Raw genomic sequence first — 55,086 nt, forward strand, 5'->3', positions numbered from 1 at the left:
GACCGCCTGCGCGCGCTTTACGCCCAATAATTCCGGACAACGCTTGCCCCCTACGTATTACCGCGGCTGCTGGCACGTAGTTAGCCGGGGCTTTCTGGTCAGGTACCGTCAAGATGCTGTCCTGTTCGAACAGCACGTGTTCTTCCCTGACAACAGAGTTTTACGATCCGAAAACCTTCATCACTCACGCGGCGTTGCACCGTCAGACTTTCGTCCATTGCGGATGATTCCCTACTGCTGCCTCCCGTAGGAGTCTGGGCCGTGTCTCAGTCCCAGTGTGGCCGATCACCCTCTCAGGTCGGCTACGCATCGTCGCCTTGGTAAGCTCTTACCTTACCAACTAGCTAATGCGCCGCGGGCCCATCTGTAAGTGGCAGCCAGAGGCCGCCTTTCAGCTTGTGATCATGCAACCACAAGCATTATCCGGTATTAGCTCGCGTTTCCGCGAGTTATCCCAGTCTTACAGGCAGGTTGCCCACGTGTTACTCACCCGTCCGCCGCTCGTTCCACAGGGGTGCGCCCCGAAGGGCGACCCGCTGCTTCCCGCGCTCGACTTGCATGTATTAGGCACGCCGCCAGCGTTCGTCCTGAGCCAAGATCAAACTCTCCAAAAAAGTTTGCGTGAGACTGACACCGATCAATCTCATACTTAGCTTCAAAAATTGATTCAAGGGGTTAAAAAGTTTGCATCAAATCAGCTAAGCTGACTCGTCAACTTCTTACCTCTGACATCGTTTATCATACTGGTTGTTTTGTTCAGTTTTCAAAGATCAATTATCCCGCCGCTTCTTTAGCGACAAGATATATTTTATCGTGCCAGCAACAAAATGTCAATAACTTTTTTGTTCATTTTTTCGGCTGAATTCATCAAGAAATAATGACTGTTTTGCTGACAACAAAAAATAATATAGCATATTAAATTCATGAGTTCAATAGGAAATCAATAAAAAGATAAATCAAATTTTAAATATGCTTTCATAAAGATTGCCGTGCTTTATGCTTAACACGACATACGTTATTATATCATATAGGTTATCTTCAATAAAGAAGCGATTTTCTTTTAACAATAAGGGATTCTTTAGTGAACCTCCCCCTTGCCCGCGATAATGTTTACCTTAGAGCGATTTATTGCTGGCCGCCTGTGCGCCTCGGCATATACTTCATACACTCTTCTGCGCTGGCGAACCGGCGATATAAATTGAAAATGGTGTAGTAGCGTTCTTTCATTGCGCTTTTGACCATTTGATCGATTCGATTATCTTCCAGATCCAGCAGCAGCTCTTCCAGTTCCCGTTTTATCATATATTCCATTTCTTTTTGTTCCTGATCATTTACCATAAATCCAAGCATAGTTAACACCTGTCTTCCTCATCATAATAGATTTTTTCGCCACATATATACGACGTTTGCAATCACTCTCAGATATATCAAAACCGTTTGGATGTTTATTTTCCCCGATTAGTTCATTTTTTATCCATTTATGTATACACGCACCATTTTTTCTTCAGAAACTACATCGGTAAATTGCTTGTCTCGCCAATAATAATAAGTACCATTAATTCACACTTGTTAAACCTCTTATTGTAAAAAACTCTAAAAAGTATGCATCATTCTGAGGTGATTCTTTTTTAACCCTGGCGAAGTTAAGAAAAAACAGCTTTTCTTATCAAGGCTTGTTCATATTAAGGCATTCTGCTCATAGACTAAATTAAGGAATGTTTGAGAGGGATGGTGCAATGGATCATTTTTATGTGATGCGATTCAACAAATGGAAACGTTACGCAATTGTCGTCTTGCTTGCTTTATTTGCTGCACTTTTTATTTGGTTTGAACGGGACGGGACCTTTTCAGTGATATCAAACAATGAACCACAGGCATTGGCAAAAGGGAATGCTGATGAGCCAAATATTGCATTAACCTTTAATATCAGCTGGGGTGAAGAAAGGGTTAACGCGATTTTGGATAAGCTGGAAGAGCACGAGGTACAAGCTACATTTTTTGTCAGCGGTGAGTGGGCCGAACGTCATCCCACAATATTGGAAGACATCACGGAACAGGGGCATGAATTAGGGATGCTCGGCTATCGGTATGAAAGTTATCTTGACCAGGAACTGGACGAGGTGCGCAATGATTTGACGGAAGCAAAAGATGTGTTTGAGAAGCTCGGGTATGAGGATATCGAACTGCTGCGTCCGCCAAACGGCCATTTTGACGAAGACATTATTGAATTAGCTGAAAATCAGGGATATACCGTCACCCATTGGAACGTTAATCCAAACGATTGGGAAAACCCGGGGACTGACACTATTACGAATACGGTGATGGAAGAAACATCAAACGGGGATATTATTCTAATGCACGCATCTGATTCGGTGAAACAAACCGCGGACGCATTAACAACAATATTGCCGGGGCTTAAAAATAAAGACTTTCACTTTGTGAGCATTTCAGAGCTGATCAATCAGGCACACGCCGAATCCAAACTCGCTGACTAGAACACAGAATGGACAACAGGGATTAAAAAGACGAACTATTATTAGAAAGGGAAGTGGGATAACCCGCTGCGGAAATATGCTGCGCTAAACCGTCCTTATAGTTCGTCTTTTTCCTGGTCAAGCTGAGGATTCATGCTTTCTGTGTTCCTGTCTTTTTGTCTGACTGCCTGGCGTTTTCTCCATTTGTCAGTCTGTGCAGAACAAGCAGCTGATATGTATTACACGCTAACAGCGGGAATATCATCAGCCATGCATAATCAAAGCCGCTCGTCCGCAATCCCGGCACCCATTCAACAGATGTGATAACAACCATAAAAAATAACGCCGGAATAAACGCCCGCTGATTCGTCTCGCGGGCTTTAATTTTTGCAACAATCCAGCCAAACCCGAGAATTCCTGCAGCCATTAAGATAAACCAGAACAATGAAATATTTTCGGTATTGGTATATGGAAAATAAACCAGATCAAATACGACAAATGCGATTAAAAGCACTTGCACAGTCGGCCAGAACGTCCGGAACAGGCTCAGACCAAACCGATTGATGAAGAGATATGCAAAGAAACCGGTCTGACTGACGGCACTGAAAACCAGACCTAAGCCAATAAAAAAGAGTATGACCCCTATCAGTTCAAACCCATTAAATGGATTAAGATTTTCTGTATAATATGCAGGTTTGATAAAAAAGCTTGTTACTAAGCCGGTAATGCCGCCGATTAGTAACGTTTTAATGAACAAACCCACCAGCTTTCGAGTGTTCACGTCATTTTCCTCCTAGATATATGTTACATTCCCTTACACATTTTAGCATGAACCACGCTGTTTTTCCTCTTATAACTACATAATTTCCTTCTGAATTGCGCATATTAAGCATGACAGGAAGGAGGATCTGAACAATGTTTCGGATGACTTTTATTTCCCTTTTCCTAATACCCGCGCTATTCATCGCCGGCTGCAATGGCGGGCAAGGAGCATCCGGAGATGAGGCGAATTATGATACAACAAAAAAAATGGTTGTTGACATACTTCAGACAGAAGATGGCAAAAAAGCCTTGCAGGATATCATGACTGACGAAAAAATGAAAGAACAGCTCATCATGGATTCTGATGCTGTTAAACAATCCGTTGAAACCACTTTAAGTTCCGATAAAGGCAAAGACATGTGGAAAAAGTTATTTGAAGACCCGAAATTTGTAAAAACGTTTACGGACTCAATGGCAGATGAACAAAAAAAGCTGATGAAGGATCTTATGAAGGATTCAGAATACCAGCAGCAAATGATTGATTTGATGAAAGACCCGCAAATGACGCAGGAAATGGTAAAGGTCATGAAAAGCCAGGAATTCAATAAACACTTGGAAGAAACAATTCAGAAGACGCTTGAAACGCCACTATTTCAGGAAAAAATAAGCGAAATCCTGTTAAAAGCTGCTGAAGAACAGTCCAAAGGCGGCGGTTCCGGTGGTTCCGAAAGCGGTGGAAGCGGTTCTGGAGGCTCCGGCGGGGGCGGTGGCTCCGGTGGCGGATCCGGCGGGGGCAGTGGCGGTGCCACTTAATCAACAGCGTGCACTCGCTCCCATCAAAAAAAGGCGGCCTGTCAAAAGTCAGGTTTGGAACTTTTGGCGGCCGCCTCAAATACTTTAATTTTATTCTTCCTCCACTTTAGCAACAATTTTCGATGCCATTTTATGGTATTCTTTGCCAAGTGGATGATCTTCCTGATAGACAGAAGGGGCAAATTCATCCTCATCTTCATACGGCTGCTGCAGTGGCAGGCGTCCGAGTACTTTCGTCTGCAGTACATCAGCGAGCTTATCGCCACCGCCTTTACCGAATACATACTCTTTCTCACCGGTTTTCTTGCTTTCATAATAAGCCATATTTTCGATAACACCAAGAATCTCATGCTCCGTCTTAATAGCCATCTGGCCGGCCCGTGCTGCAACAAATGCTGCTGACGGGTGCGGTGTTGAAACGATTACTTCTTTTGCTGAAGGGATTAATTCGTGAACATCCATGGCGATATCACCGGTTCCGGGCGGCAGATCAAGCAGGAGATAATCGAGATCGCCCCACTCAACTTCTTTGAAAAAGCTGTTCAGCATTTTTCCGAGCATCGGTCCTCGCCAAATAATCGGTGAATTATCTTCCACGAAAAAGCCCATTGAAATGACTTGCACCCCAAAACGCTCAACAGGAATGATCTTTTCCCCGCGTACTTGCGGGCGATTTTCGATACCCATCATATCGGGCACACTGAAACCATAAATATCCGCGTCAATGATGCCGACTTTTTTGCCAAGACGCATTAAAGACATTGCGAGATTAACGGTTACTGTCGATTTGCCGACGCCGCCTTTACCGCTGGCGATTGCAATAAAGTTAGGCTGTTTGCTGACGCCGAGCAAGGATTTTTCTTTTTCGGCTTCTGCTGACGGCTGGAATTCTTGAATGACTTCATCGGGCAGCTGTTCGAACCGGAGTCCGACAGTTGAAGCCCCGTTTTTCTTCAACAGCGCGACAATTTCCTGCTGCAAATCCATCTGCTCCGCTGTATTCGTTTTGCCAATGCCGATTTTAACACTGACATGCTTCTTCTCTTCTTTAATACTTATACTTTTGACGCCGCCTGTTTCCTCAAGCGTTTTATGTAAAAATGGATCCTGGACAGAATTGAGCAATTCTTGAATTTCTTCTTTTGATAACACGGTAAGTCACCATCCCTTTCCTAGCATCTATATAAAACGTATCATCCTGAAAATTTGCATACAACGCTAGTATAACACAAATTAATCAAATTCTAAGGGATAAAGTGAATCTTCAATCATTGACGGTGTTTTTTCCGACAATGATTGTTAGATGAACGAATCGGACATTTAGGAACAGTTAGCCGGCGTATTCTGACGGCTTACTCTTCTTTACATGCGGGAAAAGATTCATGGATGGTGCTTCCGTTATTGCCGTTATTGCTTCTCCTCAGGTTCTTCGGTAGCATATCGGAGGATCCCTTGATAAATGCTCCCGGCCATTTTGCGCTGATAGTCGTCATCCTTTAAATTTTCCCGTTCATGTTCATTTGATAAAAACCCAATTTCCACGAGGGCACCCGGCACTTCAGCATGCTCCAGCAAGTAGACGTTGTTGAGCGCGAGCGATTTGCGTGTCGTATTGTCCAAATTGCGCACAACCTCAGCCTGAATCATTTCAGCCAGGTGCTTGCTTTTTTCCTCTTTCGGATGGTAAAACGTCTGGGCGCCATGCCATTTTTCCGAAGACAAGGCATTTAAATGCAAGGTTACAAAGAAATCAGCTTCACGGTCATGAATAATTTGCATCCGGCGGCGAATATCTTCAGCTTTCCGGCGGGAGAGGCCTTTGGTTTCCTCTGACGCCAGGTCTTTATCTTCCTCCCGCGTCAAATAAACAAGCGCACCTGACTGCTGCAAGTAATCACGCACTTTCTTGGCAACAGACAGCGCAATGTCTTTCTCGAGCGTTTCATCTTTTCCGACAGCCCCGCCATCCGGACCGCCGTGCCCTGGGTCGATGACAACCGTTTTACCCGATAAAGGCAAAGACCATCTTTCCCATGTGGTATCTGTCTGCTGAATCGGGTATTGTATCAAAAACGCCAAAATAACCACACCCGCCGCCCACAGCAATATATTTTTAAAACGTCCCATACCCCTCTCCCCTTATCACAGTGCTTTTTTTATTGTATGGGACGAGTTTATCGTTTATGATAAGTTCAAAGAAGGTAAAGATAATAGACAGATTATAGTAAGGATCTGTATGAGCCGGAACGATCTGAGAAGAAAACTGAAAGGAGAATGATACATGGATTGGGCAGGACTGGGCGTCATTATTATAGGTATTGCACTGCTTGCAGTGGCGGTGTTGTTAGTTAAGCCACTCACAAAACTGACCGAAGCGCTGACAGGGGTGAAAGAAACGACAAACGCGCTCCCAAATCAAGTCGCTGAAGTTATGGGTCAAACTAAAACTGCGCTGAATTCAGCGAATGGCACACTCAGCCAGGTAAATGAGCAAGTTGATAAGATTAAACCTCTTACAAACGCCGTCTATCGTATCGGCATGGCTTTGCAGAACCTTATCAAGACGCTTGAAACCATTAATGATGACATGCGTGTCAAAACCGATAACCCGACGATGCGCCGCTACAACCTGGAAAGCATCTATGGTGTGATGGCATTAGGGTATGTGATGTACGAACGACAAAAAGGCAACAAAACAGCAAATAAATAATCCCCTGATATCAGGGGATTATTTACTGTCGTCTTTTTTCTTTGATTTTTTTCGACCCCAGCTGAAATTGGCTAATGGTGTCGTCATTTTTCTCGACATTTCGCCGACATCATTCACCATATAAAACAGCGGACTGATTGTGCGTAATTTGTCGTTCACTTCGGATATTGTCACATTTGTCTGATTCAGAAGTTGACCCGTCTCCCGAAAAATATCATCCAGCTGATCCGGCATTTGTTCAACGGTTTTCTCAACGCCGCGGAGGACGTTTGCCAGATTATTTAACGTCCATGACAAATAAACAGCAATGACTATAAAAGCTATTCCAATCAGCATGACACCGATTCCTGTTAAACTCATTTTCATCCCTCATTTCCTGTTAATACGTGTTTTACATATCATTTCATTTTTTTATAAAGCTTGTACGCCACATCAGCCCATTTGAATGAATCGATCAGCGTTCTGCGGTTCTTAGGTGTCTCATATGCTGATGCCTTCGCCGTTTGCTCATCCATAAACCGGCCGCCTTCTTTAACGGACACCCCGACATTTTCCAGCGTCATCACCATACTGTCAACCGCGTCCATCTTATCCTGCAATTCATCAAGCGTCTTACCGGTCTCATTTATCGTCTTTCGCAGTTCCGGTGTGATGTAGTGAAGCCTTTGCTCGACTTCACTCAGCGTTTTGCCCAGTGTTTCCACCATGGTTGCTGTACGCTTCAACACGAGGGAAGCATAGACGGCTACAAGAGCAAACGCCAGCGCGCACATAAATATGCCTATGTAGACAAAATCCATTTACAATGCCCCTCCTTTTCGAGCCCTCACTTCAAAATGTGACAAAGCAATTTCATATATAACGTTATTTTCCCTTTTTAGCGTGATAATAATCCTATTACGAAATATCGTTTCCAGTCCACATTACCATATTTTCCAAAATCTTGCCATTCTATATCCCCCAGTTCCAGCGGGGTGATAAATGTGGCGCCGTCACGGAATTGATCATTATCAGCATCAGCAATCATTTCGCCAGGTGTTGCGCCTTCAGTTATCTCTGTCAGATCATCCATTTCGATGCCGGTTTCCACCGGTTGTTTTGCAAGAAGACCGCTCGTCGTCATCTTCCACAAATGTCCGGCAAAAACATGGTCTTCCCGCACTGCGGTTGCTTCAGCTGATTCATTCGTCGTTATCGTCAGATCAGCATGGTAGCCGGGGAGTAAATTGTCTTCAGCCGATTGCTCTGTCTCTTCGTTCGTATCATTCGCCTGTGGCGGCTCAGATTCCTCAATATCAATTGAGTCTTCAGTTTCGCCCGCATTCGTTGCATCTCCCGGAGATGTCTCATCTTCTGCAGCATCATTTTCAGGCGTCTCATCCTGTTGTTCGGTACCTTCTGATGCCTCTTCCAAGCTGGCTGTATATGGATAAACGCTTATGCCGTTTACAGTGGTTGCCTCAGGAGTGTTGCTGACATCATTTAAAATGCCTTCCATGATAACATCGTTTTCCCTGACAGCGACTTCAACAGGCATTTCGGCTTCCACTTCCATGCGTTCGGCTTCTTTTAATTCGCCCTCAGCCTGTAATTCCATACTGCGAATCGTAACAACCGGATTATCGAGCGATTCCGTTATCTCACTGACCTCGCCCTGATACGGACTTTCGACAGTAATCGTCTCACCGGATGTCTGCAATTCCGATATTTGTGCCTGAACACTGTCAAGTTCGGCTTCCTTTTGTGCGAGTTCATTTTGTTTTTCTGTTAAATACTGCTCTTGCATATAATTGGCTTCAACCGACTGGCTTCGCATATTCAATGTGCCATTGTCGCCTTCAAGCTCGGTCTCCATGTCGGTTTCAGGGATGCGGTACGTGGCAATCGATGTGAGTGCTTCTTCAGTGGCCTCAACTTCACCTTCCAATTGCGCCTGCTTCGTTTCCAATTCGGTCATCGTTTCATAGTAATTCTCTGCCTGATAGGTGAACAAGTCATCGCCCGGATTAACATTCATGCCTTCTTCAACGAGAAATTCGTCAAAGCTTCCCTGTTCGTCATCGAAATAGATATTGTTTTCTTCAGCTGGTGCCAATACCCCCGCCGTTTCGATCGTTTCATACATATCTTTCACCACTGTCTCAGACCAGCCTTCAATATAAGACAGCCGAGGCACTTTTTCGACCTCATCCAAATAAACAAGCAAACTATTAATACCAATAAATAAGATGACAGCCGTTAATAAAATTTTTCTGCGCTTCATCCAAACCACCCGCTTATCAAATCACTGTCCAGAAAAGCCAGCGCCGATACACCGGCCCAGTATAGAATATGTATGCCAATGACATTCACCCAGAGCCACACGCGTTTTATATCGGACATAAACCCGATAAATTTCACCTGAAACCAGATAATCCACAGCTGGAATAATGAAATGGCCCCAAAGAAAAAGATAACCCATGGCAGGTCGGTAAAATAGGATGTGATTATGCCAAATGCCCATGGTGAGGCAAACCAGTCCAGCCCGGCAAAAACGGCAAGAGGTATCCATAAAACCCGTTCAATCAGCATAACGAGTAAAACAATCTGCTGCATAATAAGCAATTTTCGATACGGGATTTCCGTAATTGCATAGAAGAACAATGACGGGATGATTAAAATCAACAAAGCAAATATCGCCCCAAACACCGTTCGGCCGATCACGAACCATATTTTCCCCGCCTCGTATTCAAATGCGTTCAGTGCTGCAGCTTCAGTTGAAATGATATCTGAGCCGATGCCCAGAATTGCCATCCAGGCATAAACCCCTGCACTGGCAAAAATCAGCAGCGCAAATAGTTTCCACAAATTTTTCAAGGATTCAGCCCGTTTAAGCGTATATAAATGATCATCAATCGGGAAAAAGAACTTTGCTAGATTTACACGATAAAGCATGAACGACATTCCTTTAGTCTGTATTAGTTACATAGGTATAATGTCTATTTTAACGTAATATGACAAAATATCATACTAAATTTATATTTTAAGTGTCATAATAGGTCGTAATTCCCAGAAGTTTTAATAAAAATCAGGGAAAAATGGCTGCTGGTACGGAATAATGGTTTCCAGCTGTTCGATTGCTGCCGTCGGTCCTTGAATCAGACCGGCATCAGATAATTCGGTCGGCCGCTTATATCCCATCAGCATGGCTGCAAGCTGCTGAACAGGACAGTAAACAGTATTATCCGGCGCCACATCTGATTGAACGTGTACGATGTTTGAATCACGCCCGGTGTGTGCGAGCTGATATATGCCATTGTTTTCCGGTAAAAATGCATCCTCGACCCGGAACGCCACTGAACCTGAAGTTCTATTATTAAACGGATAGTCTTTCAGGAATGCTTCGACATCGACAATACGCGCCATAAAATAAGGCTTGATTTTCTGTTCAAAACGCGGTTCCTCGACAAGCAGCGGGAGGTTGTCATTTTCCGGGACCGTCATTTCAACGGTATCCGCCATTGAGTCATGATTGGCAATAAATTGCATCAAAAGCTTCCTGGCGTTGAGCGTATTATAAACAAACTCATGAACAATCACTTTCCCCTGATTGACTTTATAAAGGAGATAGCCTTCTGCTTCACCATCCGCATTAAAAGCAGCCGCTTTATGCCATTTCGCCTTTAAAACACGCTGCTCCCACCATTTTTCATCACGCGTAAGCGGTCCGTTGAAATTTCCGGCATAGTCCGTATAAATGTCGTGTAAAAGCGCTGTGTCGTCCTTAATGCGGTGCACACTGCCCTCAGTTTTCCAATCCTGCTTTAACGTCTCCAGCGGAATGGTATAGACCTTTTCTGAAAATGTGTGCTCCCAGCCATACTTCCGGTAAAACGCAAAGGAAAAAGGATGAAGAAATGAAATAGCCTGGCCGGATTCCCGCATATACTGCAGCGCATGATACAGCAAGTCTTTCACCGCTCCCTGCCGGCGAAATTCGGGCCAAGTGGCAACCGAACTGACACCGCCCATCTCAAACGTTTTGCCATTTATGTAACACGTAAGCGGGATAAGATGGAGTTTAGCCGCCAGCTGGTTATCTGCCATCCATCCCTAAATAATATGCCGCTCTGCTTCTTCACGTTTTTTCTTAATCGCCTCTTCGGACAACTCATACTGAAAAGCAAATTGCGACAGCGCAAAAATATCACCAGCATCTTCTGTGAGGTTTAGCTGTTTAATATCACGCATCAATGAACTCCCCCCGGTCATCTTAATATGTCCATCATACAACGTCTTGGAATAAAGTGAAATCAAACGTTTTCTCTAAATATAGAAAAAGCCCTCCTCCCGGTAAAGGAAAGAGAGCTTTTGAAAAAACACTGCTTAACGTTTTGAGAACTGTGGGGAACGACGCGCGCCTTTAAGACCGTATTTCTTACGCTCAGTTGCGCGGGAGTCACGAGTCAGATAGCCTTCGCGCTTAAGTGTTGCACGATACTCAGGATCTGCTTCCAAGAGTGCGCGTGCAATACCGTGACGGATGGCGCCTGCCTGCCCTGTGAATCCTCCGCCGTCTACATTAACAAGTACATCGTAAGTACCTTCTGTTTCAGTCGCTTTAAGCGGCTGATTTAGGATAATACGCTGCGTTTCATATGGGAAATAGTCTTCTGCCTCACGTTTGTTAATGACAACACGGCCGGTCCCTGGAACAAGACGGACACGTGCAGTTGAACGTTTACGGCGTCCGGTGCCGTAGTATTGAACTTGTGCCAAATTGGTTTACCTCCTTTTATTATCCGCGAAGCTCGTAAACTTCTGGTTTTTGTGCTTGATGATTATGCTCGGAACCTCTGTAAACGTGCAGCTTCTTAGCCATTTTTCGTCCTAATGGGCCTTTAGGAAGCATGCCGCGGACAGTTGTTTCCATCATTTTCTCAGGATGGTTGCGAAGCATTTCATTAGCTGAACGTGCTTTCAAACCGCCTGGGTGGTTTGAGTGTCGATAGTACATTTTGTCTGTCAGTTTCTTTCCTGTCAATTCTACTTTATCAGCGTTAATTACGATGATGTGATCACCAGTATCAGCGTGTGGTGTGTAAGTTGGTTTATGCTTTCCGCGAAGGATTGCAGCAACTTCACTTGCTAAACGGCCAAGACGCTTGCCTTCAGCATCCACAACATACCATTTGCGTTCAATGTTAGCTTCATTTGCCATGAACGTTGTGCGCATGATGTTTCCCTCCAATTACTTTCATTTCGTTTCATAGTCGTTTTTTTCATTTCGCTATATTTCATCACAATTAGTTTTCCGGGGCTAATCGTGGTTTTGAAATAAAATGCCACAAATCATCATATACCAGAAGCGTATGAATGTCAAGCGTTGCGAGCATTTTTATAATTAACGTAAAATCCATAAACTGCGACGTACTTTAAAATAGAAGTGGCTCTTCGGCTATCGCTCCGGAAATACACTCCGCTTTTCGCGGGCGGCTGGTGAGCCCCTTCGTGCTGGCGCACTTCAGTGTCTCACCTATGCCTTTGCTCCCGCAGAAGTCTTCGTGTATTTCCTTCGCTATGGTTGGCTTGATCGCATAGCACTACAGAAACAGTAAGCATCCTGAAGACCCCGCAAGAAAGGTTCAAGGCTAAGACCGCCACGTCCTGTGGCAACGCCTTTGTGACCAACATCTGTTGGCCCGAGGCCGTGCCCATGGAAAGCGAAGTATATTAGCGGAGCGGCTTTTAGGTCTTAACGATAATCAGAATGAGATTTTCACTACTTCGCACTTTCCATCAACTTCGAATACGAAAGTTAGACCGTAGCAAAGTATGGAAAAGTGCCTTTCCTCAACTCCTGAATGCTTATCACATTTTGTCGATTATTGCCCGGGAAATGTCGGGAATTTTGCTGTTTATTCGAGATTAATCCTCGTTATAGGTGACTTTCCAAAGATACAATCCTTGAGGCGGGACGGTATCACCGGCGGATTGTCTGTCGTGCTTGTTAAACAGCTTCCCGATATCTGAAGCGGCCAATTTGCCGCGGCCGACATCCAGCAGCGTGCCGACAATGATCCTGACCATATTGTATAAAAAGCCGTCACCCCGCAGGATGAATTCAAATCGGCTGCCTTTCCGGAAACATGAAACCTCGTACAATGTACGCACCTTGCTCCCGACCGTTTCCGATTTAGCAGATGAAAAGGTCGTGAAATCATGTGTCCCTTCAAAATAGCCGGCGGCCTGCTGCATTTTCTTAATATCAAGCTCATACGGGTATTGATAAATATAATTTTGCTGAAAGACATCCCGTTCGCGTTCATTTAAAATATAATAGCGATACTCCTTTTCTTTAGCATCAAAGCGGGCATGAAAGGAATCGTGTACGTGTGCTGCTTCGTTTACATGCAAATCGGTTGGGAGCAGCGAATTGAGTGCCCGTTTCCACTCGGCAGGCGTCAAATGATAGTTTGAATCAAAGTGGAATGTCTGACCTTTAGCGTGTACACCTGCATCGGTTCGGCCTGATGAAAAAATACGCACAGACTCGCCTTTATGAATTTTCCTCAGTGCTTTATTGATTTCACCTTCAACCGTGCGTGCCCTGGGCTGAATCTGCATGCCTGAAAAATTAGTCCCATCATAGCTTATGACACATTTTATTCTCATGGTGATCCAGCCCTTTCTAATAGCTTCGTGTAAAAAATAGTGCAGCGGTTGTCAAAATGAATAAAAGAAAGATTAGAAGATCCCGTTTTTCAAGCTTCAATTCGCGCAATTTAGTTCGTCCTTCTCCGCCTTGATAGCCGCGGGCCTCCATTGCCATTGCCAATTCCTCAGCACGTTTGAAGGCACTGACAAACAACGGGACCAGCAATGGAACGACAGCTTTCATGCGCTCTTTTAACGGTCCGGTGCGAAAGTCAACACCACGGGAAGCTTGTGCTCGCGATATCTTTTCCGTCTCCTGCATGAGTGTTGGAATAAACCGTAATGAAATCGACATCATCAACGCCAGCTCATGCACCGGGAACCTTATCTTTTTTAGCGGGTGCAGCATATCTTCAATGCCGTCCGTGATTTCAATCGGGGTCGTGGTCAATGTAAGCAAAGATGTGACAAGAATAAGCAGGAAAAACCGCATAGATATGGCAAAACCTTGTATAATAGCGCCTGAATAAATGCTGAATCCAAAAATATCAACTAAAACGGTTCCCTGATTCGTAACAATTAAGTGCAGTATAAATGTAAACCCAATCAAAAACCACACCGGTGTCAGCCCTTTTAATATAAAACGGATCGGTATGCGGGTTGTTATCATACTGGCCAGTGCAAAAGCAGTCAAGACACTGTAACTTATGACGGTGTTGGCCAAAAACACAATAAATACAAAGAAGAAGATGACCGTCATCTTCGTTCGGGGGTCGAGCCGGTGAACGAGTGAATTCCCCGGGACATACTGACCAATAATCAACATATTATTCATTGGTCAGCCCCCCTTTAAGAATTTGCCTGATGTCACTGGCGAGCTCGGCCGGAGACTGACGCCGGTAAGGTATGTCATAACCAAACTGTTCGGAAAACTTGTTGATGAACTGCACCATCTCAGGCACATCAAGCTGAACCTTGTGCAGCGCATCTCGCTGAGTCAGCACCTCTTCCGGCTTGCCTTCCATATATTTTGTGCCATCATTTAAAATAACAACATTATCGGCATATTTGACAGCATCTTCCATGCTGTGCGTCACAAGTATCGTTGTCATTCCCTCTTGATGATGCAGATTATAAAACATATCCATCATTTCACGTTGGCCGCGTGGGTCAAGACCCGCGGTCGGTTCATCCAGGACGAGCACTTCCGGTTCGGTGGCAAGCACACCCGCTATTGCAACGCGCCGCATTTGCCCGCCGCTTAAATCAAATGGCGAGCGCTCCAGCAGTTCGTCTGACAACCCCACTACAGGTGTCAGCTGCTCGATGCGTTTATTTATCTCTGCTTGCGGAACACCGAAATTATGCGGACCGAACGCAATATCCTTTTTGACGGTTTCCTCAAACAATTGATGTTCAGGATACTGGAAAACCACCCCGACCCGGCTGCGCAAACTTTTCAGCTCGTCCGGTTTCTGGTCTTGTGTCAGGTGGTAATCACCAATGATGACCTCGCCCTTTGTCGGACGGACCAAGCCATTTAAATGCTGGATGAGTGTTGATTTCCCTGAGCCTGTATGACCGATAACTGCTGTAAAAGAACCCGATGGAATGAAAAGTGATAAGTCCGCAATCGCCTTATGTTCAAAGGGGGTTTTAGCCTGATAAATGTAACTTACGTTGTTGAATGTGATGTCCATAGTTCCTCCAGCAGCTCCTCATGACTTAAGGCTTCATTTGTTATCGTCACACCCGCATGTCGCAGTTCATCTGACAACGTTGCAATAAAAGGAATATCCAGTCCGATTTCGCGAAGTTCTGCCTTCTTGGCAAAAATCTCCCTCGGAACTGCTTCATCCCATATTTCACCATTATTCATTACAATGACACGCTCAGCCTGTACAACTTCCTGCAGGTCGTGCGTAATCGTAATAAGCGAGAGGTTGCGTTCTTCCTGTACGTTTGTCACAGTTTTCATTATATCTCTTCGGCCGCGGGGGTCAAGCATAGCGGTCGCCTCATCAAGTATAAGAACTTGCGGGAAAATTGCCAGAACACTTGCAATCGCAACACGCTGTTTCTGGCCTCCTGAAAGCTTGTGTGGCTCAGTCAAACGGTAGGAATCCATACTGACCGCTTTTAAGGTATTGTCAATCCGCTTCACCATCTCATCTCTTTCAATCCCCCGATTCTCCATGCCGAACGCAACATCGTCCTGAACGGTGGTTCCGACAAATTGGTTATCGGGGTTTTGAAAGACCATTCCGACGTCTTTACGAATCTCCCAGATTGATTCCTGGGTCAACTGCCTGCCATTGATGATGATTTCACCCTCTTGCGGAAAGAGGAGACCATTCATCAGTTTGGCGATTGTAGACTTACCTGAACCATTATGACCGATAATGGCAGCTGCTTCATTCTGATAAATTTCAAATGAGCAGTCTTTTAAAACCCAAGGCTGCTCTTCTCCATATCGAAAGGATACATTTTTGAATTCAACTAGTTTCTCCCGCATCTCCGCTCCCCCTCTTTCTAAACCAAACGATGCAAAAAAAGGGCCTGGATTCACCTCATGGAAGAGATTCTGTCCTGCCCTTAAAGAGGATGTTCAAAAGACCGGTAAAAAAGACACAAATTGGCCCTTTTTAGCCTCCTTTTGAACACGCACTTGCCGTATCGCCTGAATTAAACGAGTTCGATGATTGCCATTTTTGCGCCATCGCCCTGACGTGGTCCAAGCTTAAGAACACGCGTGTAGCCGCCTTGTCGGTCTTCATAACGTCCAGCGATGTCATCAAACAATTTTTGAAGAACTGATTCGTCTTCATTCGCATCTTGATCATACAGGAAAGATGCTGCCTGGCGACGTGCGTGAAGATCACCACGTTTGCCAAGTGTAATCATTTTTTCTGCTGTAGACTTCAGGTCTTTGGCCTTAGCTTCTGTCGTTTCGATACGTTCGTGGATGATTAAATCAGAAGTAAGGTTACGAAGCATTGCCATTCGATGGTCTGTCGTCCGTCCTAGTTTTCTGGCCATGGACTATCCCTCCCTTTCCTGTTGCTAAGTTGCTTTGACTGTATTAGTCGTCATCACGTAAACCTAAGCCTAAGTCGTCAAGCTTTTCTTTCACTTCTTCAAGTGACTTGCGGCCAAGGTTGCGCACTTTCATCATGTCTTCTTCCGATTTGTTGGAAAGCTCTTGCACTGTATTGATTCCGGCGCGTTTCAGACAGTTGTAGGACCTTACAGAAAGATCAAGTTCTTCAATCGTCATTTCCATAACTTTTTCCTTCTGGTCTTCCTCTTTCTCAACCATGATTTCGGCTTTCTGGGCTTCATCCGTCAAACCTATAAAGATATTAAGATGTTCGTTAAACACCTTAGCACCTAAGGAGACAGCTTCTTCCGGACGGATGCTTCCATCTGTCCAGACATCCATTGTCAGCTTATCATAGTTGGTCACTTGCCCAACACGCGTATTCTCAACTTGATACGTAACACGTGTGACAGGTGTAAAAATCGAATCGACCGGAATGACGCCGATTGGCTGTTCGTCACGTTTGTTTGCTTCTGCCGGACGATAGCCACGACCTTGCTCTGCTGTTATTTTCATATGCAGGTTTCCATTGCCGTTGATTGTCGCAATCTCCAATTCCGGATTCAATACTTCTACATCACTGTCATAGGTCAAATCTGCAGCCGTAACTTTTCCTTCTCCCTGCACATCAATCTCCAATGTCTTAACATCATCAGAGTAAATTTTCAATGCAAGCTTTTTCAAGTTCAAAATAATCGATGTGACATCTTCAACAACCCCCTGGATTGTTGAGAATTCATGCTGAACACCATCAATTTGAACCGAGGTAACAGCAGCACCCGGAAGTGAGGAAAGCAGGATACGACGCAAGGAGTTTCCTAAAGTAGTACCATATCCACGTTCAAGCGGTTCGACGACGAACTTTCCATATGTCGCATCATCGGTAATCTCTACGGTCTCTATCCCCGGTTTTTCAATTTCGATCATTCTGTAAAACCCTCCTTTAAAACGTCGAAATCCCGGTTAGACGGCCAACAGTGTCTAACCGAAATTCCCCAAATAGGCAGTTGGCGTTTCTGCACTAAAACATTCCTGATATACCATTGTTTCTTGTCCCCCGCCACAGGTTTCACATCAAAAGGCGCGTTATGCATTTTTAGCTATAATAACCCATTATTGACAGGGTGACAAATTCTATACGGTTATCTTTACACACGACGACGTTTTGGCGGGCGGCAGCCATTATGCGGAACAGGTGTTACATCATGAATTGCTGTAATTTCCAGTCCTGCTGCCTGTAATGAACGAATTGCGGCTTCACGGCCTGCTCCAGGGCCTTTAACCGTTACATCAAGCTGTTTCATACCATGATCAACCGCATTCCTGGCAGCTGTCTCAGCAGCCATTTGTGCAGCGAATGGTGTTGATTTACGGGAGCCTTTAAAGCCTAGTGCTCCTGCAGAACTCCATCCAATTGAATTTCCTTTTACATCTGTGATGGTTACAATCGTATTGTTAAATGTTGAACGGATATGTGCCACACCCGTGTCAATATTCTTTTTCACGCGGCGTTTGCGTGTTGTTTGTTGTTTCCGTGCCATTGCTGGTTACCCTCCTTTACTTTTTCTTGTTTGCCATTGTGCGGCGAGGTCCTTTGCGCGTACGTGAGTTGTTTTTCGTCTTTTGCCCACGCAACGGCAATCCCCGGCGGTGTCTGATACCTCTGTACGAACCGATTTCAATCAGGCGTTTAATGTTGAGGGATGTTTCACGACGAAGATCACCTTCAACCGAATACTCACCGATTGCTTTACGGATGCTGCTCAACTCATCTTCAGTGAGGTCGCGTACGCGTGTGTTTTCAGAAACGCCCGCTTCACTCAGAATGTTTTGGGCAGTGCTGTGTCCGACACCATGAATATAAGTTAGTGAAATCGACACACGTTTATCACGTGGAATGTCGATACCTGCAATACGTGCCATAGTTTTCTTGCACCTCCTTATTGATTAGCCTTGTTTTTGCTTGTGTTTCGGATTGTCGCAAATCACCATTAATTTGCCTTTCCGTTTAATGATTTTGCATTTTTCGCATATTGGTTTCACAGATGCTCTGACTTTCATCATCTTACCTCCTTTTGTATCGGAGCTCGAACAAGTTATTTATAACGGTACGTAATTCGCCCTTTACTTAAATCATAAGGAGAAAGCTCTACCGTGACTTTATCACCTGGCAAAATGCGGATAAAATGCATGCGGATCTTGCCGGAAACATGAGCCAGTACGGTATGACCGTTTTCCAATTCCACATTAAACATCGCATTCGGCAGTGTTTCAGTTACGGTGCCTTCTACTTCAATTACATCGTCTTTAGCCATCGTGTTGATCTCCCTTCTTCAAATCAGTCACAATTTCATTCATAAATTTCGTTAAGGCAAATCGCAACTTGCCATTTGTGACACGACCGGTTTCTAGAAGGCTGTTTTGGACTTCCGGAGATATAAATTCCATAACTTCAATATGATGCAGATTCTTTTTCTTAGGCCGATCATATTTACGTTTTTCTCCGTCTGCAAGCAGAACATAGCGATCATCGATCAGCTTCAGCACTATGGCATATTGTCCTGCTTCACGTCCTTGCAAAATACGAACAACTTGACCTATTCGCGGAATCGAATCAGCTTCGTTCACCAACGATCACCTTCACTTAGGCTTTTGATTTATAACAAATCTTTCCGATGACTGCGGGCCATCAGATAATCTCATTCTTATACCGGATAGTGCACAGGTTGTTATAAATTGCTGCGGCATTTATTATACCGCTAAGTGTGCCTGATTGCACCCAATTCAATCCAACCGGATAATTTATTTTTCAATTGCTGATTGAATATCTTTAAACACTTGATTGATTTCCTGATCGCCATTTATGGTGACAAGATAACCTTTATCATCGTAGAAATCAAGTAATGGCTTCGCTTGCTCCATATTGACTTCGAGACGGTTTTTGACTGTCTCAGCCTGGTCATCTTCGCGCTGAATCAATTCGGAACCATCATTATCACATTTGCCGTCCTGTTTTGGAGGGTTATAGATAACATGATACGTTGCACCGCATGTCGGACAAATTCTGCGGCCTGTGAGACGTTCAACTAAATTCTCTTCAGGTACATCCACATGCAGCACATAATCAATTGATGTGCCCATTTCGCTCAACAGCGATTGCAAGGCTTTCGCCTGCGCAATCGTTCGCGGAAATCCATCCAATAGGAATCCATCTTTGCAGTCATCTTTGCTTAAGCGTTCTTTTACAATTCCTATTGTAACATCATCTGGAACAAGATCACCCTGATCCATGAATTCTTTCGCCTTCTTACCGAGTTCGGTTCCTTCTTTAATCGCTAAACGGAACATATCTCCTGTTGAAATATGAGGGATGTGATATGCTTCATTTATTTTCTCAGCCTGTGTGCCCTTACCGGCACCGGGCAGACCCATTAATATTAAATTCAACAATTTTCCCCTCGCTCTCATTGGCGGCATTGGTTACTTGATAAAGCCTGTATAATGCCGTTTTACCAGCTGGCTTTCGAGTTGTTTCATCGTCTGCAGGGCAACACCTACAACGATCAGCAAGCTTGTGCCGCCTATTTGTACTGCTTGAGGCAGATTTGCAAGACCGCCTAAAATAATAGGCAGCACAGAAACCGCAGCCAAGAAGAGGGCTCCTACAAATGTCAGTCGATACATAACACGTGTAAGATAGGTCTCTGTATTTTTGCCAGGACGTATGCCTGGAATATATCCGCCTTGTTTTTGCAGATTTTCCGCCATTTGTTCAGGGTTAACCTGCACAAATGTGTAAAAATACGTGAACGCAATAATCAATGCTACATAGATGATCATCCCAACTGGCTGGGTGTAATCAAAAATGTTTTCAACCGTTGCTGCAATCTCGTTGCCTTCAAACAGTCCGGCAACAGTTCGGGGGGCGATAATAAATGCAATCGCAAAGATTACCGGGATGACCCCTGCAGCATTAACTTTTAATGGCAAGTGTGTCGAATGTCCACCCACTGGGGATCGATTAACAAGTTTTTTAGCATACTGAATTGGTATTTTCCTTAGTGCCTGTTGAATAAATATAACACCAACAGTTACCGCTACGACAACCAATGCTATTAAAGCTACAATAACGATGTTAATGAACAGCTCCTCACCAGCATCGACGAAATACTGGCTGTATAACTGGTTGACGCCGTTCGGGACTGCTGCAACGATACCGGCAAAAATAAGAATAGAAATGCCGTTGCCGACACCATTCGCTGTGATTTGCTCACCCAGCCACATTAAAAATGTCGTACCGCTTGTAAGGATAATAGCAATCGTTAGAAACTTCCAGACGCTCGGTTCACTTATCAGCATCCCGCCTGCCATGGCATTAAAGCCGATCGACATAGCGATTGCCTGAACAAATGCAAGTACTACCGTACCATAACGGGTGACCTGGGCTATTTTTTTACGACCCATTTCGCCTTGCTTTTTCCATTCAGTGAACTTTGGCACGACGTCCATTTGCAGCAGCTGCATAATAATGGCTGCCGTAATGTAAGGCATAATCCCCATTGCGAAAATGGAGAAGTTCTGCAGTGCCCCGCCTCCAAACGTATTTAAAAAGCCGAAAACGTTTTGCTGGTTCATAAAATCAATAGCTTCTCGATTTGTAAATGGTACTGGTATAAATGTACCAAGACGGAAAACAATCAACATTAGCAATGTGAATACAATCTTCCGTCTGATATCTTTTACTCGCACTAAATTGGAGACTGTGCGGAACATTAGATCACCTCTGTTTTACCGCCCGCTGCCTCGATTGCTTCTTTCGCTGAAGCAGAGAACTTATGAGCTTTTACAGTGAGTTTCTTTTCAACACTGCCGTTGCCAAGCACTTTAATGCCGGCTTTTGCTTTGTTGACGACACCTTCTTCAAGTAAAAGCTCAGGTGTAATTTCCGTGTCCTCGTCAAAGCGATTTAAAGCATCCAAGTTTACAATCGCAAATTCCTTGCGGTGAACATTGGTAAATCCGCGCTTAGGCAAGCGCTGGAATAAAGGCATCTGTCCGCCTTCAAAGCCTGGACGGGTGTTCCCGCCTTCACGTGCTTTTTGACCTTTATGGCCTCTTCCGGATGTTTTGCCGTTACCGGATGACATACCGCGGCCAACGCGATTGCGCTTTTTACGACTTCCTTCTGCTGACTTTAATTCATGAAGTTTCATACGTGCACCTCCTCTTCTGCTTTAAAATGATTACACTTCTTTAACCGCTACAAGATGAGCGACTTTATCAATCATACCGCGAGTAGCTGGTGTGTCTTCACGTACGACGGATTGACGGATTTTCTTCAAACCGAGTGATTGAACAGTCTGGCGCTGTCCTTCTGATTGGCCGATTACACTGCGCGTGAGGGTGATTTCTAATTGTTTAGACATAGTTATTCCCTCCTTATCCTAACAGTTCTTCTACAGATTTGCCGCGTAGTTTTGCTACGTTTTCTGCCGTTTTTAGATTTGTTAAGCCGTTTAATGTTGCGCGAATCATGTTGATCGGTGTATTGGATCCAAGTGATTTTGTCAAAATGTCACCTACACCGGAAAGTTCAAGGATAGCACGCACAGGTCCGCCGGAGATAACACCAGTACCTTCTGAAGCTGGTTTCATGAGTACGTTTCCTGAACCATATTGCCCATGGATTTCATGTGGAATTGTGGTACCGACGATTGGTACTTCAATCAGGTTTTTCTTCGCATCATCAACTGCTTTTTTGATGGCCTCAGGCACTTCTTTTGCTTTCCCGGTACCAAAACCGACATGGCCATTTTTATCGCCTACAACAACCAATGCAGCAAAACGGAAGTTCCGTCCACCTTTTACTACTTTCGCAACGCGGTTAATCGCAACAACGCGTTCTTCAAGATCTAATTTGTTTGGATCAATGCTTGTTTGCATGTGTGTCCCTCCTTTGTTTCACGATTAAAATTCAAGGCCGTTCTCGCGAGCAGCATCTGCCAATGCTTTGACACGTCCATGATAAAGATAGCCTCCACGGTCAAATACAACAGCTGTGTAACCTTTATCTTTGGCGCGCTTGGCAACCAGCTCACCTACTTGTTGAGCTGCCTCAACGTTCCCTGTGGCTTCCAGGTTCAGGTCGTTATCATTCGTTGAAGCACTTGCAAGCGTATTGCCGGCTACGTCATCGATCAATTGTGCATAAATGTGTTTATTTGAACGGTACACATTAAGACGTGGGCGTTCCTCTGTCCCGAAGACATTCTTGCGGACGCGTGCATGTCTTTTCTTGCGTACAACGTTTTTGTCAGGTTTTGCGATCATCCAGGTCACTCCTTTCTGCTCCCTAACTAACCTTACTTAGCAGTTTTACCTTCTTTTTGGCGAACTTTTTCACCTTCATAACGGATACCTTTGCCTTTATAAGGTTCAGGTGGTCTGACTGCACGAATGTTGGCAGCCACTCCGCCGACTAATTCTTTATCGATACCTTTTACGGTTATTTTCGTGTTTTGCGGTACATCAATTTCGATGCCTTCAGTTTGTTCGATTTCAACGGGATGCGAATAACCTGCGTTGACAACGACTTTGTCGCCTTGTTTTTGGGCGCGATACCCAACACCATTAATTTCCAGTGATTTTTCAAATCCTTTGTGGACACCCTCGACCATATTGGCTACCATGCTGCGTGTCGTGCCATGCAATGCACGATGCTCTTTATGCTCACTCGGGCGTTCAACAGTCAGCACATTATCTTCTATAACGATTTTCATATCCGAATGGAAATTACGTGTCAGTTCACCTTTAGGACCTTTTACAGTAACTGTATTGCCATTAAGCTGAACGTCTACACCTTCAGGGATTTCCAACGGTTTAAGTCCGATACGGGACATTCCATACACCTCCTGTCTTAAAACTGTAGATTACCAGACATATGCAAGTACTTCGCCGCCCACAGCTTGCTTGCGTGCTTCTTTGTCGGAAAGTACACCATGTGATGTTGATACAACTGCAATGCCTAAACCATTCAGTACTCGCGGTACTTCATCCGCTTTTGCGTAAACACGGAGCCCAGGCTTGCTGATACGTTTGATGCCAGTGATGACGCGCTCTTCATTCGCCCCGTACTTCAGGAATATACGCAGAATACCTTGTTTGTCATCTTCAACGAATTCATAATCACGTACGAATCCTTCGCGCTTAAGGATATCAGCGATCTCTTTCTTTACATTGGAAGCCGGAAGCTCTAATTTTTCATGCCGGACCATGTTGGCATTACGAATGCGAGTCAACATATCTGCTATTGGATCTGTCATAACCATTACTACATTACCTCCTTCCCGAATCGGGGTTTACCAGCTTGCTTTTTTAACGCCAGGAATTTGACCTTTATAGGCCAGTTCGCGGAAACAAATACGGCATAGTTTAAATTTGCGGATTACAGAATGTGGTCGGCCACAGCGTTCGCACCGTGTATATTCACGCACTTTAAACTTTTGCGGTTTTTTTTGTTTCGCAATCATTGATTTTTTAGCCACAGTTTTCCCTCCTTGGATTATTTTTGGAACGGCATGCCAAGCTGAGAAAGCAATTCACTTGCTTCTTCGTCAGTATTGGAGCTCGTTACGATAACGACATCCATACCACGAACTTTGCTCACTTTATCGTAATTAATTTCCGGGAAAATAAGCTGTTCTTTAATACCCAAAGTGTAGTTGCCGCGACCATCAAATGCTTTTTTAGAGATCCCGCGGAAGTCACGCACACGCGGAAGTGATACAGCAATCAGTTTTTGCAGAAACTCATACATCCGCTCGCCTCTTAGTGTCACTTTGGCTCCAATCGGCATTCCTTCACGAAGCCGGAATCCGGCAATTGACTTTTTCGCACGGGTTACGATTGGTTTTTGACCGGAAATCAGTGAAAGTTCCTCAACAGCATTATCAAGTGCTTTAGAGTTTTGTACTGCATCACCGACGCCCATGTTAATAACGATCTTCTCAATATTTGGCGCTTGCATTACAGAATCGTATTCAAATTTATTCATTAAAGATGGCAAGACTTCATCTTGATATTTTTGTTTTAATGCGTTCATCATGTCGCCCTCCTTTCGCCTGCGAACTATTTATCGATTGCTTCACCGGATTTTTTGGCAATACGTATCTTTTTGCCATCACGGTCTTCATACCCTACACGAGTCGGCTCGCCGGATTTCGGATCAATTAACATAACATTCGAAACATGAATCGCTGCTTCCTGATTAAGGATCCCGCCTTGCGGATTATCCTGTGAAGGCTTCGCATGTTTCTTAACCATATTAATTCCTTCAACCAAAACACGGTCTTTTTTCGGATATGATTCCAGAATTGTTCCTTCTTTACCACGGTCTTTTCCGGAGATTACTTTAACTTTGTCACCTTTTTTTACATGCATGTCTGATGCGCACCTCCTTGACAGGACTCTTTTTTTGCTTTCACTTATAATACTTCCGGTGCCAGAGACACGATTTTCATGAATTTAGCATCGCGCAATTCACGTGCGACAGGTCCAAAAATACGTGTACCTTGAGGGCCTTTATCATCACGGACAATTACGGCAGCATTTTCATCAAAACGAATATAGGAGCCATCATTACGGCGCACACCGGACTTCGAGCGAACAATAACAGCTCTTACGACGTCGCCTTTTTTGACAACGCCTCCTGGTGTTGCATGTTTCACCGTGCAAACAACAACATCACCAATGTTAGCCGTTTTACGTCCTGAACCGCCCAAGACTTTGATGGCCTTAACTTCACGGGCACCAGAGTTATCTGCAACTTTTAAACTGGTTTCTTGTTGAATCATACGTTTGTGACCTCCCTTCGGATATCTTCCGAGCGAACTTTATTATATGATAACCGCTTCTTCAACAACTTCAACCAGACGGAACCGTTTGGTAGCTGATAGCGGGCGAGTTTCCATGATCTTTACAACGTCACCGGTTTTAGCTTCATTGTTTTCATCATGTGTCTTGAACTTTTTGGAATATTTAACACGCTTGCCGTACAGGTCATGAAACTTGTATGTCTCAACAACAACTGAAATGGTTTTATCCATTTTATCTGATACGACACGGCCTGTATATACTTTACGATCATTACGTTCACTCATTATGAGACTAACCTCCTCTCAGGTTAATTGTTTACGCTTAGCTCACGCTGGCGTGAGATTGTTTTCATGCGGGCAATCGTTTTTTTAACTTCACTGATGCGTGCAGTGTTTTCCAATTGACCGGTAGCTAATTGAAAGCGCAGATTAAATAATTCTTCTTTTAACGATTGTACTTTTTGATCGATTTCGGCAGTGGTTAATTCTCTAATTTCGTTAGCTTTCATTTGATTCACCACCAATTTCTTCACGTTTTACAAACTTAGTTTTAATCGGCAGTTTATGAGAAGCCAAGCGAAGTGCTTCGCGTGCTACTTCTTCTTCTACACCTGCGATTTCAAACATAATTTTCCCTGGTTTTACTACTGCTACCCAGCCTTCAGGTGCACCTTTACCGGAACCCATACGGACTTCAAGGGGTTTTGCAGTATATGGTTTGTCAGGAAATATCTTAATCCAAACTTTACCGCCACGCTTCATGTAACGTGTCATGGCGATACGGGCTGCCTCGATTTGGCGGCTTGTGATCCAGGTTGCTTCGATAGCCTGCAATCCATACTCACCAAAGGCGACGGTTTTTCCACCTTTCGCTTGGCCTTTCATACGGCCGCGGTGTTGTTTACGATATTTAACACGTTTTGGCATTAACATAATGCATGTCCCCCTTCCTTAGTTGTTAGTTTTTGATGGAAGGACTTCTCCACGATAGATCCACACTTTGACGCCCAACTTGCCGTAAGTTGTGTCTGCTTCTGCCTGACCGAAATCAATATCGGCACGAAGTGTGTGCAATGGAACAGTTCCTTCGCTGTAATGTTCCGCACGGGCAATATCAGCACCGCCAAGACGTCCGGAAACTTGTGTTTTAATACCTTTTGCTCCTCCGCGCATCGTACGTTGAATTGATTGTTTTTGTGCACGACGGAATGAAATACGATTTTCCAGCTGGCGGGCAATGTTTTCAGCAACCAATGTAGCATCCATGTCGACTTTCTTGATTTCCACAATGTTGATATGAACACGTTTGCCAGTCAGGCTGTTCAAGGATTTTCTGAGTGCTTCTACTTCAGAGCCGCCTTTACCGATGACCATTCCCGGTTTGCCGGTATGGATCGTAATGTTTACGCGGTTAGCCGCACGTTCGATGTCAATTTTTGAAACAGCAGCTGTTTGCAGACGGTTTTCCAAGTATTCTCTGATTTTAATATCTTCGTGCAATAAGTCTGCATAGTCATTGCCGGCATACCATTTGGATTCCCAATCACGGATCACGCCGACGCGAAGACCATTAGGATTTACTTTTTGACCCACTGACTACCCCTCCTTCTTTTCTGATACCACGACTGTGACGTGGCTGGTACGTTTATTAATTTGACTTGCGCGTCCTTGTGCTCTTGGACGGAAACGTTTCAATGTCACACCTTCATCAACAAAAGCTTCCGAAATAACCAGATTGTCAGGTTCCATTTCATAGTTGTGCTCAGCGTTTGCTACAGCAGAGTTTAGAACCTTCTCGACAACCGGTGAAGCGCCACGTTGTGTATGACGCAGTATTGCAATTGCTTCTCCAACTTCTTTTCCTCGAATCAAATCGACGACTAAACGAACTTTGCGAGGAGCAATTCGAACAGATTTAGCAACGGCTTTTGCTTGCATGTAGAGTGCCTCCTCTCACTAGCGTTTTGTTTTCCTGTCATCACCCGAGTGCCCTTTAAACGTACGGCTCGGGGCAAATTCACCTAACTTATGTCCGACCATATCTTCTGTTACATACACGGGTACGTGTTTGCGTCCGTCATAAACAGCAATTGTATGCCCGACAAAATGAGGAAATATTGTTGAACGGCGTGACCAGGTTTTAATAACTTGCTTTTTATTTGATTCATTCAAGCTTTCAACTTTTTTCATGAGATGGTCATCTGCAAAAGGTCCTTTTTTCAAGCTTCGACCCATGGATAAACCTCCTTTCGCAATTAACGACGGCTTTAATCCCGTCAGTATTTACGGTTATTTTTTACGCTTGCGTTCACGTACAATATATTTGTCAGTAGACTTATTGCGTTTACGTGTCTTGTAGCCAATCGTCGGCTGACCCCAAGGTGAAACTGGTGCTTCAAGGCCGATGAATGATTTACCTTCACCGCCGCCATGCGGGTGGTCATAAGCGTTCATAACTGTACCGCGCACACTTGGGCGCTTGCCTTTCCAGCGCGAACGACCTGCTTTACCGACACGGATAAGTTCATTCTCAAGATTGCCCACCTGGCCGATTGTTGCACGGCATTCAGACAAAACAAGACGAACTTCTTCTGATGTAAGGCGTACCAATGTGTACTTGCCTTCACGTCCAAGAACCTGTGCGTCAGCGCCTGCTGAACGTACAAGCTGGCCACCGTGCCCTGGTTTTAATTCAACATTATGAACCACAGTACCAACTGGAATATCTTTTAATTTCTTGGCATTGCCCGTTTTGATGTCAGCATCTGCGCCTGACACAATTTTTTGGCCTTTTTTCAGTCCTTTAGGTGCCAGGATATAACGTTTTTCCCCGTCTGCATAGTGAATCAGTGCAATATTGGCAGTACGGTTCGGATCATACTCTATAGTAGCAACGCGGCCTGGTATTCCATCTTTATCACGCTTAAAGTCAATAAGACGATATTGACGCTTGTGACCGCCGCCTTGATGGCGCATTGTCATTTTCCCCTGGTTGTTGCGTCCGCCACGCTTATATAGCGGGCTTAGCAGGGAGCGTTCGGGATTATCTGTTGTGATTTCAGCAAAGTCAGATCCCGACATATTACGTTTACCGTTTGAGGTTGGTTTAAATCGTTTAATCGCCATCGTTTTCCCTCCTTTTTATACTTGTCGCTTAGCCTTCAAAGAAGTCCAGTTCGTCACTGTCTTCTGAAAGCTGCACAATTGCTTTTTTGCGGTCTGGACGGTATCCGCCGTAACGGCCCATCCGCTTAAATTTACCTTTAAGATTCATGGTGTTGACACGTTCCACTTTAACGTCGAAAACAATCTCAACAGCATCTTTGATTTCTGTTTTATTTGCTTTAGGGCTTACTTCAAACGTATATTTCTTCTCCGCCATCAGTTCGGCAGAATCTTCCGTTATGACAGGGCGCCTTAAAATATCGCGTGGTTCTTTCATCGTGCAAGCACCTCCCCTGCTTTCTCAGCTGCATCTTTTGTAATGATCAGCTTGTCATGCGTCAGTAAATCCAGTACATTTACTTCGTTCATTGTAAGCACATGTGCATTCGGAAGGTTATTAGCTGAACGGATAACATTTTCATCCTCATCAGCAGTCACAATCAGCACTTTATTGTCGACGTTCAATGCGTTAAGCATTTGCACGATTTCTTTTGTCTTAGGCGTATCGATTGCGATATCTTCCAGCACAATCACACTATCTTCTTTTACTTTAGAAGACAAAGCTGATTTAAGTGCTAACCGGCGAACTTTTTTCGGCAGTTTATAACTGTAGCTCCGCGGTGTCGGTCCAAATACAATTCCGCCGCCTACCCATTGTGGTGAACGGATGGAGCCTTGACGAGCGCGGCCTGTGCCTTTCTGGCGCCACGGTTTGCGTCCTCCGCCTTTTCTTTCTGAACGGTTCTTTACATCATGTGTGCCTTGGCGTGATGATGCGCGCTGCTGAAGAACTGCTTCGTGCAGCACATGTGTATTAGGCTCGATACCGAACACGGATTCATTTAATTCTACGTCTCCGGCTTGAGTTCCGTCTTGTTTTAATAGTGCTACTTTAGGCATGACTTCTCCTCCTTTCGTTTATAATTAGTTAGCCTTTATTGCACTCGATATTTTAACGAATGATTTTTTTGCACCAGGAATATTTCCTTTGATCAGTAATAGGTTTTTCTCAGCGTCTACCTTGACAATTTCAAGGTTTTGAATGGTGACTTGTCTGCCGCCCATTTGACCAGGCATTGTCTGCCCTTTAAAAACACGCATTGAGTTAATGTCACCCAGCGCACCAGTCCCTCTATGGTAATGTGAACCGTGCGTTTCAGGGCCGCGGCTTTGTCCATGTCGCTTGATAGCACCCTGGAAACCTTTCCCTTTTGTTATGCCTGTAACATCAATGATGTCACCCGCTTCAAAAGCATCAACGCCTATTTCCTGACCAACTTCGTATTCATCAGGGTTTGCGTGACGGATTTCACGAACGTAGCGCTTAGGGGTTGTGTTTGCCTTTTCAGCATGACCTTTTTCCGCTTTGTTTGAACGTGATTCCTTTTTGTCTGCAAAACCGAGTTGTAGTGCTTCGTAGCCATCATTTTCGATTGTTCTTTTTTGCAGAACAACGTTTGGCTCAGCCTGAATGACAGTTACTGGTGTTAATTCACCCTCTTCTGAGAAGAGTTGTGTCATGCCGATTTTGCGGCCTAAGATTCCTTTCGTCATCCGTTACACCTCCTATTATTTTCATATATTTTATAACTTGATTTCAATGTCAACACCGGACGGTAAGTCAAGACGCATTAACGAGTCAACTGTTTGCGGTGTTGGGCTGACGATATCGATTAAGCGTTTATGCGTACGCATTTCGAATTGTTCACGGGCATCTTTGTACTTGTGCACCGCACGCAATACCGTATATACAGATTTCTCTGTCGGCAACGGAATTGGGCCGGAAACACCTGCACCTGAACGTTTTGCTGTGTCCACAATCTTCTCTGCGGACTGATCCAAAATGCGATGATCATATGCCTTTAACCGAATTCTAATCTTCTCTTTTGCCATTATTTTCCCTCCTTTACGCCGATTTTATAATAGCGCTGCTCCATGAAAATTTCTTGATACGCCGCCATGGCAAAGGGGCCGGGTGTATCAACAACCTTTCACTTCCTTGCTTTTTTGACCAACATTATTATTATATAAGGAATGAATGGCCAATGCAACCATAGATTATAATGATAATCTAATCGCACATCAGTGAATTATACTAGCTTCAAAGCACGATTGCAAGGGCTGCGAAAGACTTTTTGCAAAAAAATTTCAGCAGGTGTATTTCGTAGTTAATGTAAACTGCCAACCAGTGACAATTTCATAAGCCTCTCTAGCGACGCAGCTGGAATTATTTTAGAATAAGTCCTCTTGAATCCATATTGTCTGCTAGATGGTCGGTTTTTTCTCATTGCAAACAAAAAAACAGGCAGTGACGTCACGCTGCCTGTTTTTATAAAAATCAGTTGTTATTTTTGAATTTGAGTTACAACGCCTGATCCAACAGTACGGCCACCTTCACGGATAGAGAAGCGAGTACCATCTTCAATAGCGATTGGAGAAATCAATTCAACTTCCATTTCGATGTTATCGCCAGGCATTACCATTTCAACGCCTTCTGGAAGTGTAATAACACCAGTCACGTCAGTTGTACGGAAGTAAAACTGCGGACGGTAGTTAGCGAAGAATGGAGTGTGCCGACCACCTTCGTCTTTGGACAATACATAAACTTCGGCTTTGAAGTTCGTGTGTGGTGTGATCGAACCTGGTTTTGCAAGTACTTGACCACGGTTGATGTCTTCACGGGATACACCACGAAGCAGTGCACCGATGTTGTCACCAGCTTCCGCATAGTCAAGAAGCTTACGGAACATTTCAACGCCTGTAACAGTTGTTTTGCTCAGTTCTTCAGCAAGACCGACAATTTCAACCTCGTCACCGACTTTAACTGTTCCACGCTCAACACGGCCAGTTGCAACTGTACCACGGCCAGTGATTGAGAATACGTCCTCAACTGGCATCATGAATGGCTTGTCATGGTCACGTTCCGGAGTTGGAATATACTCGTCAACTGCTGCCATAAGTTCATAGATTTTTTGCTCGTATTCTTCTTCACCTTCAAGTGCTTTCAGCGCTGAACCTTTAACAACCGGAATGTCGTCTCCCGGGAAATCATATTCAGTCAGCAGGTCACGAACTTCCATTTCAACCAATTCAAGAAGCTCTTCGTCATCAACCATGTCGACTTTGTTAAGGAACACAACGATCGCCGGTACACCAACGTTACGGGAAAGCAGGATGTGTTCACGAGTCTGAGGCATTGGGCCATCAGCTGCAGATACAACCAGAATTGCACCGTCCATTTGTGCTGCACCAGTGATCATGTTCTTAACGTAGTCAGCGTGTCCCGGGCAGTCAACGTGTGCATAGTGACGTCCTTCTGTTTCATACTCAACGTGGGAAGTAGCGATTGTAATACCGCGCTCTTTTTCCTCCGGAGCATGGTCGATTTCGTCAAAGTTCATTGCAGTGCCTTCACCGGATTGCTTATGCAATGTAGTTGTGATTGCTGCAGTTAAAGTTGTTTTACCATGGTCAACGTGTCCAATAGTTCCGATATTCACGTGACTTTTCGAACGGTCAAATTTTTCTTTAGACATGTATAGTTCCTCCTTTAAATAAATAAAAGTGTTTTTTTTATATTATTGACAGCCAGAATGAAGCCTTAAAGCTTATCCATAGCCTTCAATAAAAGTTATACGTCAGATTACGGAAAAAATCAATTATTCACCGGAATTTTTCTTAATTATTTCTTCCGATATGCTCTTAGGAACTTCTTCGTAATGATCAAAATGCATTGTGAATGTTCCGCGTCCTTGTGTGTTCGAACGCAAAGCTGTTGCATAACCGAACATTTCTGACAGTGGTACAAAGGCTCTGACAAGCTGTGCAGGTCCGCGAGGTTCCATACCTTCCACGCGACCACGGCGGGATGTTACATCACCCATGATGTCGCCCATGTATTCTTCAGGGACAACAATTTCAACCTTCATCATCGGCTCCAAAAGAACCGGCTTACATTTAGCCTTTGCTTCCCGAAGTGCCATTGAACCGGCAACCTTAAACGCCATTTCGTTCGAGTCAACATCGTGATAGCTGCCATCATATAATGTTGCCTTAACATCAATCATTGGATAGCCCGCCAAGACACCATTTTCCAAGGATTCCTGAATACCCGCATCAACGGATGGGATGTATTCACGCGGTACGACACCACCAACAATCTTGTTTTGGAACTCATAGCCTGCGCCTTCTTCATTTGGTTCAAATTTGACCCAAACGTGTCCATACTGACCACGGCCACCTGACTGACGAATAAATTTACCTTCAACTTCAGCAGATGCGCGGAACGTTTCGCGGTAGGCCACTTGTGGCGCTCCAACTTGGGCTTCAACTTTAAATTCAGCTTTCAGACGGTTGACGATAACGTCCAGGTGCAATTCACCCATTCCGGAGATAATTGTCTGGCCTGTCTCTTCGTCGGTTTCTGTTTTAAATGTCGGGTCTTCTTCTGCAAGTTTACCCAATGCAACCGCCATTTTATCCTGGTCGGCTTTCGTTTTCGGCTCGATTGCAACCGAAATAACAGGGTCAGGGAACTCCATAGATTCAAGGACAACTAAGTCTTTTTCATCGCACAGTGTATCACCTGTCGACGTATCTTTGAGACCTACACCGGCTGCAATTTCACCGGCATATACCGTCTTAACCTCTTCACGGGAGTTCGCGTGCATCTGCAGGATACGTCCAACACGTTCCCGTTTGTCTTTGACCGAGTTTTTAACATATGATCCGGCGTTCAATGTTCCGGAGTAAACCCGGAAGAACGTCAGTTTACCAACATACGGGTCTGTCATAACTTTAAACGCCAACGCTGAGAATGATGCGTTATCATCAGACGGACGCGTTGTTTCCTCTTCCGTGGATGGGTCAAAACCTTCAATTGGAGGTACATCCGTTGGTGCCGGAAGATAGTCAATAACACCGTCCAGCACTAATTGAACACCTTTGTTCTTAAATGCTGAACCACAGTAAACCGGGTAAAAATCAACATTTAATGTTGCTGTACGAATCGCTTTTTTCAGCTCATCGTTGGAAATTTCTTCACCCTCAAGATATTGCATCATGAGATCTTCGTCAACTTCCGCTACAGCTTCAATTAACTCGCCGCGTAGCTCTTCGGCCTTTTCCTTGTAATCGTCGGGAATTTCGCGAGCTTCGGCACGTGTGCCCAACTCATCCTCGTAGTAATATGCCTGCATGGTAATCAGGTCGATAATACCATCGAAATTGTCTTCTGCCCCAATCGGAAGCTGAACAGCATGAGCATTAGCTCCGAGGCGTTCTTTCAATGTGTTTGTCGAATAAAGAAAGTCTGCACCAACTTTATCCATCTTATTAACGAATACGATTCGCGGTACACCGTATGTTGTCGCCTGGCGCCATACTGTTTCTGTCTGCGGCTCAACCCCTGACTGGGCGTCAAGTACAGTCACCGCACCATCCAATACACGCAGGGAACGTTCAACTTCAACTGTGAAATCCACGTGTCCTGGTGTATCAATAATGTTTATACGGTGATTTTTCCATTGGGCAGTGGTTGCTGCAGAGGTGATTGTAATACCACGCTCTTGCTCTTGCTCCATCCAGTCCATCTGAGATGCACCTTCATGGGTTTCGCCAATTTTGTGAATACGTCCTGTATAGAAAAGAATACGCTCGGTAGTAGTGGTTTTACCTGCATCAATGTGTGCCATAATACCAATGTTACGCGTCTTTTCCAAGGAGAACTCTCTAGCCATGTATTCTTCTCCTTTCTCTTGAAAGCTTGTAGTTGTTTATAATTACCAGCGATAGTGGGCAAATGCTTTGTTTGCCTCAGCCATCTTGTGTAATTCCTCACGTCTTTTAACAGACGCTCCGGTATTATTCGAAGCATCAAGAATTTCGTTGGCAAGACGCTCTTCCATCGTTTTCTCCCCGCGCAGACGTGAGTAGTTAACGATATAACGCAAGCCTAGTGCCTGGCGACGCTCAGGGCGCACCTCCATTGGAACCTGGTAGTTGGAGCCACCAACACGGCGTGCACGAACCTCCAGTACAGGCATAACATTCTTCATTGCTTGTTCAAAAACCTCCATTGCGTCCTGTCCGCTCCGTTCTGAAACAAGTTCAAACGCATTATAGAGGATTTTTTGTGCCTTGCCCCGTTTACCATCAATCATGATTTGGTTAATTAAGCGTGTAACCAATTTTGAGTTGTAAAGCGGATCCGGCAGTACATCTCGCTTAGGTACTGGTCCTTTACGTGGCATATATTCCCCTCCTTTCACTCATTTATTACGTCAATTGCTTATTTTTTTTCTTTTGGTTTTTTAGTTCCGTACTTGGAACGACCTTTTCTGCGGCCCTCAACACCCGCTGTGTCAAGCGCGCCACGCACGATGTGATAACGGACACCCGGCAAGTCTTTTACACGACCGCCACGGATTAGTACAACACTGTGCTCTTGCAGGTTGTGGCCAATACCAGGGATATACGCTGTCACTTCCATGTTGTTGGAAAGACGAACACGTGCATATTTACGCAATGCAGAGTTAGGTTTCTTCGGTGTCAATGTACCCACACGTGTGCAAACGCCACGTTTCTGAGGTGCATTTTCATTCGTAAACTTTTTCTTGAAACTATTATAGCCTCTGTTCAAGGCAGGTGAGTCATATTTTTTAGGTTTACTGACACGACCTTTGCGTACCAATTGGTTAATAGTTGGCATTTTAAGTTTTCCTCCTTTCTGAATGTGCTTTTCATGACATGGAAACCACCTGTTTCAACAGTTATCTTAAGACCACATATCCAGGTGGTTCATTTTTTTGTAAAAAACAAAGCCTTCGCGACTAAATCGCCAAAACCTTCATTGTTTTACAGCAACAGCTGATGCTCCAACATCAATTCCACAGGCGGCTCCAAGTTTTCGTTTAGAATCGACTCGGTGACAAGGAACATCTGACGCTTGTGCCAGGTTCTCCACCTTTTGTGTGATTTGCCGGTCAGCATCATCAGCAATGAACACTTCGCTTGCAGCTCCGTGTTTAATTGCCTTAAGTGTCTGCTTCGTTCCGATTATTAGCTTTGATCTTAATTGGGTCACTTTTTCATAAGACATCATCATATCCTCCAAAGTAACATGTATAATCGGAAGCACCCTGGATATATTACCATCCTGATCTTGGATTGTCAACGACAATTCAATTATTTTTTCGGGTGCTTCCGACCATAACAATTATCTAGTCTATAAAAAAGATGCTCTTAAAGATTTAATAGACACTCTCGGTTTCTTCCGGGTCTTCGGTACTTTCTTCTTCAGGCTCATCAACGTCGGTTTCGAGTTTGCGATAACGTCCGATGCCTGTACCCGCTGGAACCAGTTTACCGATAATGACATTTTCTTTAAGTCCGAGCAATTCATCCCGTTTGCCTTTGATTGCAGCATCTGTCAGGACACGTGTTGTTTCCTGGAAAGACGCAGCGGACAGGAATGAATCTGTTTCCAGTGATGCTTTCGTAATACCGAGCAGGACCGGTTTACCGATCGCAGGCTGATTTCCTTCCTGCAAGACCGGTTTGTTTGCATCCCGGAATTGATGAATTTCCAGCAGTGAGCCCGGGAGTTCATCTGTGTCGCCTGATTCAACGACACGGATTTTCCGCATCATTTGCCGTACCATGACTTCGACGTGCTTATCACCAATTTCAACACCTTGCATGCGGTATACTTTCTGAACCTCACGCAGCAGGTATTGCTGAACGCCTTCGATGCCTTGCACACGCAGGAGCTCTTTCGGGTCAACCGAACCTTCAGTAAGTTCCTGACCGGCAATGACTTCATCACCTTCAGAAACTTTCATTCGGGCGTTATATGGAACGGGATAGGACCGCTGCTCTACTTCACCCTGAATGACAACTTCCTGTTTGTCTTTCACTTCTTTAATCTCCTGGACAGTTCCGTGAATCTCACTGATAACTGACTGGCCTTTTGGATTACGGGCTTCAAACAACTCTTGAATACGCGGCAAACCTTGTGTGATGTCATCACCAGCGACACCGCCTGTGTGGAAGGTACGCATTGTCAGCTGTGTACCAGGCTCACCGATAGACTGTGCTGCGATAATGCCGACAGCTTCGCCGACTTCCACTTCGTCGCCGGTAGCAAGGTTGCGGCCATAACATTTCTTGCATACGCCATGGCGCGTATTGCATGTAAATGCAGAACGAATGATGACCTCTTCGATGCCCGATTCAACAATTTGTTTGGCCTGATCTTCAGATATTACTTCGTTTTTCGAAACAAGCGCGTTGCCTGTTTCAGGATGACGGACATTTTCAAAAGCAGTACGTCCGACTAATCGATCAAGCAGTGGTTCAATCAGTTCAGTGCCGTCTTTCAACGCTGATACAGTCAAACCGCGATCTGTGCCACAGTCATCTTCACGAATGATGACATCCTGCGCCACATCAACAAGCCGGCGTGTCAGATAACCCGAATCGGCTGTCTTCAGTGCTGTATCGGCAAGACCTTTACGCGCACCGTGTGTTGAAATAAAGTACTCCAGTACTGTGAGTCCTTCACGGAAACTGGACTTAATCGGCAGTTCCATAATCTCACCGGCCGGATTGGCCATAAGACCACGCATTCCGGCGAGCTGCGTGAAGTTGGATGCGTTACCCCGCGCACCCGAGTCGCTCATCATAAAGATTGGGTTACGGGCTTGCAGTGACGCCATCAGACGTTCCTGAATATCATCTTTCGCTTTTGACCAAATTGAGATGACACGGTCATAACGCTCGCCATCTGTTATCAGACCACGTCTGTACTGTTTCAATACTTTATCGACCTGGTTTTGAGCCTCATCCAGAACTTCTTCTTTTTCCTTAAGCACAACGATGTCGGATACACCTACCGTCATACCTGCTTTTGTGGAATATTTGAAGCCAAGATCCTTCATGCGGTCAAGCATTTTCGATGTTTCACTGATCTTAAACCGTTTAAAGACTTCGGCGATAATGTCACCCAGTATGCCCTTTTTAAACGGCAGAATCAGGTCACGTTTTTTAATTTCTTCACCGATATCTGAACCTTGGTCGACAAAGTATTTATCCGGTGTTTCAATTTCAAGGTTATAGTTTGTCGGTTCGTTAATATACGGGAACGATTCAGGCAAAATTTCATTGAAAATCAACTTGCCGATTGTCGTTAAAAGCATTTGATCCTGCTGTTTATCTGTGAATGATTTTTTATTCAAACTTGAAGCTTTAACAGCAACACGTGAGTGTAAGTGCACATAGCCATTCTGATAAGCCATCAATGCTTCATTTGTATCTTTGAATCGGCTTCCTTCCCCGATTGCATTTTCACGTTCAAGTGTCAAATAATAGTTACCCAGAACCATATCCTGTGATGGTGTAACAACCGGCTTGCCATCTTTCGGGTTCAAGATATTTTGTGCTGCAAGCATCAGCACACGCGCTTCTGCTTGTGCCTCTGCCGAAAGCGGAACGTGGACTGCCATCTGGTCACCGTCAAAGTCGGCATTATAAGCTGTACAGACAAGCGGGTGCAAACGAATTGCCCGACCTTCTACGAGTACTGGTTCAAACGCCTGAATACCCAAGCGGTGCAGTGTCGGAGCACGATTTAAGAGAACCGGGTGTTCCTTAATAACTTCTTCCAGCACATCCCATACTTCTGGATGAACCCGTTCAATTTTACGCTTGGCTGACTTAATATTATGCGCATAGCCTTTTTCAACAAGGACCTTCATAATAAATGGTTTGAACAATTCCAAAGCCATCTCTTTTGGAAGACCGCACTGGTACATTTTCAGACTTGGACCGACGACGATAACGGAACGCCCGGAATAGTCAACACGTTTACCGAGCAGATTCTGACGAAACCGTCCTTGTTTCCCTTTCAGCATATGGGATAGGGACTTCAACGGACGGTTTCCCGGACCGGTTACCGGGCGGCCGCGGCGACCATTATCAATCAGCGCATCAACCGACTCCTGCAGCATACGTTTTTCGTTTTGGACGATGATGCTTGGAGCACCAAGATCCAACAAACGTTTCAAGCGATTGTTGCGGTTAATAACACGGCGGTAAAGGTCATTCAAATCTGATGTAGCAAAGCGCCCGCCATCAAGCTGAACCATCGGTCGGATCTCCGGCGGAATAACCGGCAGCACATCAAGGACCATCCAGCCTGTGTCATTGCCTGAATGCCGGAATGACTCCAGTACTTCCAGCCGCTTTATGGCACGTGTTCGGCGTTGACCTTGCGCTGTTTTCAGTTCCTCTTTTAATGCATTGACTTCTTTTTCAAGATCAATATCCTGCAACAGCTTACGGATAGCCTCTGCTCCCATTTGTGCTTTGAATGTATTGCCGTATTTTTCATAGTAAGCACGATACTCTTTTTCAGAAAGAAGCTGTTTCTTCTCAAGTGGCGTATCACCGGTTTCCGTCACAATGTAGGCAGCAAAATAAATGACTTCTTCCAGTGCACGCGGAGACATATCCAATACAAGACCCATGCGGCTTGGAATGCCTTTAAAATACCAAATGTGGGATACAGGTGCTGCGAGTTCAAGATGACCCATGCGTTCACGGCGGACTTTAGCCTTTGTGACCTCTACACCGCACCGGTCACAAACGACACCTTTATAGCGCACCCGTTTATATTTTCCGCAATGGCATTCCCAGTCCTTTTGCGGTCCAAAGATCCGCTCACAAAAAAGCCCGTCTTTTTCCGGTTTTAAAGTACGGTAGTTGATTGTTTCCGGTTTTTTAACCTCGCCATAGGACCATGAGCGAATTTTTTCTGATGAAGCCAGCCCGATTTTCATGTACTCAAAATTATTTACATCCAGCAAGGGTCTACCTCCCTTATTAATGTGCGAATTTGCCGGATCAGGAAACCAGCATTCAAGCCGGTTTCACCAAATCCGATCTTTATCATCAGCCCTGAAGATGTCAGTCTTCTTCACCTTCCAGGTTTAACTTGCTTGCTGATTGTGTCTCTTCTTCTTCAAGCTCCCGCATTTCAATCTCAGATTCATCGCTTGAGAGCATTTTGACGTCCATACCGAGACTTTGCAATTCTTTAATCAGCACTTTAAACGACTCAGGCACGCCGGGTTCTGTTACATTATCACCTTTGACGATTGATTCGTAAGCTTTAACACGGCCTACCACATCATCTGATTTGACTGTCAGAATCTCCTGCAGTGTGTAAGCAGCACCATATGCTTCAAGTGCCCAGACCTCCATCTCACCAAAACGCTGGCCGCCAAATTGAGCTTTACCACCCAATGGCTGCTGGGTAACAAGTGAATACGGTCCGGTCGAACGCGCGTGCAGCTTATCATCAACCATGTGTGCCAGTTTAATCATATACATAACACCGACGGAGACACGATTGTCAAACGGTTCACCCGTTCTGCCGTCATAAAGAATTGATTTGGCGTCATCTGCCATACCGGCTTCCTGCAATGTTTCCCAAACATCTTCTTCGTTTGCGCCATCGAAAACCGGAGTTGCCATATGCAGACCCAGCTCACGGGCTGCCATTCCCAAGTGCAATTCAAACACCTGTCCAATATTCATTCGTGACGGCACACCCAATGGGTTAAGCATGATGTCAATTGGCGTTCCATCAGGCAGGAATGGCATATCTTCTTCAGGCAAGATCTTGGAAATAACACCTTTGTTCCCGTGCCGTCCCGCCATTTTGTCGCCTTCTGAAATTTTCCGTTTTTGGACAATATATACACGCACAAGCTGGTTTACACCCGGCGGCAGTTCATCGCCATCTTCACGGTTAAAGATTTTAACTTCAAGCACGATGCCACCGGCGCCATGCGGCACTTTAAGTGACGTATCGCGTACTTCCCGCGCCTTTTCACCGAAAATGGCATGAAGAAGACGTTCTTCAGCTGATAATTCGGTAACGCCTTTAGGTGTTACTTTACCTACCAGGATGTCACCGTCGGAAACTTCAGCACCGATACGGATGATGCCATCTTCGTCAAGATTTTTCAGGGCATCTTCACCGACGTTTGGAATATCCCTTGTGATTTCTTCCGGTCCGAGTTTTGTATCACGGGCTTCTGATTCGTATTCTTCAATGTGGATTGACGTAAAGTCATCGTCTTTTACCATACGCTCACTCATGATGACCGCGTCTTCATAGTTATAGCCTTCCCACGTCATAAAACCGACGAGCGCATTCCGGCCCAATGCCAATTCGCCATCTTCCATTGAAGGACCATCAGCAAGAATTTCACCTTTTGTTACACGATCACCTTTTGAAACAATCGGGCGCTGATTATAACAGGTTCCCTGGTTGGAACGGATATATTTCTGCATACGGTAAACATCAAGATCACCTTGAACTTCTTTACCATCTACTTCCGAAACACGGCGCACGTGAACTTCTTTTGCTTCCGCATGTTCCACAATACCATCGTTTCGGCAAATAATGGCTGCGCCTGAATCCTTGCCTGATACATATTCCATGCCTGTTCCGACTAATGGTGCTTGCGGCTCCATCAACGGGACAGCTTGCCGCTGCATGTTCGCACCCATTAAAGCACGGTTCGAGTCATCGTTTTCCAAGAATGGAATACATGCTGTGGCGGCAGAGACAACCTGTTTTGGTGACACGTCCATGTAATCAAGTTTGTCGCGTGACACAACTGTGTTATCCCCTCGGAAACGCGCGATAACTTCTTCATCTGTGAAACTGCCATCCTCGTTCAGCCGTGCGTTAGCCTGGGCAACAATATAGTTGTCCTCTTCGTCGGCTGTCAGGTAGTCTGTTTCACCCGTTACTTTCCCTGTATCAGGATCAACGCGACGATAGGGTGTCTCAATAAAGCCGAACTCATTTACTTTCGCATAACTTGAGAGTGAGTTAATCAGACCAATGTTCGGGCCCTCGGGTGTTTCAATCGGGCACATCCGGCCGTAGTGTGAATAGTGAACGTCCCGGACTTCAAAGCCCGCCCGCTCACGTGTCAGACCACCTGGACCAAGCGCTGAAAGACGACGTTTATGCGTCAGTTCACCCAGCGGATTTGTCTGATCCATAAACTGGGACAACTGCGAACTTCCAAAGAACTCTTTTATTGAGGCAATAACAGGCCGTATATTAATCAGCTGCTGTGGTGTAATGCTTGATGTGTCCTGTATGGACATACGCTCACGCACAACACGCTCCATCCGGGATAAACCGATGCGGAACTGATTCTGCAGCAATTCCCCGACTGAACGCAGGCGGCGGTTTCCAAGATGATCAATATCATCGGTTCCGCCCACACGGTGCAGCAAGTTAAAGAAATAACTGACAGAGGATATAATATCAGCAGGGGTGATATGCTTGACGCCTCTATCAACGTTTGCATTACCTATCACATCAAGTTCGCGTTCACCATCAGGGTCGGTTGGGTCAACAATTTTCACGGATTGTACACGAACGGGCTCCTCAAGAACGCCTTCGTTTGTATCCACGTGCTTTTCGCCAACCATATTGTCCTCGTTTTCAAGGTAAGGGATAATCTTATTGAGCAATCTGCGCTCCAGTTTCTCACCTTTTTGTGCCAGAACTTCCCCTGTTTCAGGGTCAACAATCGGTTCAGCCAATACTTGATTAAACAACCGATTCTTAATATCCAATTTTTTATTCATTTTGTAACGGCCAACGTGAGCCAGGTCATAACGCTTCGGATCAAAGAAGCGTGAAATGAGCAGGCTTCTGGCATTTTCCACTGTCGGCGGTTCTCCCGGTCTCAAGCGTTCATATATTTCCAGAAGTGCTTTATCCGTTGTCTCCGTATTATCTTTTTCAAGTGTGTTTTTAAGGTATTCGTTATCACCAATGAGGTCGATAATTTCCTGATCTGTCCCAAAACCAAGCGCTCGTAAAAGTACTGTTATCGGCAATTTACGTGTACGGTCAATCCTAACGTAGGCAACATCTTTGGCATCTGTTTCGAACTCCAGCCATGCGCCCCGGTTTGGAATGACAGTCGCTGCTATGCCGCGTTTGCCATTTTTATCGAACTTCTCACTGTAATAGACACTTGGTGAACGTACAAGCTGGGAAACAATAACACGTTCTGCACCATTAATGATGAACGTGCCCGTATCGGTCATGAGCGGAAAGTCTCCCATAAATACTTCCTGCTCCTTCACTTCACCAGTCTCGTTATTGATCAAACGAACCTTTACACGAAGCGGGGCATTATATGTGACGTCCCGGTCCTTCGATTCTTCCACGGGATATTTTGGTTCACCGAGACTATAATCAATAAATTCCAGTGATAAATTACCCGCAAAATCCTCAATCGGGGATATATCCTGGAACATCTCCCGCATACCTTCCCTTAGAAACCATTCATAGGAAGCGGTTTGAATTTCAATCAGATTTGGCAGTTCCAGCACCTCACTAATACGTGCATAGCTTCTGCGCTGGCGGTGCCGTCCATACTGAACTAGTTGACCTGTCAACTGCTTCACCCCTCAAATCAAGCATTTTTCATAGATTATTCACATCGTGCTGCTGTGAAAAATGACTCATATATTTAGAAAAAACAAACTGATATAATAGCATGCAATCAGCTGTTTTTTATAACCAATGGCTGTGTATTGCTGTATAGATACAAAATAACAATAGCACGCGTACTACTGCCTAAAAATATATTTGAATACTGTTGCAGCAAAATTAGCCGCAAACAAAACTCAATCACCGGCGGAATCCCTCCTGCCTGCAGGAAAAATCATGCAGATAAGATGTTCAGATTCCTTTCGACATTATGGTTAGTTTTACCATTGTCTCCTAATACCAGTGAATTATACGTTTTATATAAGAGGAAATTCCCTCTTGACAAGGGAGGTCCCATGTTAGCATTTTATAATATTACCATAAGAATTTTTGAAGGTCAATCATTTCATCATCTTTAGTAGATAATAACCCTTACTGCGGTCAACAACTTTAACATTTCCGAACAATTCATTCAATTTTTTCATAGCAGAGGGAGCGCCCTGCTTCTTTTGAATAACGACCCACAACAAGCCTTTTTCCTGAAGGACTTCATAACTTTCTTCAAACATGCGGTGCACAGTCTGTTTGCCTGCCCTGATCGGCGGATTCGTCATAATGGCAGCAAAAGAATGACCGTTAACATTATCCAGACGGTCGCTTACAGCAAACTCAACATTTTCAACTTTGTTGTGCTGAGCATTTTTACGGGCCAATTCTACTGCACGCTCATTAATATCTGTCATGACAACGTTGCGTTGCTGAAAGCTTTTCGCCACAGCAATCCCGATTGGACCGTAACCACAGCCGAAATCAAGAAAAGGTCCCGATATAGACGGCTCTTCAAAATGTTCAATCAAAAAACGTGTCCCATAATCCACTTCATTTTTGGAAAATACACCATCGTCACTTTCAAATGTCAGGTTTTTGCCTCGGAGTCTATATTGCCATATCTTCGGTGAACTGTTAGATTGGGGGCTTTGTGAAAAGTAATGATCGGACATTTATGCACCTGCTTTGCGAATGTTAAAGTGAAACTCAATCAGTGGAGGGTGTACTTCCCTCCACTGATTGTTGGTTAAACAGAATCGGACATTTAGGGACAGTTAGCCGGCGCAGTTGGACGGGTTACTGGCCCTTACATGCGGGATAGATATAAGCAAATACATAGAAAGCCCGCCGGTCCACCGGCGAGCTTCCATATCAAATTACTTAAGTTCTACAGTTGCGCCTGCTTCTTCAAGCTGGCCTTTGATTTCTTCAGCTTCTTCTTTAGAAGCGCCTTCTTTAACTGCTTTAGGCGCGTTGTCTACCAGTTCTTTGGCATCTTTCAAGCCAAGACCGGTAACTTCGCGAACAGCTTTAACAACTTTAATTTTTGAAGCGCCGGCATCCTGAAGCTCTACATCAAATTCAGTTTGTTCTTCAGCAGCTTCACCGCCGCCGTCTCCACCAGCGACAGCAACCGGTGCTGCAGCTGTTACTCCAAATTCTTCTTCAATTGCTTTTACTAGATCGTTTAATTCCAAAACAGACATTTCTTTAATCGCATCAATAATTTGCTGATTATCCATCATTATTCCTCCATTTTTTTGGTTTTAATTATTCGTAAAGCCGGGTTGACCGGCGATTAATTTATGCGCCCTGTTCTTCTTTTTGATCGGCGATTGCTTGTGCTGCGTATGCAAAGTTGCGTACAGGTGCTTGCAATACGCTAAGCAGCATTGATACCATGCCGTCGTAATTTGGCAGGTCAGCAAGTTCTTTAATCTGCTCGAGTGAAGCTATCTCACCTTCAATGACGCCACCTTTAATCTCCAGAGCTTCATGCTCTTTTGCAAAGTTGTTCAAGATTTTAGCCGGCGCTATCACGTCATCCTGGCTGAAAGCGACTGCAGTCGGACCAACCAGTGTTTCTGTAAGGTCACTTAGTTCGACAGCTTCTACCGCACGACGCGTCATCGTATTTTTATATACTTTAAATTCGACATTTGCTTCGCGCAGCTGTTTACGCAATTCGCTTACCTCAGCGACATCAAGTCCACGGTAGTCGACGAGCAGCGTTGACTGGCTATTACGGAATTTATCTGCAATATCCTGAACGTGCTGTTTCTTCTGTTCCACAATGTTGCTGTTAGCCATCATTCCACCTCCTATTGATGTTCATCATCATACCGTATCTATTAATAAAGCCTCCATGCAGACATGGAGGCTTTAAGACAAATGACAACCCAATCCGGGTTTAATAATCATTAATCAAAAACACCTCGGCAGGAAATTAAGCAATATCTGCACCTGCTGTCTACGGTATAACGTATTCATCCTGTAACTCAAGTCATTGTACCCAATCATTCTGAATAAGTCAAGCTGAAATTTCACTGAGGTGAAATAACCTGCACTGACCTCTCAACCGATTTGCGGTACCGGCTGTCTCTTAACCGCGATACGGTGAAACATCCACTCTTATTCCGGGACCCATCGTGGAAGTTATCGAAGCATTGCGCATGTAAACACCTTTCGATGCCTGTGGCTTAGCCTTGGCAAGTGTATCAGCAATCGCTTCAAAGTTCTCAACCAGTTTACTGTTATCGAATGAGATTTTTCCAAGCGGCACGTGAATATTTGCAGATTTATCAACACGGTATTCAACTTTACCGGCCTTGATTTCGTTAACGGCTTTTTCGATGTCGAATGTGACGGTACCTGTTTTAGGGTTTGGCATAAGACCTTTAGGTCCAAGCACCCGGCCAAGTTTACCAACTTCAGCCATCATGTCAGGTGTCGCAACGACGACATCAAAATCAAACCAGCCTTGGTTGATGCTGTTGATTAAGTCTTGTTCCCCAACATAGTCTGCGCCGGCGTTCTCAGCTTCTGTTGCTTTATCGCCTTTTGCGAACACCAATACGCGCTGGGTTTTACCTGTTCCGTGCGGCAACACCATTGCTCCGCGGATCTGCTGGTCAGCTTTTTTAGGGTCAACGCCCAGTCTGAACGCAGCTTCGACTGTTTCATCGAAATTTGCTTTCGCTGTATCTTTCAGCAATGCAACCGCTTCTTCAGCTTCATATGATTTTGAACGATCAATCAGCTTAGAAGCTTCTTGATATCTTTTACTTCTTTTTACCATTTTGTTTCCTCCTCAGGTTGTGGTTTATAGCGGTAAGACCTCCCACTTGAAAAATGCCCTGAGCTTCGGTCATAACGCCGGCCATTTCAGCTGGAATTATGACAAAACATAAAGCTCCGGTATTTTTCATGAAAAAAGTTGCGAATGTGGAATCCATTAACGCAACCTGTATTGATTAATGTTTCAACTGGCATCAGTCTTCTATTGAAATGCCCATACTGCGCGCAGTACCTTCAACCATGCGAATAGCAGCATCCAGATCGGCAGCGTTCAAATCAGGCATTTTTGTTTCAGCAATTTCCTGAATCTGATCCCGCTTTACGGATGCAACTTTGCTGCGGTTAGGCTCACCTGATGCAGTATCAATTCCGGCCGCTTGTTTCAGCAATACAGCTGCAGGCGGGGTTTTCGTAATAAACGTAAATGAACGATCTTCAAATACTGTGATCTCAACAGGTATAATTGTACCAGCCTGATCTTGTGTTTCTGCGTTAAATTCTTTACAGAATCCCATAATATTGACACCAGCTTGACCCAATGCAGGTCCAACAGGCGGTGCTGGGTTCGCTTTTCCAGCTTCAATCTGCAATTTAACAACTTGAATAACTTTTTTAGCCACGAGACACACCTCCTTAAAGTCCGTGATGTGGTAATAGGGTTAGGCCCCTCCCACTCAACATTACCAATTCCCTTTTATCAGGGACGTAAATAACAAAAGAATTTTAGCATGTATTATCAAATTATGCAAGGGCAAGTTTTATTTTTTGATTGTTTTCACCTGGAATAGTGTTACCTGCATCGAAATGGATGTGAAGTGCGACATAATGACCAGCTTGCTGAACGATTGAAAACAGCTGCAGGCATCCACAGCTGTTTCGGCGTTTGTTACAGTTTTTCGATTTGTGGAAATTCCAGTTCGACCGGTGTTTCCCGTCCGAACATGTTCACATGCACTTTCACTTTCTGTTTATCAGCATCTATGTGCTCAATTGTACCCGTGAAACCGCTGAACGGCCCGTCCGTAACATGTACATTTTCTTTCAGCTCAAAATCAACTTGGGCAGGTTTTTCACTTATGCCCATCTGCTTCAGAACAAAATTGATTTCGTCGGGCAAAAGCGGTGTCGGCTTTGTCCCGTGGCCGCTCGACCCCACAAAACCGGTCACTCCGGGCGTGTTGCGCACAACATACCACGAGTCATCCGTCATGACCATCTCTGCCAGCACATAACCAGGGAAGAATTTTTTCTTAACAACTTTCTTTTTACCGTTTTTAATTTCTGTCGTTTCTTCTTCCGGAACAAGCACACGAAAGATCTTGTCTTCCATACCCATGGTCCCTACACGCTTTTCCAGATTCGTTTTCACTTTGTTTTCATACCCGGAGTACGTATGGATAGCATACCAATTTTTTTCCATCTGATCAGGACAAATTTACTTGCCCTTCCCTCCCTTATTTTTATAGCTTATAGTTAACCTCGCTGAAAAATCAGCCCATATTAAAAAACCCGATATTCCCCGGGTTTTCAATTCAAAATATATCTTATTCCATTATAGCATAATCTCAGCCAGTTTATTCAATATATGCGGTTAAAAAAACATATTCAGGAATTGCGAAATACCAAGATCAATAACAGCAAAAAAAACTGCTACAAAAGCTACTGTTGACAGTACTGTTATCGTATAACTCGTTAATTCGCGGCCTTTTGGCCAAGAGACCTTCTTCATTTCCCGTGCTACATCTTTAAAAAACTTGCCAATTTTCACGTCTGTCCCTCCACTCTCTTGCCGAAGAATACCGATCACTTTGTCTCACGGTGCCATGTATGACTGCCACAAACTCTGCAATATTTGCGCACTTCCAAGCGTTCAGGGTTCTTTGAGTTTTTGCTGGTTGTATAATTACGGCTCGCACAAATGGTACATGCCAGCACAGCTTTTTTATTCAACGCACCACCCCATCATAGGGTTTTTCACTCATATTAATGTAGCATTCATAGATTTATGTGTCAACGGCTCAAGGAGTTCCTGCTTCCTTCGTTTCCAGCAATTGTTCCAATTTGCGTTTAATGCGCTGCAAAGCATTATCGATCGATTTGACATGACGTTTTAATTTAACTGAGATTTCCTGATAGGAGCATCCGTCCATGTATAAACGGAGCACTTCTTTTTCCAGGCTGCTCAACAGTTCTGACAGCTTTCCTTCCATGTCTGTAAATCTTTCTCGCTTGAGCAGTAATTCCTGTGGGTCAAAGGTTTTTGACTCAGCAACTATATCCAATAGTGTCCGGTCAGATTCATCATCATAAATTGGCTTATCCAATGATACGTAGGAGTTAAGCGGGGCGTGTTTCTGCCTGGTTGCCGTTTTAATAGCAGTGATAATCTGCCGGGTTACACACAGCTCGGCAAATGCTTTAAACGAAGAAAGCTTGTCCCCGTCATAATCGCGAATTGCTTTATATAGACCAATCATGCCTTCCTGGATAATATCTTCTTTATCAGCCCCAATGATAAAATAAGTCCGTGCTTTTGCACGTACGTAACTGATGTATTTATGAATTAAAAAGTCCAGCGCATGACTGTCTCCTTGGTGGATTAACTGTATAACGTCATTATCATCAAGCAATTCCAAGCTACGCTTATCTGCCTCAGCCAGCTTAACACTCACCTGAAAAACCCCCCGGCTTCACCGCTGTTGATTAAAGGTATTATACAGTAAGCGCTTCACACTAGTCAACATCGAATCTCGCGGCGCTTCCCCATTTGATAGAAAAACCGACGTATCCAGTTGACATTTTATAGTTGCTCCGGGCAGGCTGAAACTTTCTGCATCAGCAATCAGACGCGTTATTCATAATAACGGAAGTAAAAAGCCCGAATTCAAAAAGCCCCAGTAAAAAACTGAGACATTAATATAAAAATCTATTAGTTGAATACGTGCTGAAGATGTCACAAGCAGTCGAAACGTTATTCATCCCCGCGCCGCCATTTTTCAAACTTATCCAATATATGCTGGTCCAACGGGATTTTGGTTTTCGGTTTTACATTTTGATGCTGCTGAATTTCCTGCTTAATTTCCCGATCGATATCTTTTAATTCAATATATAATTCTCGCGCTGAAATCCTTAGAGCACCCCGTCCAAAAATTGTCCGCTGCTCAGCATAATCAGATGTTGCGACATACACTTGATTGATCACATTTTTGAGCTCTTTAACGATGCGTTCGATACACTCATCAGCCGTTTCATTTTCTTTCGTATAAATAATTTCAACTTTGTGTTCCTTAAGCCTGCTTTCAATACCTTTTACGTAATAGGCGTCGAATACGATAATGACGCGCATGCCGGTAAATGCCTGATAGTCCGCAAGCAGCTCAATCAGGCGGTCACGGGCCTGTCCGATATCTGTCTGCTTGATTCGCTTCAATTCTTCCCAGTCACCAATAATATTATAGCCGTCCACCACCAGAACATTCATCGCTATTCACCAACCGGAAACCTTTTGCGGTATACCTCATACAACAGCAGACTGCAGGCAACCGAAGCGTTCAAAGATGACACTTGCCCACGCATTGGAAGATTGACCGTCCAATCACATTTATCTGTCACCAGCCTGCTCATTCCCTTGCCTTCGTTGCCGATCACGAGCGCAATCGGCATCGTGCCATCAAGCAAGCGGTAATCTTCAGTTCCATCTGCTTCGGTTCCAACAACCCATATATGGCGATCTTTCAGCTCATCAATTGTATTGGCAATGTTCGTAACGCGGGCTACCGGGATATGCTCGAGTGCCCCTGCAGCCGTTTTGACCACAGCCCCGGTCAAACCGACCGACCGGCGCTTTGGAATGATGACGCCATGTGCTCCTGCGGCATCTGCACTTCGCAGTATCGACCCTAAGTTATGCGGATCCTCAAGTTGATCAAGCACAATTAAAAACGGCGCTTCCCCGCTGTTTTCGGCTTTGGAAAATAAATCTTCAAGCGATGCGTAGGTATAGGAGGCGACATAGGCAATGACACCCTGATGGTTTCCGGAAGCCACTTTATCGAGTTTTGATTTAGGCGTCTTTTGCAAAATTGTTCCGGCATTTTTGCTTAATGACTGCAGCTTTCCTACCATCGATTTGTTAAGATGCTCTGAGACCAATACTTTATTGACCGGTCTTCCGGATTCAAGCGCTTCGATAACGGCATTTTTTCCTATAATGATTTCCTGATCCATGTCAGCCTTGCCTCCCTTCAATAAACGCCACTGATGCCTGCAAAAGTTCCTCCAGTCTTCTCTCGTTGCCCAGCAGATGATGGTAGCCGATCAGCGCTTCAAACGCAGTGCTGTAACGATATGCCTGGACGCTTATATTCCGCGGGATTGTACCCGATTTAGCATTGCGTCCTCGTGCTGCGACTTTTTCTTCTTCATCGCTCAAAGCATCATTTTCCAGCCATTGCTTAATGACCGAGGCTTGAGCTTTTCCCGAAACAAACGTGACAGCTTCTTTATGCAACTGGTTCGGTTTTACTTTACCGTTTCTTAACAAATGTTCCCTTACATAAACTTCGTAAACGGCATCCCCCATGTATGCAAGCGCCAGGCTTTTCATCTGCTTGACATCAAGATTCATTGTCGCCTCGTTTCCACCGCGTGCCCTGCGGCGTATCCTCCAGAATAATATTCTTCTCTTTCAACGTATCACGAATTTCATCAGCCCGGTTAAAATCACGATTTTTTCGTGCTTCTGTCCGCTCCTTGATCAACGCATCAACCTCTTCATCCAGCAGTTCTTTCTCGTGTTCAATTTGGATGCCAAGCACATTCAAAATCGTATCGATGCTTTCCTGAAATGTCTCAATCACAGCGGTTGATGTTTGCTTTTCATCAAGATAACGGTTTGCTTCTTTCGTCAGTTCGAATAAAACAGATATGGCGTTAGCCGTATTCAAATCGTCATCCATAGCAGCTTCAAATTGTTCATTTAAATTATCAATCGTTTCGTGCCACACATCTGAACGATGTGTTAAGTTCATACTTGTTGCTTTGCGGTGCTCCAGATTCAAATAAGCATTTTTGACCCGATCCAGGCTGTTTTTAGATCCTTGCAGCAGTTCTTCTGTAAAGTTGATTGGATTGCGGTAATGAACACTCAGCATGAAAAACCGGACGACTTGCGGATCATGCTGGTTGATAATATCACGTGTCAGGACAAAATTCCCAAGCGATTTGGACATTTTTTCATTATCAATATTAATATACCCGTTATGCATCCAATAATGAGCAAACGGTTTTTCGTTCATGGATTCTGATTGCGCAATTTCATTTTCATGATGCGGAAACGTCAGATCCTGACCGCCTGCATGAATATCGATTGTTTCTCCCAGATATTTTTTAGCCATGGCCGAGCATTCAATATGCCAGCCCGGGCGGCCCTGTCCCCATGGGGAGTCCCAGGCGATTTCATCTTCTTTTACTTTTTTCCATAAAGCAAAATCGAGCGGGTCCTCTTTTTTCTCACCGACTTGAATCCGTGCCCCTGACCTCAATTCATCGATTGATTGGTGTGATAATTTACCGTAGCCGTCAAAGGAACGCGGTTTAAAATAAACATCGCCATCAACTTCATAGGCATAGCCTTTATCAATCAGATTGGCAATGAAGTCAATAATGTCATCCATTGTTTCTGTTACACGCGGGTTATAAGTCGCCTTCTTGACACCCAGCGCGCCGATATCTTCCAAATAAGCATCAATGAACCGGTTAGCCACATCCGGCACTTGCTCACCCAATTCATTGGCCGCCTTAATAATTTTGTCATCCACATCCGTGAAGTTTAAAACGTAATCGACCTGATACCCTTTGTACTCAAAATAGCGCCGAACGGTATCAAACACAATTGCCGGGCGGGCGTTTCCGATATGAATGTAATTATACACCGTCGGACCGCATACATACATGCGCACTTTGTCGTCTTCAAGCGGTTTAAAGGGTTCTTTCTCCTGTGTCAGTGTATTATAAATCGTGATTGCCATTGTGCTTCACTTCCTTTAACTTTTCGATCTCCTCTTTAAGTACATCAATTTCCTGCTGCAGCCTGTCGCAGCGATCAGCAACCGGATCGGGAATTTTGTGATGATCAAGGTTGTTGCTATTACGTACCTTTTCCCCATTCTGGACGACAACAGTCCCTGGTACACCTACAACCGTCGAATGGTCGGGCACATCTTTTAAAACAACCGATTGGGCACCAATTTTAGAGCCGTATCCAATTGTGATGTTCCCCAGTACCTTTGCACCGGTGGTGACGGTGGCGTTATCAAGGACTGTCGGGTGACGTTTGCCTTTTTCTTTGCCTGTACCACCCAGTGTCACGCCCTGAAAAAGCGTGACATTATCACCGATTTCTGTCGTTTCACCGATGACAACGCCCATGCCGTGGTCGATGAAAAATTTTCTCCCGATTTGGGCGCCCGGATGAATTTCAATACCGGTGAAAAATCGGCTCAGTTGTGAGATTGCCCGTGCGATAAAAAACATGCGGCGCTTAAAGAAAAAGTGTGCTACACGATGCGACCATATCGCGTGCAAACCCGAATATGTCAAAAACACCTCTATATATGACCGTGCGGCAGGATCCTGCTCAAACACAACATCCATATCTTCTTTCAGTCGCTTAAAAATGCTCATTGAAAGCCCTCCCCTCCAAGGTCTTTTTTTCTATCTCTATCTTCAGACTCATTTATGTTATAAAAAATAAGCGTCTCTGTGTAACGATTACACAGAGACGCTTATAACGCGGTTCCACTCTGTTTGGAGAAAATCGGCTTTCTCCCGGCTTCATCTCTGTTAACGGCAGAGGACCGCCGTTATATACTTGCTTTCCATAACGGGCTCCAAGGTGCATTTCAAAAACGGTGCTCAGAATCACTTCCAGCCGATGATGATTCTCTCTGGGTAAGCAGAGCGTTTCCTACTTCTCCTTGTCAATGCTCAGTATTAATATGTTTAACGGGCTATTCTCCTAGTGCTTATCAATTTACAAAAGATGCGGCTCACATAAATAGTTGAGTGCTACGACACCGCTCCGGAAATACACTACGCTTTCCGCGGGCGGCTGGTGAGCCCCCTTGCGCTAGCGCGCTTCGGTGTCTCACCTATGCCTTTGTTCCCGCAGGAGTCTCCGTGTATTTCCTTCGCTAAAAAGATATTTGATTGAAACAGGGACCACTCTTGTCACTGGGTCGCAGTTTATGGGCTTAGGTTAAACCTTTACTTTTCAAAAATCACTTCTCAAAGACAGTTTGTATGTTATTACTATATTACATTAAACGGCAAATGTGAATTATTAAGCTCCGAGCTGTTTGAGAAGGTGGTCAAGCCGTGACACAATCGTATCTCTGCCCAGCAATTCAATTGCCATTGGCAGCTCCGGCCCGTGTGTCTGCCCGGTTACCGCAACACGGATTGGCATAAACAGTTTTTTACCGCGATGGCCGGTTTCCTTTTGAGTAGCCTTGATTTGCTGCTTAATAGCATCTTTCTCAAAATCATCCAAATGAATCAGCTTGTCTGTAAATACTTGCAGCACTTCCGGTACTTGTTCCTGTTGCAGCACATCCATCGCACCTTCATCGTAATGAATGGTTTCGTTAAAGAATAACTCAGTTAATTCGACAATTTCCGCTCCGTATCGCAGTTGTTCCTGATACAGTGCAATGATCTTCTCAGCCCATTCACGCGTTTCTTCGTTCATATTTTCCGGCAGTCTGCCCGCCTCTACAAGATGTGGCATTGCCAGTTCAATAATGCGCTCCGTGTCAGCTGCTTTAATATATTCATTGTTCATCCACTTCAGCTTATGACGATCAAAAATGGCGGCTGATGTTGATAATCGCTCAGGATCAAAGATCTCTATCAGCTCGTCCTTCGTAAAGATTTCTTCTTCCCCTGTAGGCGACCAGCCAAGCAATGTAATGAAATTAAACAGCGCTTCAGGCAAATAACCTAAATTGCGGTACTGTTCAATGAACTGCAAAATGTGCTCATCCCGCTTGCTTAACTTTTTACGTTCTTCATTCAGAATGAGTGTCATATGACCAAAATTAGGCGCATCCCAGCCAAAGGCTTCATAAACCATCATCTGCTTCGGTGTGTTTGATATATGCTCTTCCCCGCGCAGTACGTCCGTAATTTCCATCAAGTGGTCATCAATGGCAACCGCAAAGTTATAAGTTGGTGCACCATTTTTCTTAACGATGACCCAGTCACCAAAATCACTGGATTCAAAGGTAATGTCACCGCGTACAATATCATTGAACGTATATGATTTGTTTTCGGGCACACGCAAACGGATGCTTGGCTTACGTCCTTCCTGTTCGAACGCTTCAATCTGTTCCTGGGTTAAGTTGCGATGTGCACCGGAGTATTTTGGCACCTGGCCTTTGGCGCGCTGCTCTTCGCGTTCCTGATCCAGCTCTTCTTCCGTCATGTAGCATTTGTAAGCGAGCCCTCTTTCAAGAAGTTCGTCAACGTATCTCTGATATATTTCAAGCCGCTCCATCTGACGGTACGGACCATAATCACCGCCGACATCAGCACCTTCATCCCATTCGATGCCGAGCCATTTCAGATACAACATCTGACTTTCTTCTCCGCCTTCTACATTCCGCTTATCATCGGTATCCTCAATCCGGATAATAAACTTTCCATCGAAGTGTTTCGCATATAAATAATTGAATAAGGCGGTGCGGGCGTTTCCAATGTGCAAATGACCTGTTGGACTCGGCGCATAACGTACACGGACCTGGTTCGTCATGGTGGTACCCCTTCCTTTAGTTAAGTAGTCTGGCATTGCTTCCTATGATCCCGGAAAAGAAATCAACATTGCAATGTCA

The 55,086-nt window shown here is 44.6% G+C and carries 71 protein-coding genes, 1 rRNA gene and 2 other annotated features; of the genes, 3 read left to right on the forward strand and 69 right to left on the reverse strand.

Translation table 11 applies throughout. From position 1 onward, the window contains the following. A 16S ribosomal RNA gene (locus tag BMZ22_RS15380) occupies positions 1-614 on the reverse strand; the annotation flags it as partial. Positions 615-1,125: 511 nt separating this feature from the next. Further along, on the reverse strand, positions 1,126-1,350 hold the full coding sequence (locus tag BMZ22_RS15385; protein ID WP_090087203.1) for a hypothetical protein: 225 nt from the start codon (positions 1,348-1,350) through the stop codon (positions 1,126-1,128). Positions 1,351-1,736: 386 nt separating this feature from the next. Between BMZ22_RS15385 and pdaB the strand changes: the two genes are divergently transcribed. Next, positions 1,737-2,495, forward strand: a complete 759-nt coding sequence (pdaB, locus tag BMZ22_RS15390; RefSeq protein ID WP_090087204.1) for a polysaccharide deacetylase family sporulation protein PdaB — start codon at positions 1,737-1,739, stop codon at positions 2,493-2,495. A gap of 130 nt (positions 2,496-2,625) precedes the next feature. Here the strand turns inward: pdaB and BMZ22_RS15395 are convergent, their stop codons facing one another. Further along, the gene (locus BMZ22_RS15395) at positions 2,626-3,255 is read right to left on the reverse strand and encodes a KinB-signaling pathway activation protein (RefSeq protein WP_090087207.1); all 630 of its coding nucleotides are present in this window, start codon (positions 3,253-3,255) and stop codon (positions 2,626-2,628) included. Positions 3,256-3,389: 134 nt separating this feature from the next. Here BMZ22_RS15395 and gerD point away from each other — a divergent pair, with 134 nt between their 5' ends. Then, entirely contained in the window at positions 3,390-4,049 is a 660-nt protein-coding gene (gene gerD / locus BMZ22_RS17010) for a spore germination lipoprotein GerD (protein ID WP_177183468.1), read from the forward strand. Between the two features lie 90 nt (positions 4,050-4,139). On the opposite strand, the gene BMZ22_RS15400 is transcribed toward gerD, so the two are convergent. Beyond that, entirely contained in the window at positions 4,140-5,201 is a 1,062-nt protein-coding gene (locus tag BMZ22_RS15400; RefSeq protein WP_090087209.1) for an Mrp/NBP35 family ATP-binding protein, read from the reverse strand. 255 nt (positions 5,202-5,456) lie between these two features. Continuing rightward, positions 5,457-6,176 carry an N-acetylmuramoyl-L-alanine amidase CwlD gene (cwlD, locus tag BMZ22_RS15405; RefSeq protein ID WP_090087211.1) on the reverse strand — a complete coding sequence of 240 codons (720 nt, stop codon included), beginning with the start codon at positions 6,174-6,176 and terminating at the stop codon, positions 5,457-5,459. A gap of 154 nt (positions 6,177-6,330) precedes the next feature. Between cwlD and BMZ22_RS15410 the strand changes: the two genes are divergently transcribed. Further along, positions 6,331-6,759 (forward strand): DUF948 domain-containing protein, encoded by a 429-nt coding sequence (locus BMZ22_RS15410; RefSeq protein ID WP_090087213.1) that lies wholly within the window; start codon positions 6,331-6,333, stop codon positions 6,757-6,759. Positions 6,760-6,777: 18 nt separating this feature from the next. Here BMZ22_RS15410 and BMZ22_RS15415 read toward each other — a convergent pair whose 3' ends face one another. From BMZ22_RS15415 to gltX, 64 genes are all read right to left on the reverse strand, one after another. After that, positions 6,778-7,119 carry a DUF948 domain-containing protein gene (locus tag BMZ22_RS15415; RefSeq protein WP_177183469.1) on the reverse strand — a complete coding sequence of 114 codons (342 nt, stop codon included), beginning with the start codon at positions 7,117-7,119 and terminating at the stop codon, positions 6,778-6,780. Positions 7,120-7,157: 38 nt separating this feature from the next. After that, entirely contained in the window at positions 7,158-7,559 is a 402-nt protein-coding gene (locus BMZ22_RS15420) for a DUF948 domain-containing protein (RefSeq protein ID WP_090087217.1), read from the reverse strand. 77 nt (positions 7,560-7,636) lie between these two features. Continuing rightward, entirely contained in the window at positions 7,637-9,022 is a 1,386-nt protein-coding gene (locus tag BMZ22_RS15425) for an efflux RND transporter periplasmic adaptor subunit (RefSeq protein ID WP_090087219.1), read from the reverse strand. After that, the gene (locus BMZ22_RS15430; protein WP_090087221.1) at positions 9,019-9,693 is read right to left on the reverse strand and encodes a hypothetical protein; all 675 of its coding nucleotides are present in this window, start codon (positions 9,691-9,693) and stop codon (positions 9,019-9,021) included. The genes BMZ22_RS15425 and BMZ22_RS15430 overlap by 4 nt, the downstream gene beginning before the upstream one ends. 123 nt (positions 9,694-9,816) lie before the next feature. Next, positions 9,817-10,845, reverse strand: coding sequence for a GNAT family N-acetyltransferase (locus tag BMZ22_RS15435; protein WP_245745499.1), 1,029 nt, complete (start codon positions 10,843-10,845; stop codon positions 9,817-9,819). A gap of 6 nt (positions 10,846-10,851) precedes the next feature. Further along, positions 10,852-10,989 carry a hypothetical protein gene (locus BMZ22_RS17315; RefSeq protein ID WP_245745501.1) on the reverse strand — a complete coding sequence of 46 codons (138 nt, stop codon included), beginning with the start codon at positions 10,987-10,989 and terminating at the stop codon, positions 10,852-10,854. 135 nt (positions 10,990-11,124) lie between these two features. Continuing rightward, complete coding sequence (rpsI, locus tag BMZ22_RS15440; RefSeq protein WP_090087223.1) at positions 11,125-11,517, reverse strand: 30S ribosomal protein S9; 393 nt, start codon at positions 11,515-11,517, stop codon at positions 11,125-11,127. 19 nt (positions 11,518-11,536) lie between these two features. Beyond that, a complete protein-coding gene (gene rplM / locus BMZ22_RS15445; protein WP_090087225.1) occupies positions 11,537-11,974 on the reverse strand; it encodes a 50S ribosomal protein L13 in 438 nt (145 codons plus the stop codon). Positions 11,975-12,666: 692 nt separating this feature from the next. Beyond that, a complete protein-coding gene (truA, locus tag BMZ22_RS15450) occupies positions 12,667-13,413 on the reverse strand; it encodes a tRNA pseudouridine(38-40) synthase TruA (protein WP_177183470.1) in 747 nt (248 codons plus the stop codon). Positions 13,414-13,429: 16 nt separating this feature from the next. After that, positions 13,430-14,230: an energy-coupling factor transporter transmembrane component T family protein gene (locus BMZ22_RS15455; protein WP_090087229.1), complete on the reverse strand. Its 801-nt coding sequence runs from the start codon at positions 14,228-14,230 to the stop codon at positions 13,430-13,432. After that, positions 14,223-15,095 (reverse strand): energy-coupling factor ABC transporter ATP-binding protein, encoded by an 873-nt coding sequence (locus BMZ22_RS15460; RefSeq protein WP_090087231.1) that lies wholly within the window; start codon positions 15,093-15,095, stop codon positions 14,223-14,225. The genes BMZ22_RS15455 and BMZ22_RS15460 overlap by 8 nt, the downstream gene beginning before the upstream one ends. Then, complete coding sequence (locus BMZ22_RS15465; protein WP_090087233.1) at positions 15,071-15,910, reverse strand: energy-coupling factor ABC transporter ATP-binding protein; 840 nt, start codon at positions 15,908-15,910, stop codon at positions 15,071-15,073. The genes BMZ22_RS15460 and BMZ22_RS15465 overlap by 25 nt, the downstream gene beginning before the upstream one ends. Before the next feature lie 170 nt (positions 15,911-16,080). Then, positions 16,081-16,434, reverse strand: coding sequence for a 50S ribosomal protein L17 (gene rplQ / locus BMZ22_RS15470; RefSeq protein ID WP_090087235.1), 354 nt, complete (start codon positions 16,432-16,434; stop codon positions 16,081-16,083). A 43-nt stretch (positions 16,435-16,477) separates the two neighbouring features. Continuing rightward, positions 16,478-17,422 carry a DNA-directed RNA polymerase subunit alpha gene (locus BMZ22_RS15475; RefSeq protein ID WP_090087238.1) on the reverse strand — a complete coding sequence of 315 codons (945 nt, stop codon included), beginning with the start codon at positions 17,420-17,422 and terminating at the stop codon, positions 16,478-16,480. Between the two features lie 221 nt (positions 17,423-17,643). Beyond that, positions 17,644-18,036 carry a 30S ribosomal protein S11 gene (rpsK, locus tag BMZ22_RS15480; protein WP_090087240.1) on the reverse strand — a complete coding sequence of 131 codons (393 nt, stop codon included), beginning with the start codon at positions 18,034-18,036 and terminating at the stop codon, positions 17,644-17,646. A 16-nt stretch (positions 18,037-18,052) separates the two neighbouring features. Then, the gene (gene rpsM / locus BMZ22_RS15485) at positions 18,053-18,418 is read right to left on the reverse strand and encodes a 30S ribosomal protein S13 (protein WP_090087243.1); all 366 of its coding nucleotides are present in this window, start codon (positions 18,416-18,418) and stop codon (positions 18,053-18,055) included. Positions 18,419-18,442: 24 nt separating this feature from the next. Next, entirely contained in the window at positions 18,443-18,556 is a 114-nt protein-coding gene (rpmJ, locus tag BMZ22_RS15490) for a 50S ribosomal protein L36 (RefSeq protein WP_068446074.1), read from the reverse strand. Positions 18,557-18,591: 35 nt separating this feature from the next. After that, complete coding sequence (infA, locus tag BMZ22_RS15495; protein ID WP_068446075.1) at positions 18,592-18,810, reverse strand: translation initiation factor IF-1; 219 nt, start codon at positions 18,808-18,810, stop codon at positions 18,592-18,594. Then, positions 18,803-19,123 carry a KOW domain-containing RNA-binding protein gene (locus BMZ22_RS15500; protein WP_090087246.1) on the reverse strand — a complete coding sequence of 107 codons (321 nt, stop codon included), beginning with the start codon at positions 19,121-19,123 and terminating at the stop codon, positions 18,803-18,805. Before BMZ22_RS15500 ends, infA begins: the two co-directional genes overlap by 8 nt. A 174-nt stretch (positions 19,124-19,297) precedes the next feature. Continuing rightward, complete coding sequence (locus BMZ22_RS15505; protein ID WP_090087248.1) at positions 19,298-19,942, reverse strand: adenylate kinase; 645 nt, start codon at positions 19,940-19,942, stop codon at positions 19,298-19,300. Between the two features lie 33 nt (positions 19,943-19,975). Next, on the reverse strand, positions 19,976-21,268 hold the full coding sequence (secY, locus tag BMZ22_RS15510; RefSeq protein ID WP_090087252.1) for a preprotein translocase subunit SecY: 1,293 nt from the start codon (positions 21,266-21,268) through the stop codon (positions 19,976-19,978). After that, on the reverse strand, positions 21,268-21,708 hold the full coding sequence (gene rplO, locus BMZ22_RS15515; RefSeq protein WP_090087255.1) for a 50S ribosomal protein L15: 441 nt from the start codon (positions 21,706-21,708) through the stop codon (positions 21,268-21,270). The genes secY and rplO overlap by 1 nt, the downstream gene beginning before the upstream one ends. Positions 21,709-21,738: 30 nt before the next feature. Further along, positions 21,739-21,921: a 50S ribosomal protein L30 gene (gene rpmD / locus BMZ22_RS15520; protein WP_090087258.1), complete on the reverse strand. Its 183-nt coding sequence runs from the start codon at positions 21,919-21,921 to the stop codon at positions 21,739-21,741. Positions 21,922-21,934: 13 nt separating this feature from the next. Beyond that, entirely contained in the window at positions 21,935-22,438 is a 504-nt protein-coding gene (gene rpsE / locus BMZ22_RS15525; RefSeq protein WP_090087261.1) for a 30S ribosomal protein S5, read from the reverse strand. 24 nt (positions 22,439-22,462) lie between these two features. Beyond that, entirely contained in the window at positions 22,463-22,825 is a 363-nt protein-coding gene (gene rplR, locus BMZ22_RS15530; protein ID WP_090087263.1) for a 50S ribosomal protein L18, read from the reverse strand. A gap of 32 nt (positions 22,826-22,857) precedes the next feature. Then, positions 22,858-23,394 (reverse strand): 50S ribosomal protein L6, encoded by a 537-nt coding sequence (rplF, locus tag BMZ22_RS15535; protein ID WP_090087266.1) that lies wholly within the window; start codon positions 23,392-23,394, stop codon positions 22,858-22,860. A gap of 30 nt (positions 23,395-23,424) precedes the next feature. Then, positions 23,425-23,823 carry a 30S ribosomal protein S8 gene (gene rpsH, locus BMZ22_RS15540; protein ID WP_090087268.1) on the reverse strand — a complete coding sequence of 133 codons (399 nt, stop codon included), beginning with the start codon at positions 23,821-23,823 and terminating at the stop codon, positions 23,425-23,427. A 30-nt stretch (positions 23,824-23,853) separates the two neighbouring features. Continuing rightward, positions 23,854-24,039: a type Z 30S ribosomal protein S14 gene (locus tag BMZ22_RS15545; RefSeq protein ID WP_068446093.1), complete on the reverse strand. Its 186-nt coding sequence runs from the start codon at positions 24,037-24,039 to the stop codon at positions 23,854-23,856. A 17-nt stretch (positions 24,040-24,056) separates the two neighbouring features. Next, positions 24,057-24,596 carry a 50S ribosomal protein L5 gene (rplE, locus tag BMZ22_RS15550; protein WP_090087271.1) on the reverse strand — a complete coding sequence of 180 codons (540 nt, stop codon included), beginning with the start codon at positions 24,594-24,596 and terminating at the stop codon, positions 24,057-24,059. 26 nt (positions 24,597-24,622) lie between these two features. After that, entirely contained in the window at positions 24,623-24,934 is a 312-nt protein-coding gene (gene rplX / locus BMZ22_RS15555) for a 50S ribosomal protein L24 (protein ID WP_090087273.1), read from the reverse strand. 44 nt (positions 24,935-24,978) lie between these two features. Next, entirely contained in the window at positions 24,979-25,347 is a 369-nt protein-coding gene (rplN, locus tag BMZ22_RS15560; protein WP_090087276.1) for a 50S ribosomal protein L14, read from the reverse strand. 42 nt (positions 25,348-25,389) lie between these two features. Further along, positions 25,390-25,653, reverse strand: coding sequence for a 30S ribosomal protein S17 (rpsQ, locus tag BMZ22_RS15565; protein ID WP_090087280.1), 264 nt, complete (start codon positions 25,651-25,653; stop codon positions 25,390-25,392). A gap of 23 nt (positions 25,654-25,676) precedes the next feature. Beyond that, a complete protein-coding gene (gene rpmC / locus BMZ22_RS15570; protein WP_090087283.1) occupies positions 25,677-25,877 on the reverse strand; it encodes a 50S ribosomal protein L29 in 201 nt (66 codons plus the stop codon). Next, positions 25,867-26,301, reverse strand: a complete 435-nt coding sequence (rplP, locus tag BMZ22_RS15575; protein ID WP_090087286.1) for a 50S ribosomal protein L16 — start codon at positions 26,299-26,301, stop codon at positions 25,867-25,869. Before rplP ends, rpmC begins: the two co-directional genes overlap by 11 nt. Positions 26,302-26,319: 18 nt before the next feature. Continuing rightward, on the reverse strand, positions 26,320-26,961 hold the full coding sequence (rpsC, locus tag BMZ22_RS15580; protein WP_090087289.1) for a 30S ribosomal protein S3: 642 nt from the start codon (positions 26,959-26,961) through the stop codon (positions 26,320-26,322). A 3-nt stretch (positions 26,962-26,964) separates the two neighbouring features. Beyond that, positions 26,965-27,306: a 50S ribosomal protein L22 gene (gene rplV / locus BMZ22_RS15585; RefSeq protein WP_090087292.1), complete on the reverse strand. Its 342-nt coding sequence runs from the start codon at positions 27,304-27,306 to the stop codon at positions 26,965-26,967. A gap of 18 nt (positions 27,307-27,324) precedes the next feature. Beyond that, complete coding sequence (rpsS, locus tag BMZ22_RS15590) at positions 27,325-27,603, reverse strand: 30S ribosomal protein S19 (protein ID WP_090087295.1); 279 nt, start codon at positions 27,601-27,603, stop codon at positions 27,325-27,327. A gap of 54 nt (positions 27,604-27,657) precedes the next feature. Next, entirely contained in the window at positions 27,658-28,494 is an 837-nt protein-coding gene (gene rplB / locus BMZ22_RS15595) for a 50S ribosomal protein L2 (RefSeq protein WP_090087298.1), read from the reverse strand. Between the two features lie 28 nt (positions 28,495-28,522). Beyond that, positions 28,523-28,810, reverse strand: coding sequence for a 50S ribosomal protein L23 (rplW, locus tag BMZ22_RS15600; protein WP_090087301.1), 288 nt, complete (start codon positions 28,808-28,810; stop codon positions 28,523-28,525). Continuing rightward, positions 28,807-29,433: a 50S ribosomal protein L4 gene (gene rplD / locus BMZ22_RS15605; protein WP_090087303.1), complete on the reverse strand. Its 627-nt coding sequence runs from the start codon at positions 29,431-29,433 to the stop codon at positions 28,807-28,809. The genes rplW and rplD overlap by 4 nt, the downstream gene beginning before the upstream one ends. 24 nt (positions 29,434-29,457) lie before the next feature. Continuing rightward, the gene (rplC, locus tag BMZ22_RS15610; protein ID WP_090087306.1) at positions 29,458-30,087 is read right to left on the reverse strand and encodes a 50S ribosomal protein L3; all 630 of its coding nucleotides are present in this window, start codon (positions 30,085-30,087) and stop codon (positions 29,458-29,460) included. Between the two features lie 30 nt (positions 30,088-30,117). Then, the gene (gene rpsJ / locus BMZ22_RS15615; RefSeq protein WP_068446121.1) at positions 30,118-30,426 is read right to left on the reverse strand and encodes a 30S ribosomal protein S10; all 309 of its coding nucleotides are present in this window, start codon (positions 30,424-30,426) and stop codon (positions 30,118-30,120) included. Between the two features lie 452 nt (positions 30,427-30,878). Then, complete coding sequence (gene tuf / locus BMZ22_RS15620) at positions 30,879-32,069, reverse strand: elongation factor Tu (protein WP_090087308.1); 1,191 nt, start codon at positions 32,067-32,069, stop codon at positions 30,879-30,881. 123 nt (positions 32,070-32,192) lie between these two features. Beyond that, positions 32,193-34,271 carry an elongation factor G gene (gene fusA / locus BMZ22_RS15625; protein WP_090087311.1) on the reverse strand — a complete coding sequence of 693 codons (2,079 nt, stop codon included), beginning with the start codon at positions 34,269-34,271 and terminating at the stop codon, positions 32,193-32,195. Between the two features lie 42 nt (positions 34,272-34,313). After that, positions 34,314-34,784: a 30S ribosomal protein S7 gene (rpsG, locus tag BMZ22_RS15630; RefSeq protein ID WP_090087313.1), complete on the reverse strand. Its 471-nt coding sequence runs from the start codon at positions 34,782-34,784 to the stop codon at positions 34,314-34,316. Positions 34,785-34,822: 38 nt separating this feature from the next. Continuing rightward, a complete protein-coding gene (rpsL, locus tag BMZ22_RS15635; protein WP_090087316.1) occupies positions 34,823-35,242 on the reverse strand; it encodes a 30S ribosomal protein S12 in 420 nt (139 codons plus the stop codon). A gap of 138 nt (positions 35,243-35,380) precedes the next feature. Continuing rightward, positions 35,381-35,632, reverse strand: coding sequence for a ribosomal L7Ae/L30e/S12e/Gadd45 family protein (locus BMZ22_RS15640; protein ID WP_090087317.1), 252 nt, complete (start codon positions 35,630-35,632; stop codon positions 35,381-35,383). 151 nt (positions 35,633-35,783) lie between these two features. Further along, positions 35,784-39,398 (reverse strand): DNA-directed RNA polymerase subunit beta', encoded by a 3,615-nt coding sequence (gene rpoC / locus BMZ22_RS15645; RefSeq protein WP_090087320.1) that lies wholly within the window; start codon positions 39,396-39,398, stop codon positions 35,784-35,786. Between the two features lie 100 nt (positions 39,399-39,498). Then, a complete protein-coding gene (gene rpoB, locus BMZ22_RS15650) occupies positions 39,499-43,035 on the reverse strand; it encodes a DNA-directed RNA polymerase subunit beta (RefSeq protein WP_090087321.1) in 3,537 nt (1,178 codons plus the stop codon). 435 nt (positions 43,036-43,470) lie between these two features. Continuing rightward, positions 43,471-44,070, reverse strand: a complete 600-nt coding sequence (locus BMZ22_RS15655; protein ID WP_090087324.1) for a class I SAM-dependent methyltransferase — start codon at positions 44,068-44,070, stop codon at positions 43,471-43,473. A 204-nt stretch (positions 44,071-44,274) separates the two neighbouring features. Beyond that, the gene (gene rplL / locus BMZ22_RS15660) at positions 44,275-44,640 is read right to left on the reverse strand and encodes a 50S ribosomal protein L7/L12 (RefSeq protein ID WP_090087326.1); all 366 of its coding nucleotides are present in this window, start codon (positions 44,638-44,640) and stop codon (positions 44,275-44,277) included. Between the two features lie 61 nt (positions 44,641-44,701). After that, entirely contained in the window at positions 44,702-45,208 is a 507-nt protein-coding gene (rplJ, locus tag BMZ22_RS15665; protein WP_090087329.1) for a 50S ribosomal protein L10, read from the reverse strand. 34 nt (positions 45,209-45,242) lie between these two features. Beyond that, positions 45,243-45,392 (reverse strand) — a sequence feature (ribosomal protein L10 leader region). 108 nt (positions 45,393-45,500) lie between these two features. Continuing rightward, positions 45,501-46,196, reverse strand: a complete 696-nt coding sequence (gene rplA / locus BMZ22_RS15670) for a 50S ribosomal protein L1 (protein ID WP_090087331.1) — start codon at positions 46,194-46,196, stop codon at positions 45,501-45,503. A 193-nt stretch (positions 46,197-46,389) separates the two neighbouring features. Continuing rightward, on the reverse strand, positions 46,390-46,815 hold the full coding sequence (rplK, locus tag BMZ22_RS15675) for a 50S ribosomal protein L11 (RefSeq protein ID WP_090087334.1): 426 nt from the start codon (positions 46,813-46,815) through the stop codon (positions 46,390-46,392). Positions 46,816-47,081: 266 nt separating this feature from the next. Beyond that, positions 47,082-47,615: a transcription termination/antitermination protein NusG gene (nusG, locus tag BMZ22_RS15680; protein ID WP_090087335.1), complete on the reverse strand. Its 534-nt coding sequence runs from the start codon at positions 47,613-47,615 to the stop codon at positions 47,082-47,084. A gap of 171 nt (positions 47,616-47,786) precedes the next feature. Beyond that, positions 47,787-47,957, reverse strand: coding sequence for a preprotein translocase subunit SecE (gene secE / locus BMZ22_RS15685; RefSeq protein WP_090087371.1), 171 nt, complete (start codon positions 47,955-47,957; stop codon positions 47,787-47,789). Between the two features lie 41 nt (positions 47,958-47,998). Then, positions 47,999-48,130 carry a 50S ribosomal protein L33 gene (gene rpmG, locus BMZ22_RS15690; RefSeq protein ID WP_425434290.1) on the reverse strand — a complete coding sequence of 44 codons (132 nt, stop codon included), beginning with the start codon at positions 48,128-48,130 and terminating at the stop codon, positions 47,999-48,001. An 83-nt stretch (positions 48,131-48,213) separates the two neighbouring features. Continuing rightward, on the reverse strand, positions 48,214-48,867 hold the full coding sequence (gene sigH, locus BMZ22_RS15695; RefSeq protein ID WP_090087341.1) for an RNA polymerase sporulation sigma factor SigH: 654 nt from the start codon (positions 48,865-48,867) through the stop codon (positions 48,214-48,216). A 299-nt stretch (positions 48,868-49,166) separates the two neighbouring features. Next, the gene (locus BMZ22_RS15700) at positions 49,167-49,676 is read right to left on the reverse strand and encodes an NYN domain-containing protein (protein WP_090087343.1); all 510 of its coding nucleotides are present in this window, start codon (positions 49,674-49,676) and stop codon (positions 49,167-49,169) included. 2 nt (positions 49,677-49,678) lie between these two features. After that, entirely contained in the window at positions 49,679-50,422 is a 744-nt protein-coding gene (rlmB, locus tag BMZ22_RS15705; protein ID WP_090087346.1) for a 23S rRNA (guanosine(2251)-2'-O)-methyltransferase RlmB, read from the reverse strand. Between the two features lies 1 nt (position 50,423). Further along, positions 50,424-50,822, reverse strand: a complete 399-nt coding sequence (locus BMZ22_RS15710; RefSeq protein WP_090087349.1) for a Mini-ribonuclease 3 — start codon at positions 50,820-50,822, stop codon at positions 50,424-50,426. Continuing rightward, positions 50,812-52,224, reverse strand: a complete 1,413-nt coding sequence (cysS, locus tag BMZ22_RS15715) for a cysteine--tRNA ligase (RefSeq protein WP_090087351.1) — start codon at positions 52,222-52,224, stop codon at positions 50,812-50,814. Before cysS ends, BMZ22_RS15710 begins: the two co-directional genes overlap by 11 nt. Next, a complete protein-coding gene (epsC, locus tag BMZ22_RS15720) occupies positions 52,205-52,879 on the reverse strand; it encodes a serine O-acetyltransferase EpsC (RefSeq protein ID WP_177183471.1) in 675 nt (224 codons plus the stop codon). The genes cysS and epsC overlap by 20 nt, the downstream gene beginning before the upstream one ends. 90 nt (positions 52,880-52,969) lie before the next feature. Then, positions 52,970-53,188 (reverse strand) — a binding site (T-box leader). Between the two features lie 349 nt (positions 53,189-53,537). After that, positions 53,538-55,007: a glutamate--tRNA ligase gene (gene gltX / locus BMZ22_RS15725; RefSeq protein WP_090087354.1), complete on the reverse strand. Its 1,470-nt coding sequence runs from the start codon at positions 55,005-55,007 to the stop codon at positions 53,538-53,540. Positions 55,008-55,086: the final 79 nt, after the last annotated feature.

Source organism: Lentibacillus persicus (assembly GCF_900112705.1).
Lineage (GTDB): Bacteria > Bacillota > Bacilli > Bacillales > Amphibacillaceae > Lentibacillus > Lentibacillus persicus.

What these genes read in the sequence shown, in the direction of transcription:
- BMZ22_RS15415 (WP_177183469.1), bottom strand. Translation starts at nt 7,119, where the DNA reads ATGAGTTTAACAGGAATCGGTGTCATGCTGATTGGAATAGCTTTTATA.
- gltX (WP_090087354.1), bottom strand. Translation starts at nt 55,007, where the DNA reads ATGACGAACCAGGTCCGTGTACGTTATGCGCCGAGTCCAACAGGTCAT.
- BMZ22_RS15425 (WP_090087219.1), bottom strand. Translation starts at nt 9,022, where the DNA reads ATGAAGCGCAGAAAAATTTTATTAACGGCTGTCATCTTATTTATTGGT.
- BMZ22_RS15460 (WP_090087231.1), bottom strand. Translation starts at nt 15,095, where the DNA reads ATGGACATCACATTCAACAACGTAAGTTACATTTATCAGGCTAAAACC.
- rpsE (WP_090087261.1), bottom strand. Translation starts at nt 22,438, where the DNA reads ATGCAAACAAGCATTGATCCAAACAAATTAGATCTTGAAGAACGCGTT.
- rplP (WP_090087286.1), bottom strand. Translation starts at nt 26,301, where the DNA reads ATGTTAATGCCAAAACGTGTTAAATATCGTAAACAACACCGCGGCCGT.
- rplE (WP_090087271.1), bottom strand. Translation starts at nt 24,596, where the DNA reads ATGAACGCATTAAAACAAAAATATCAAGATGAAGTCTTGCCATCTTTA.
- secY (WP_090087252.1), bottom strand. Translation starts at nt 21,268, where the DNA reads ATGTTCCGCACAGTCTCCAATTTAGTGCGAGTAAAAGATATCAGACGG.
- BMZ22_RS15700 (WP_090087343.1), bottom strand. Translation starts at nt 49,676, where the DNA reads ATGAATGTTCTGGTGGTGGACGGCTATAATATTATTGGTGACTGGGAA.
- fusA (WP_090087311.1), bottom strand. Translation starts at nt 34,271, where the DNA reads ATGGCTAGAGAGTTCTCCTTGGAAAAGACGCGTAACATTGGTATTATG.
- rplJ (WP_090087329.1), bottom strand. Translation starts at nt 45,208, where the DNA reads ATGGCTAACAGCAACATTGTGGAACAGAAGAAACAGCACGTTCAGGAT.
- rlmB (WP_090087346.1), bottom strand. Translation starts at nt 50,422, where the DNA reads ATGGATCAGGAAATCATTATAGGAAAAAATGCCGTTATCGAAGCGCTT.
- BMZ22_RS15435 (WP_245745499.1), bottom strand. Translation starts at nt 10,845, where the DNA reads ATGGCAGATAACCAGCTGGCGGCTAAACTCCATCTTATCCCGCTTACG.
- cwlD (WP_090087211.1), bottom strand. Translation starts at nt 6,176, where the DNA reads ATGGGACGTTTTAAAAATATATTGCTGTGGGCGGCGGGTGTGGTTATT.
- rpsS (WP_090087295.1), bottom strand. Translation starts at nt 27,603, where the DNA reads ATGGGTCGAAGCTTGAAAAAAGGACCTTTTGCAGATGACCATCTCATG.
- BMZ22_RS15640 (WP_090087317.1), bottom strand. Translation starts at nt 35,632, where the DNA reads ATGTCTTATGAAAAAGTGACCCAATTAAGATCAAAGCTAATAATCGGA.
- rpmC (WP_090087283.1), bottom strand. Translation starts at nt 25,877, where the DNA reads ATGAAAGCTAACGAAATTAGAGAATTAACCACTGCCGAAATCGATCAA.
- rplF (WP_090087266.1), bottom strand. Translation starts at nt 23,394, where the DNA reads ATGTCCCGTATCGGACTTAAACCGTTGGAAATCCCTGAAGGTGTAGAC.
- nusG (WP_090087335.1), bottom strand. Translation starts at nt 47,615, where the DNA reads ATGGAAAAAAATTGGTATGCTATCCATACGTACTCCGGGTATGAAAAC.
- rplM (WP_090087225.1), bottom strand. Translation starts at nt 11,974, where the DNA reads ATGCGCACAACGTTCATGGCAAATGAAGCTAACATTGAACGCAAATGG.
- BMZ22_RS15455 (WP_090087229.1), bottom strand. Translation starts at nt 14,230, where the DNA reads ATGAATAATATGTTGATTATTGGTCAGTATGTCCCGGGGAATTCACTC.
- tuf (WP_090087308.1), bottom strand. Translation starts at nt 32,069, where the DNA reads ATGTCTAAAGAAAAATTTGACCGTTCGAAAAGTCACGTGAATATCGGA.
- rpsK (WP_090087240.1), bottom strand. Translation starts at nt 18,036, where the DNA reads ATGGCACGGAAACAACAAACAACACGCAAACGCCGCGTGAAAAAGAAT.
- rplC (WP_090087306.1), bottom strand. Translation starts at nt 30,087, where the DNA reads ATGACGAAAGGAATCTTAGGCCGCAAAATCGGCATGACACAACTCTTC.
- truA (WP_177183470.1), bottom strand. Translation starts at nt 13,413, where the DNA reads ATGAGAATAAAATGTGTCATAAGCTATGATGGGACTAATTTTTCAGGC.
- BMZ22_RS15475 (WP_090087238.1), bottom strand. Translation starts at nt 17,422, where the DNA reads ATGATCGAAATTGAAAAACCGGGGATAGAGACCGTAGAGATTACCGAT.
- rplD (WP_090087303.1), bottom strand. Translation starts at nt 29,433, where the DNA reads ATGCCTAAAGTAGCACTATTAAAACAAGACGGAACTCAAGCCGGAGAC.
- rplB (WP_090087298.1), bottom strand. Translation starts at nt 28,494, where the DNA reads ATGGCGATTAAACGATTTAAACCAACCTCAAACGGTAAACGTAATATG.
- rplV (WP_090087292.1), bottom strand. Translation starts at nt 27,306, where the DNA reads ATGCAAGCAAAAGCCGTTGCTAAATCTGTTCGAATTGCTCCTCGCAAA.
- BMZ22_RS15420 (WP_090087217.1), bottom strand. Translation starts at nt 7,559, where the DNA reads ATGGATTTTGTCTACATAGGCATATTTATGTGCGCGCTGGCGTTTGCT.
- rpsG (WP_090087313.1), bottom strand. Translation starts at nt 34,784, where the DNA reads ATGCCACGTAAAGGACCAGTACCTAAGCGAGATGTACTGCCGGATCCG.
- rplW (WP_090087301.1), bottom strand. Translation starts at nt 28,810, where the DNA reads ATGAAAGAACCACGCGATATTTTAAGGCGCCCTGTCATAACGGAAGAT.
- rpmJ (WP_068446074.1), bottom strand. Translation starts at nt 18,556, where the DNA reads ATGAAAGTCAGAGCATCTGTGAAACCAATATGCGAAAAATGCAAAATC.
- pdaB (WP_090087204.1), top strand. Translation starts at nt 1,737, where the DNA reads ATGGATCATTTTTATGTGATGCGATTCAACAAATGGAAACGTTACGCA.
- rplO (WP_090087255.1), bottom strand. Translation starts at nt 21,708, where the DNA reads ATGAAACTTCATGAATTAAAGTCAGCAGAAGGAAGTCGTAAAAAGCGC.
- rpsM (WP_090087243.1), bottom strand. Translation starts at nt 18,418, where the DNA reads ATGGCACGTATTGCAGGTATCGACATTCCACGTGATAAACGTGTGTCG.
- rplN (WP_090087276.1), bottom strand. Translation starts at nt 25,347, where the DNA reads ATGATTCAACAAGAAACCAGTTTAAAAGTTGCAGATAACTCTGGTGCC.
- cysS (WP_090087351.1), bottom strand. Translation starts at nt 52,224, where the DNA reads ATGGCAATCACGATTTATAATACACTGACACAGGAGAAAGAACCCTTT.
- BMZ22_RS15465 (WP_090087233.1), bottom strand. Translation starts at nt 15,910, where the DNA reads ATGCGGGAGAAACTAGTTGAATTCAAAAATGTATCCTTTCGATATGGA.
- gerD (WP_177183468.1), top strand. Translation starts at nt 3,390, where the DNA reads ATGTTTCGGATGACTTTTATTTCCCTTTTCCTAATACCCGCGCTATTC.
- rplL (WP_090087326.1), bottom strand. Translation starts at nt 44,640, where the DNA reads ATGGATAATCAGCAAATTATTGATGCGATTAAAGAAATGTCTGTTTTG.
- rpsH (WP_090087268.1), bottom strand. Translation starts at nt 23,823, where the DNA reads ATGGTTATGACAGATCCAATAGCAGATATGTTGACTCGCATTCGTAAT.
- rpmD (WP_090087258.1), bottom strand. Translation starts at nt 21,921, where the DNA reads ATGTCTAAACAATTAGAAATCACCCTCACGCGCAGTGTAATCGGCCAA.
- rplQ (WP_090087235.1), bottom strand. Translation starts at nt 16,434, where the DNA reads ATGGCCAGAAAACTAGGACGGACGACAGACCATCGAATGGCAATGCTT.
- rplA (WP_090087331.1), bottom strand. Translation starts at nt 46,196, where the DNA reads ATGGTAAAAAGAAGTAAAAGATATCAAGAAGCTTCTAAGCTGATTGAT.
- rplR (WP_090087263.1), bottom strand. Translation starts at nt 22,825, where the DNA reads ATGATCGCAAAACCTGACAAAAACGTTGTACGCAAGAAAAGACATGCA.
- epsC (WP_177183471.1), bottom strand. Translation starts at nt 52,879, where the DNA reads ATGAGCATTTTTAAGCGACTGAAAGAAGATATGGATGTTGTGTTTGAG.
- rpsQ (WP_090087280.1), bottom strand. Translation starts at nt 25,653, where the DNA reads ATGAGTGAACGTAATGATCGTAAAGTATATACAGGCCGTGTCGTATCA.
- rplX (WP_090087273.1), bottom strand. Translation starts at nt 24,934, where the DNA reads ATGCATGTAAAAAAAGGTGACAAAGTTAAAGTAATCTCCGGAAAAGAC.
- BMZ22_RS15385 (WP_090087203.1), bottom strand. Translation starts at nt 1,350, where the DNA reads ATGCTTGGATTTATGGTAAATGATCAGGAACAAAAAGAAATGGAATAT.
- infA (WP_068446075.1), bottom strand. Translation starts at nt 18,810, where the DNA reads ATGGCTAAAGACGATGTAATTGAAGTAGAAGGCACCGTAACTGAAACA.
- BMZ22_RS15710 (WP_090087349.1), bottom strand. Translation starts at nt 50,822, where the DNA reads ATGAATCTTGATGTCAAGCAGATGAAAAGCCTGGCGCTTGCATACATG.
- rpsL (WP_090087316.1), bottom strand. Translation starts at nt 35,242, where the DNA reads ATGCCAACTATTAACCAATTGGTACGCAAAGGTCGTGTCAGTAAACCT.
- rpsJ (WP_068446121.1), bottom strand. Translation starts at nt 30,426, where the DNA reads ATGGCAAAAGAGAAGATTAGAATTCGGTTAAAGGCATATGATCATCGC.
- BMZ22_RS17315 (WP_245745501.1), bottom strand. Translation starts at nt 10,989, where the DNA reads ATGCGTGATATTAAACAGCTAAACCTCACAGAAGATGCTGGTGATATT.
- BMZ22_RS15655 (WP_090087324.1), bottom strand. Translation starts at nt 44,070, where the DNA reads ATGTCCGATCATTACTTTTCACAAAGCCCCCAATCTAACAGTTCACCG.
- BMZ22_RS15430 (WP_090087221.1), bottom strand. Translation starts at nt 9,693, where the DNA reads ATGCTTTATCGTGTAAATCTAGCAAAGTTCTTTTTCCCGATTGATGAT.
- BMZ22_RS15410 (WP_090087213.1), top strand. Translation starts at nt 6,331, where the DNA reads ATGGATTGGGCAGGACTGGGCGTCATTATTATAGGTATTGCACTGCTT.